Origin of the sequence: Haloarcula pellucida (assembly GCF_014647235.1) — an archaeon.
In the GTDB taxonomy this organism is placed as follows: domain Archaea; phylum Halobacteriota; class Halobacteria; order Halobacteriales; family Haloarculaceae; genus Haloarcula; species Haloarcula pellucida.
Genome location: NZ_BMOU01000004.1, coordinates 330,196 through 382,701, shown reverse-complemented (window position 1 = coordinate 382,701; position 52,506 = coordinate 330,196). Strand labels below are relative to the sequence as shown.

The 52,506-nt window shown below is 64.5% G+C and carries 68 protein-coding genes and 2 tRNA genes (2 of these 70 cut by a window edge); 39 read left to right on the top strand and 31 right to left on the bottom strand.

Features of this window, described 5'->3' with window-relative positions; all coding sequences use genetic code 11:
• On the bottom strand, positions 1-332 hold the 5' portion of the coding sequence (locus IEY28_RS14105; RefSeq protein WP_188998907.1) for a DUF7978 family protein. The gene continues 235 nt to the left of window position 1, outside the view; the window shows 332 of its 567 coding nt (coding positions 1-332); the start codon lies at positions 330-332; the stop codon falls past the left edge of the window.
• Positions 333-423: 91 nt separating this feature from the next.
• Between IEY28_RS14105 and IEY28_RS14100 the strand changes: the two genes are divergently transcribed.
• Positions 424-1,920, top strand: a complete 1,497-nt coding sequence (locus IEY28_RS14100; RefSeq protein WP_188998904.1) for a replication factor C large subunit — start codon at positions 424-426, stop codon at positions 1,918-1,920.
• Between the two features lie 82 nt (positions 1,921-2,002).
• Here IEY28_RS14100 and IEY28_RS14095 read toward each other — a convergent pair whose 3' ends face one another.
• The 6 genes from IEY28_RS14095 to IEY28_RS14070 all read right to left on the bottom strand — a co-directional run bounded on the left by IEY28_RS14095 (position 2,003) and on the right by IEY28_RS14070 (position 6,070).
• The gene (locus IEY28_RS14095) at positions 2,003-2,176 is read right to left on the bottom strand and encodes a hypothetical protein (protein WP_188998901.1); all 174 of its coding nucleotides are present in this window, start codon (positions 2,174-2,176) and stop codon (positions 2,003-2,005) included.
• A gap of 85 nt (positions 2,177-2,261) precedes the next feature.
• On the bottom strand, positions 2,262-3,245 hold the full coding sequence (locus tag IEY28_RS14090; protein WP_188998898.1) for an amino acid ABC transporter permease: 984 nt from the start codon (positions 3,243-3,245) through the stop codon (positions 2,262-2,264).
• The gene (locus tag IEY28_RS14085) at positions 3,245-3,985 is read right to left on the bottom strand and encodes an amino acid ABC transporter ATP-binding protein (protein ID WP_188998895.1); all 741 of its coding nucleotides are present in this window, start codon (positions 3,983-3,985) and stop codon (positions 3,245-3,247) included. Before IEY28_RS14085 ends, IEY28_RS14090 begins: the two co-directional genes overlap by 1 nt.
• Positions 3,982-4,656 carry an amino acid ABC transporter permease gene (locus IEY28_RS14080; protein WP_166971738.1) on the bottom strand — a complete coding sequence of 225 codons (675 nt, stop codon included), beginning with the start codon at positions 4,654-4,656 and terminating at the stop codon, positions 3,982-3,984. The genes IEY28_RS14085 and IEY28_RS14080 overlap by 4 nt, the downstream gene beginning before the upstream one ends.
• A 4-nt stretch (positions 4,657-4,660) precedes the next feature.
• Positions 4,661-5,467 (bottom strand): basic amino acid ABC transporter substrate-binding protein, encoded by an 807-nt coding sequence (locus IEY28_RS14075; RefSeq protein WP_188998892.1) that lies wholly within the window; start codon positions 5,465-5,467, stop codon positions 4,661-4,663.
• A 93-nt stretch (positions 5,468-5,560) separates the two neighbouring features.
• A complete protein-coding gene (locus tag IEY28_RS14070) occupies positions 5,561-6,070 on the bottom strand; it encodes a COX15/CtaA family protein (RefSeq protein ID WP_166971733.1) in 510 nt (169 codons plus the stop codon).
• Between the two features lie 407 nt (positions 6,071-6,477).
• On the opposite strand from IEY28_RS14070, the gene IEY28_RS14065 reads away from it, so the two are divergent.
• On the top strand, positions 6,478-8,730 hold the full coding sequence (locus tag IEY28_RS14065) for an NADP-dependent malic enzyme (protein WP_188998887.1): 2,253 nt from the start codon (positions 6,478-6,480) through the stop codon (positions 8,728-8,730).
• A gap of 30 nt (positions 8,731-8,760) precedes the next feature.
• On the opposite strand, the gene IEY28_RS14060 is transcribed toward IEY28_RS14065, so the two are convergent.
• Positions 8,761-9,003, bottom strand: coding sequence for a DUF8015 family protein (locus IEY28_RS14060; protein ID WP_188998885.1), 243 nt, complete (start codon positions 9,001-9,003; stop codon positions 8,761-8,763).
• A 200-nt stretch (positions 9,004-9,203) separates the two neighbouring features.
• Here IEY28_RS14060 and IEY28_RS14055 point away from each other — a divergent pair, with 200 nt between their 5' ends.
• Positions 9,204-10,091: an NAD-dependent epimerase/dehydratase family protein gene (locus IEY28_RS14055; RefSeq protein WP_188998882.1), complete on the top strand. Its 888-nt coding sequence runs from the start codon at positions 9,204-9,206 to the stop codon at positions 10,089-10,091.
• A gap of 85 nt (positions 10,092-10,176) precedes the next feature.
• Here the strand turns inward: IEY28_RS14055 and IEY28_RS14050 are convergent, their stop codons facing one another.
• The 4 genes from IEY28_RS14050 to IEY28_RS14035 form a co-directional block, all read right to left on the bottom strand.
• Entirely contained in the window at positions 10,177-10,839 is a 663-nt protein-coding gene (locus IEY28_RS14050) for a ribonuclease H family protein (protein ID WP_166971725.1), read from the bottom strand.
• A 91-nt stretch (positions 10,840-10,930) separates the two neighbouring features.
• Positions 10,931-11,173, bottom strand: coding sequence for a DUF8028 family protein (locus IEY28_RS14045; RefSeq protein ID WP_166971723.1), 243 nt, complete (start codon positions 11,171-11,173; stop codon positions 10,931-10,933).
• Positions 11,174-11,377: 204 nt separating this feature from the next.
• On the bottom strand, positions 11,378-11,788 hold the full coding sequence (locus IEY28_RS14040) for a DUF8009 family protein (RefSeq protein WP_188998879.1): 411 nt from the start codon (positions 11,786-11,788) through the stop codon (positions 11,378-11,380).
• A gap of 44 nt (positions 11,789-11,832) precedes the next feature.
• Positions 11,833-12,270, bottom strand: coding sequence for a pyridoxamine 5'-phosphate oxidase family protein (locus IEY28_RS14035; protein ID WP_188998876.1), 438 nt, complete (start codon positions 12,268-12,270; stop codon positions 11,833-11,835).
• Positions 12,271-12,425: 155 nt separating this feature from the next.
• Between IEY28_RS14035 and IEY28_RS14030 the strand changes: the two genes are divergently transcribed.
• The gene (locus IEY28_RS14030; RefSeq protein ID WP_420842327.1) at positions 12,426-12,998 is read left to right on the top strand and encodes a HalX domain-containing protein; all 573 of its coding nucleotides are present in this window, start codon (positions 12,426-12,428) and stop codon (positions 12,996-12,998) included.
• Between the two features lie 10 nt (positions 12,999-13,008).
• Here the strand turns inward: IEY28_RS14030 and IEY28_RS14025 are convergent, their stop codons facing one another.
• Both IEY28_RS14025 and IEY28_RS14020 read right to left on the bottom strand, forming a co-directional pair.
• Positions 13,009-14,232, bottom strand: a complete 1,224-nt coding sequence (locus IEY28_RS14025) for an FAD-dependent oxidoreductase (protein WP_188998870.1) — start codon at positions 14,230-14,232, stop codon at positions 13,009-13,011.
• 59 nt (positions 14,233-14,291) lie between these two features.
• The gene (locus tag IEY28_RS14020; protein ID WP_188998867.1) at positions 14,292-15,332 is read right to left on the bottom strand and encodes a zinc-dependent alcohol dehydrogenase family protein; all 1,041 of its coding nucleotides are present in this window, start codon (positions 15,330-15,332) and stop codon (positions 14,292-14,294) included.
• Between the two features lie 72 nt (positions 15,333-15,404).
• Between IEY28_RS14020 and IEY28_RS14015 the strand changes: the two genes are divergently transcribed.
• On the top strand, positions 15,405-15,785 hold the full coding sequence (locus IEY28_RS14015; RefSeq protein ID WP_188998864.1) for a nuclear transport factor 2 family protein: 381 nt from the start codon (positions 15,405-15,407) through the stop codon (positions 15,783-15,785).
• Positions 15,786-16,045: 260 nt separating this feature from the next.
• Positions 16,046-16,288 (top strand): PRC-barrel domain-containing protein, encoded by a 243-nt coding sequence (locus IEY28_RS14010; RefSeq protein WP_188998861.1) that lies wholly within the window; start codon positions 16,046-16,048, stop codon positions 16,286-16,288.
• A 171-nt stretch (positions 16,289-16,459) separates the two neighbouring features.
• Here IEY28_RS14010 and IEY28_RS14005 read toward each other — a convergent pair.
• Positions 16,460-16,603: transfer RNA gene (locus IEY28_RS14005), tRNA-Met, on the bottom strand.
• A 134-nt stretch (positions 16,604-16,737) separates the two neighbouring features.
• Between IEY28_RS14005 and IEY28_RS14000 the strand changes: the two genes are divergently transcribed.
• On the top strand, positions 16,738-17,715 hold the full coding sequence (locus tag IEY28_RS14000) for a DUF7115 domain-containing protein (RefSeq protein ID WP_188998857.1): 978 nt from the start codon (positions 16,738-16,740) through the stop codon (positions 17,713-17,715).
• 132 nt (positions 17,716-17,847) lie between these two features.
• On the opposite strand, the gene IEY28_RS13995 is transcribed toward IEY28_RS14000, so the two are convergent.
• Positions 17,848-18,216, bottom strand: coding sequence for a DUF5830 family protein (locus IEY28_RS13995; RefSeq protein ID WP_188998854.1), 369 nt, complete (start codon positions 18,214-18,216; stop codon positions 17,848-17,850).
• Between the two features lie 74 nt (positions 18,217-18,290).
• Between IEY28_RS13995 and IEY28_RS13990 the strand changes: the two genes are divergently transcribed.
• Positions 18,291-18,953, top strand: coding sequence for a TVP38/TMEM64 family protein (locus tag IEY28_RS13990; protein ID WP_188998851.1), 663 nt, complete (start codon positions 18,291-18,293; stop codon positions 18,951-18,953).
• Here IEY28_RS13990 and IEY28_RS13985 read toward each other — a convergent pair.
• Positions 18,928-21,480, bottom strand: coding sequence for a hybrid sensor histidine kinase/response regulator (locus IEY28_RS13985; RefSeq protein ID WP_188998848.1), 2,553 nt, complete (start codon positions 21,478-21,480; stop codon positions 18,928-18,930). The genes IEY28_RS13990 and IEY28_RS13985 overlap by 26 nt on opposite strands.
• Before the next feature lie 45 nt (positions 21,481-21,525).
• Complete coding sequence (locus IEY28_RS20790; RefSeq protein ID WP_255491948.1) at positions 21,526-21,648, bottom strand: HVO_2523 family zinc finger protein; 123 nt, start codon at positions 21,646-21,648, stop codon at positions 21,526-21,528.
• Positions 21,649-21,734: 86 nt separating this feature from the next.
• Between IEY28_RS20790 and IEY28_RS13980 the strand changes: the two genes are divergently transcribed.
• Positions 21,735-23,255: a molybdopterin-dependent oxidoreductase gene (locus IEY28_RS13980; RefSeq protein WP_188998843.1), complete on the top strand. Its 1,521-nt coding sequence runs from the start codon at positions 21,735-21,737 to the stop codon at positions 23,253-23,255.
• Positions 23,256-23,296: 41 nt separating this feature from the next.
• Here the strand turns inward: IEY28_RS13980 and IEY28_RS13975 are convergent, their stop codons facing one another.
• Complete coding sequence (locus IEY28_RS13975) at positions 23,297-23,827, bottom strand: dihydrofolate reductase family protein (protein ID WP_188998840.1); 531 nt, start codon at positions 23,825-23,827, stop codon at positions 23,297-23,299.
• 91 nt (positions 23,828-23,918) lie between these two features.
• Between IEY28_RS13975 and IEY28_RS13970 the strand changes: the two genes are divergently transcribed.
• Positions 23,919-24,209: a DUF7526 family protein gene (locus tag IEY28_RS13970; RefSeq protein WP_188998838.1), complete on the top strand. Its 291-nt coding sequence runs from the start codon at positions 23,919-23,921 to the stop codon at positions 24,207-24,209.
• A 76-nt stretch (positions 24,210-24,285) separates the two neighbouring features.
• Here the strand turns inward: IEY28_RS13970 and IEY28_RS13965 are convergent, their stop codons facing one another.
• A complete protein-coding gene (locus IEY28_RS13965) occupies positions 24,286-27,474 on the bottom strand; it encodes an adenosylcobalamin-dependent ribonucleoside-diphosphate reductase (RefSeq protein ID WP_188998835.1) in 3,189 nt (1,062 codons plus the stop codon).
• A 495-nt stretch (positions 27,475-27,969) separates the two neighbouring features.
• Between IEY28_RS13965 and IEY28_RS13960 the strand changes: the two genes are divergently transcribed.
• Positions 27,970-28,158 (top strand): DUF8029 family protein, encoded by a 189-nt coding sequence (locus IEY28_RS13960; protein ID WP_188998830.1) that lies wholly within the window; start codon positions 27,970-27,972, stop codon positions 28,156-28,158.
• On the opposite strand, the gene trpG is transcribed toward IEY28_RS13960, so the two are convergent.
• The 4 genes from trpG to trpD are packed head-to-tail and all read right to left on the bottom strand — an operon-like array spanning position 28,155 to position 32,024.
• Positions 28,155-28,763: an anthranilate synthase component II gene (gene trpG, locus IEY28_RS13955; protein ID WP_188998827.1), complete on the bottom strand. Its 609-nt coding sequence runs from the start codon at positions 28,761-28,763 to the stop codon at positions 28,155-28,157. The two genes, IEY28_RS13960 and trpG, sit on opposite strands and share 4 nt — an antisense overlap.
• On the bottom strand, positions 28,760-30,388 hold the full coding sequence (trpE, locus tag IEY28_RS13950; protein ID WP_188998824.1) for an anthranilate synthase component I: 1,629 nt from the start codon (positions 30,386-30,388) through the stop codon (positions 28,760-28,762). The genes trpG and trpE overlap by 4 nt, the downstream gene beginning before the upstream one ends.
• Complete coding sequence (locus tag IEY28_RS13945; RefSeq protein WP_188998817.1) at positions 30,385-31,032, bottom strand: phosphoribosylanthranilate isomerase; 648 nt, start codon at positions 31,030-31,032, stop codon at positions 30,385-30,387. The genes trpE and IEY28_RS13945 overlap by 4 nt, the downstream gene beginning before the upstream one ends.
• Positions 31,029-32,024 carry an anthranilate phosphoribosyltransferase gene (gene trpD / locus IEY28_RS13940; RefSeq protein ID WP_188998814.1) on the bottom strand — a complete coding sequence of 332 codons (996 nt, stop codon included), beginning with the start codon at positions 32,022-32,024 and terminating at the stop codon, positions 31,029-31,031. Before trpD ends, IEY28_RS13945 begins: the two co-directional genes overlap by 4 nt.
• Positions 32,025-32,198: 174 nt before the next feature.
• On the opposite strand from trpD, the gene IEY28_RS13935 reads away from it, so the two are divergent.
• From IEY28_RS13935 to IEY28_RS13825, 23 genes are all read left to right on the top strand, one after another.
• A tRNA-Val gene (locus IEY28_RS13935) sits at positions 32,199-32,273 on the top strand.
• A 179-nt stretch (positions 32,274-32,452) separates the two neighbouring features.
• Complete coding sequence (locus IEY28_RS13930; RefSeq protein WP_338071841.1) at positions 32,453-33,001, top strand: SWIM zinc finger family protein; 549 nt, start codon at positions 32,453-32,455, stop codon at positions 32,999-33,001.
• Positions 33,002-33,170: 169 nt separating this feature from the next.
• A complete protein-coding gene (locus IEY28_RS13925; protein ID WP_188998810.1) occupies positions 33,171-33,626 on the top strand; it encodes a hypothetical protein in 456 nt (151 codons plus the stop codon).
• A complete protein-coding gene (locus IEY28_RS13920; protein WP_188998806.1) occupies positions 33,619-34,434 on the top strand; it encodes a DNA cytosine methyltransferase in 816 nt (271 codons plus the stop codon). The genes IEY28_RS13925 and IEY28_RS13920 overlap by 8 nt, the downstream gene beginning before the upstream one ends.
• Positions 34,435-34,535: 101 nt before the next feature.
• Positions 34,536-35,696 (top strand): hypothetical protein, encoded by a 1,161-nt coding sequence (locus IEY28_RS13915; protein WP_188998802.1) that lies wholly within the window; start codon positions 34,536-34,538, stop codon positions 35,694-35,696.
• Positions 35,693-36,274 (top strand): hypothetical protein, encoded by a 582-nt coding sequence (locus tag IEY28_RS13910; protein ID WP_188998799.1) that lies wholly within the window; start codon positions 35,693-35,695, stop codon positions 36,272-36,274. Before IEY28_RS13915 ends, IEY28_RS13910 begins: the two co-directional genes overlap by 4 nt.
• A complete protein-coding gene (locus IEY28_RS13905) occupies positions 36,271-36,828 on the top strand; it encodes a hypothetical protein (protein WP_188998796.1) in 558 nt (185 codons plus the stop codon). Before IEY28_RS13910 ends, IEY28_RS13905 begins: the two co-directional genes overlap by 4 nt.
• 2 nt (positions 36,829-36,830) lie before the next feature.
• A complete protein-coding gene (locus tag IEY28_RS13900) occupies positions 36,831-37,412 on the top strand; it encodes a hypothetical protein (protein ID WP_229783146.1) in 582 nt (193 codons plus the stop codon).
• A complete protein-coding gene (locus IEY28_RS13895) occupies positions 37,409-37,663 on the top strand; it encodes a hypothetical protein (protein WP_188998793.1) in 255 nt (84 codons plus the stop codon). Before IEY28_RS13900 ends, IEY28_RS13895 begins: the two co-directional genes overlap by 4 nt.
• Positions 37,660-38,457 carry a type IV secretory system conjugative DNA transfer family protein gene (locus IEY28_RS13890; RefSeq protein WP_229783145.1) on the top strand — a complete coding sequence of 266 codons (798 nt, stop codon included), beginning with the start codon at positions 37,660-37,662 and terminating at the stop codon, positions 38,455-38,457. Before IEY28_RS13895 ends, IEY28_RS13890 begins: the two co-directional genes overlap by 4 nt.
• The gene (locus tag IEY28_RS13885) at positions 38,454-38,594 is read left to right on the top strand and encodes a hypothetical protein (RefSeq protein WP_166971665.1); all 141 of its coding nucleotides are present in this window, start codon (positions 38,454-38,456) and stop codon (positions 38,592-38,594) included. The genes IEY28_RS13890 and IEY28_RS13885 overlap by 4 nt, the downstream gene beginning before the upstream one ends.
• A gap of 92 nt (positions 38,595-38,686) precedes the next feature.
• A complete protein-coding gene (locus tag IEY28_RS13880) occupies positions 38,687-38,932 on the top strand; it encodes a hypothetical protein (protein WP_229783144.1) in 246 nt (81 codons plus the stop codon).
• A complete protein-coding gene (locus IEY28_RS13875; protein WP_188998784.1) occupies positions 38,932-39,465 on the top strand; it encodes a hypothetical protein in 534 nt (177 codons plus the stop codon). The genes IEY28_RS13880 and IEY28_RS13875 overlap by 1 nt, the downstream gene beginning before the upstream one ends.
• 5 nt (positions 39,466-39,470) lie before the next feature.
• Positions 39,471-40,205, top strand: coding sequence for a hypothetical protein (locus IEY28_RS13870; protein ID WP_188998781.1), 735 nt, complete (start codon positions 39,471-39,473; stop codon positions 40,203-40,205).
• Positions 40,206-40,216: 11 nt separating this feature from the next.
• A complete protein-coding gene (locus IEY28_RS13865; protein WP_188998778.1) occupies positions 40,217-40,489 on the top strand; it encodes a hypothetical protein in 273 nt (90 codons plus the stop codon).
• Positions 40,486-41,337 carry a hypothetical protein gene (locus IEY28_RS13860; RefSeq protein ID WP_188998775.1) on the top strand — a complete coding sequence of 284 codons (852 nt, stop codon included), beginning with the start codon at positions 40,486-40,488 and terminating at the stop codon, positions 41,335-41,337. The genes IEY28_RS13865 and IEY28_RS13860 overlap by 4 nt, the downstream gene beginning before the upstream one ends.
• 81 nt (positions 41,338-41,418) lie before the next feature.
• Positions 41,419-41,784 carry a hypothetical protein gene (locus tag IEY28_RS13855; protein WP_188998772.1) on the top strand — a complete coding sequence of 122 codons (366 nt, stop codon included), beginning with the start codon at positions 41,419-41,421 and terminating at the stop codon, positions 41,782-41,784.
• Entirely contained in the window at positions 41,774-42,166 is a 393-nt protein-coding gene (locus tag IEY28_RS13850; RefSeq protein ID WP_188998769.1) for a hypothetical protein, read from the top strand. The genes IEY28_RS13855 and IEY28_RS13850 overlap by 11 nt, the downstream gene beginning before the upstream one ends.
• Positions 42,167-42,784 carry a hypothetical protein gene (locus IEY28_RS13845; RefSeq protein WP_188998766.1) on the top strand — a complete coding sequence of 206 codons (618 nt, stop codon included), beginning with the start codon at positions 42,167-42,169 and terminating at the stop codon, positions 42,782-42,784.
• Positions 42,784-43,035: a hypothetical protein gene (locus IEY28_RS13840; protein ID WP_188998762.1), complete on the top strand. Its 252-nt coding sequence runs from the start codon at positions 42,784-42,786 to the stop codon at positions 43,033-43,035. The genes IEY28_RS13845 and IEY28_RS13840 overlap by 1 nt, the downstream gene beginning before the upstream one ends.
• A 1-nt stretch (position 43,036) precedes the next feature.
• Positions 43,037-44,176, top strand: a complete 1,140-nt coding sequence (locus IEY28_RS13835; protein ID WP_188998761.1) for a hypothetical protein — start codon at positions 43,037-43,039, stop codon at positions 44,174-44,176.
• Between the two features lie 2 nt (positions 44,177-44,178).
• Complete coding sequence (locus IEY28_RS20680) at positions 44,179-44,481, top strand: hypothetical protein (protein WP_229783143.1); 303 nt, start codon at positions 44,179-44,181, stop codon at positions 44,479-44,481.
• Positions 44,481-44,912, top strand: a complete 432-nt coding sequence (locus IEY28_RS13825) for a hypothetical protein (RefSeq protein WP_229783142.1) — start codon at positions 44,481-44,483, stop codon at positions 44,910-44,912. The genes IEY28_RS20680 and IEY28_RS13825 overlap by 1 nt, the downstream gene beginning before the upstream one ends.
• A gap of 117 nt (positions 44,913-45,029) precedes the next feature.
• Here IEY28_RS13825 and IEY28_RS13820 read toward each other — a convergent pair whose 3' ends face one another.
• Positions 45,030-45,605, bottom strand: a complete 576-nt coding sequence (locus IEY28_RS13820; protein WP_188998755.1) for a hypothetical protein — start codon at positions 45,603-45,605, stop codon at positions 45,030-45,032.
• A gap of 154 nt (positions 45,606-45,759) precedes the next feature.
• A complete protein-coding gene (locus tag IEY28_RS13815) occupies positions 45,760-46,146 on the bottom strand; it encodes a hypothetical protein (protein WP_188998752.1) in 387 nt (128 codons plus the stop codon).
• A gap of 221 nt (positions 46,147-46,367) precedes the next feature.
• On the opposite strand from IEY28_RS13815, the gene IEY28_RS13810 reads away from it, so the two are divergent.
• Positions 46,368-47,027 carry a site-specific integrase gene (locus IEY28_RS13810; RefSeq protein WP_188998749.1) on the top strand — a complete coding sequence of 220 codons (660 nt, stop codon included), beginning with the start codon at positions 46,368-46,370 and terminating at the stop codon, positions 47,025-47,027.
• Between the two features lie 7 nt (positions 47,028-47,034).
• Here the strand turns inward: IEY28_RS13810 and IEY28_RS13805 are convergent, their stop codons facing one another.
• The 3 genes from IEY28_RS13805 to IEY28_RS13795 form a co-directional block, all read right to left on the bottom strand.
• The gene (locus tag IEY28_RS13805; protein WP_188998745.1) at positions 47,035-47,682 is read right to left on the bottom strand and encodes a hypothetical protein; all 648 of its coding nucleotides are present in this window, start codon (positions 47,680-47,682) and stop codon (positions 47,035-47,037) included.
• Between the two features lie 179 nt (positions 47,683-47,861).
• Positions 47,862-48,203 (bottom strand): hypothetical protein, encoded by a 342-nt coding sequence (locus IEY28_RS13800; RefSeq protein ID WP_188998742.1) that lies wholly within the window; start codon positions 48,201-48,203, stop codon positions 47,862-47,864.
• A gap of 3 nt (positions 48,204-48,206) precedes the next feature.
• On the bottom strand, positions 48,207-48,524 hold the full coding sequence (locus IEY28_RS13795) for a helix-turn-helix domain-containing protein (RefSeq protein WP_188998740.1): 318 nt from the start codon (positions 48,522-48,524) through the stop codon (positions 48,207-48,209).
• Between the two features lie 411 nt (positions 48,525-48,935).
• On the opposite strand from IEY28_RS13795, the gene IEY28_RS13790 reads away from it, so the two are divergent.
• From IEY28_RS13790 to IEY28_RS13780, 3 genes are all read left to right on the top strand, one after another.
• Positions 48,936-49,277: a hypothetical protein gene (locus IEY28_RS13790; RefSeq protein ID WP_188998738.1), complete on the top strand. Its 342-nt coding sequence runs from the start codon at positions 48,936-48,938 to the stop codon at positions 49,275-49,277.
• Positions 49,274-50,335 carry a tyrosine-type recombinase/integrase gene (locus tag IEY28_RS13785; protein WP_188998736.1) on the top strand — a complete coding sequence of 354 codons (1,062 nt, stop codon included), beginning with the start codon at positions 49,274-49,276 and terminating at the stop codon, positions 50,333-50,335. Before IEY28_RS13790 ends, IEY28_RS13785 begins: the two co-directional genes overlap by 4 nt.
• A gap of 241 nt (positions 50,336-50,576) precedes the next feature.
• Positions 50,577-50,933 carry a hypothetical protein gene (locus tag IEY28_RS13780; protein ID WP_188998734.1) on the top strand — a complete coding sequence of 119 codons (357 nt, stop codon included), beginning with the start codon at positions 50,577-50,579 and terminating at the stop codon, positions 50,931-50,933.
• Positions 50,934-50,935: 2 nt separating this feature from the next.
• On the opposite strand, the gene IEY28_RS13775 is transcribed toward IEY28_RS13780, so the two are convergent.
• Together IEY28_RS13775 and IEY28_RS13770 are read right to left on the bottom strand one after the other, a co-directional pair.
• The gene (locus tag IEY28_RS13775) at positions 50,936-51,427 is read right to left on the bottom strand and encodes an HTH domain-containing protein (protein ID WP_188998732.1); all 492 of its coding nucleotides are present in this window, start codon (positions 51,425-51,427) and stop codon (positions 50,936-50,938) included.
• A gap of 190 nt (positions 51,428-51,617) precedes the next feature.
• The gene (locus tag IEY28_RS13770) at positions 51,618-51,926 is read right to left on the bottom strand and encodes a lycopene cyclase domain-containing protein (protein WP_188998730.1); all 309 of its coding nucleotides are present in this window, start codon (positions 51,924-51,926) and stop codon (positions 51,618-51,620) included.
• A 107-nt stretch (positions 51,927-52,033) separates the two neighbouring features.
• On the opposite strand from IEY28_RS13770, the gene IEY28_RS13765 reads away from it, so the two are divergent.
• Positions 52,034-52,506 carry the beginning of a CBS domain-containing protein gene (locus IEY28_RS13765; protein ID WP_166971620.1) on the top strand. The gene runs 670 nt beyond the window's last position, so the window shows 473 of its 1,143 coding nt (coding positions 1-473); the start codon lies at positions 52,034-52,036; its stop codon lies beyond the right edge, outside the window.

The following is a 52,506-nucleotide window of genomic DNA, read 5'->3' as shown; positions in this document are numbered from 1 at the left end:
GCCGCGAGACCGGCAGCGGTCAAGAGAGCGGGCGGAATCACGTACAGCACGGGCGAGAGCGCGTCGCTCTCGGCGACGAAGTTCACTGCGTCGGTACCGCCGAGCAAGGGCACGTCGACGGTGACGGTCGTCGTGACGAACTGGGCGTTGAAGAACACCCAGCCCACTATCTTCCACGCGGCGTTCTCGTCGCCGAACGCCTCGGCGATGCCGGTCAGCAGCGAGTCCCTGACCACGGAGATGCTGAGGGCGTACACCAGTACGTACGCGAGGACGAACGCGACGGCACCGGCCGCCGCGGCGGCGACGTAGCTACGGCTGTCTTCGTTCATGACGGGTCAGACGCCGCCTGCCGGCGGTAAATGCCTTCGGGCCACGTTGTCTCCGCAACCCCTAAACGCCGGTCGCACCAACCACGGTCCAATGGACTGGACGGAGAAGTACCGCCCGAGTACGCTCTCGGAGGTACGGGGCAACAACAAGGCCCGCGACGCGCTGAAGGAGTGGGCCGACACGTGGGAGAGCCACCACGAGGCGGTCGTCCTCCACGGCACGCCCGGCGTGGGCAAGACCTCCGCCGCTCACGCGCTGGCCAACGACATGGGCTGGCCGACCATCGAACTGAACGCCAGCGACTCACGCACCAAAGACGTCATCGAGCAGGTCGCCGGCGAGGCGGCGAAGTCCGGCACCCTCACCGCCGGCGGGGCGGGGCGACGCCTCGTGGTGATGGACGAGGCCGACAACATCCACGGCAACGCCGACCGGGGCGGTGCCCGTGCCATCGCCTCGCTCGTGAAGGAGGCCAACCAGCCGATGATTCTCATCGCCAACGAGTACTACGAGATGTCCAACTCCCTGCGCAACAACTGTCAGGACATCGAGTTCTCGGCGGTGCAGAAGCGCTCTATCGTCCCCGTCCTCCGTGACATCTGCCGGAAGGAGGGCGTCGAGTACACCGACGCGGTCATCGAGGACATCGCCGAGCAGAACAGCGGCGACCTGCGCGGGGCCATCAAGGACCTGCAGGCGACCGCCGAGGGCCGCGACCGTATCGAGGCCGACGACTACGTCTCCGGCGAACGGGACACCTCCGAGGGCATCTTCGAGTACCTCGACGTCGTGCTGAAGGAGGGCACCGCCGAGGAGGCCCTGAAGGCCAGTTACGACGTCGACGAGACGCCCGACGACCTCATCAACTGGATAGAGGACAACATGCCCAAAGACTACGAGGGCGCGGAACTCGCGACGGCCTACGAGTTCCTCTCGAACGCCGACCGGTGGCTCGGCCGGGTGCGAGCGACGCAGAACTACTCGTTCTGGCGCTACGCGGGCGACAACATGACCGCCGGCGTCGCCGCCGCCCGCGACGGGAAGAAGGGTGGCTGGACCCGCTACGGGCCACCCTCGTACTGGTCGAAACTCGGCCGCTCGAAGGGGACCCGGAAGACCCGGGACTACGTCGCCCAGCAGATCGCTGCCGTCGACGGCGTCTCGATGCGGACCGCCCGCCGGGAGATTATGCCGTTCCTCGCGACGATGACCCACCACTGTACGAACCGCGAACTGACGGTGGCGATGGCCGCCACCTACGACATGGAGGCCGAACACGTCGCCTTCGTCACGGGGTCGGGCAAGGACACCAACAAGGTCCAGTCCATCGTCGAGGACGCCGAGCGACTGCAGGAGGAGGCCGCCGTCGAACACTCCGGCGGTGCGTTCGCTGGCGGGTCCGCGAGCGGTGCCGAGGCGAGCGAGGGCGACACCGCGGACGAAGACGGCGACGAGGACTCGCAGGCGACCCTCGGTGGAGCGGCCGACGACGGCGAGGAGGCCGAAACAGCGGACGAAGAGGAGGTGCCCGACAGCGACGCCGCCGAGGAGGACGACCAGCAGTCCGGGCTCTCGGACTTTATGTGACCCTCGTCACACACATACGTCACTCATACTCCCCATCCGTCGCTTTCTATCACCCCGCACACCACCCTGCTATGACCGACGGCTACGCCATCGTCGACGCCGGCGAGGTGACGACGCCGCAACCCACGCGGGCCAAGAGGAGGTATTCGTGGCGCTGACTGATGGTCAGATAGCCATCGAGGGGGAGGTACACGACGTGCCACGAGGCGGCGTCGTCCGCGTCCACGAGGACACCGTCAGGAACCTCTGTAACCACACCGAGACGCGACACGTCTGGGTGGCGTTCGGGGGTCGGCACCGCCGAGGACTTCGGCGCGTACGTCGTCGAAGACGGGGGGTAGTCAGGCCTGTCGCTTCCCGCCGATACCGGGTATCGCGGTTCGGTCCTCGACGAGATTCATCAGGAGCGACGCCGAGACGACCAGCGCGAGGTAGAACAGCGCCGCCAGCACGAACAGTTCCGTGTAGCGGAAGGTGTCGTTGGCGATGGACTCCGCCTGGAAGAACAACTCCCGGACCGTGATAAAGGCCGCCAGCGAGGAGTACTTGATGAGGTAGACGAGTTCGTTCGACCACCCGGGGATGGCGTAGCGAAGCCCCTGCGGGAGGACGACGTAGCGGATACCGTCCACCTTCGAGAGGCCGATAGACCGGGCGGCGGTCAACTGGCCGGCGTCGACCGACTCCAGCGCCGACCGGATGTACTCGGCCTGGTACGCCGCGCTGTTGAGGGTGAAGCCGATGATGGCGACCCACACGGCCGTCGCGGGGACGAACCCGACGCCGACGCCGGGCACCTCGCGGATGATCTGGGTCAGCGGCAGGCCGAAGTACAGCACGAATAGCTGGGCGAGTAGTGGCGTCCCGCGGATGAGTTCGGTGTAGGACAGCGAGAGCCACCGCAGGCCTCGGCCGCCGTAGACGCGAGCGACCGACAGCGGCACCGCCAGCACGAACCCGAAGGCGATGCCGGCGACGGTGAGGACGATGGTGAGCCACGCGCCGCGAGCGAGGGAGGGGAGCGAGGGGATGGCGCCGGCGACGAATCCGAGGAGACCGGCGACCACGTCCAGCGGCGCGCCGGCGACGCCCAGCGAGGCGGCGGTCGCACCGAGCGACTCGGCGGCGGTGGCGAACGGCGCCGCCGGAACGAACGACTGGTCGCTCGGGAACGCCAGCCCGTCTGGCAGGAGGAAGTCGTTCGTCCAGCGCAGGAGCAACCAGCCCCAGAACGCCACGAGGCCGGCGAGCGCCCACGGTCTGTCGGTGTCGACGGTGACGGTGGTGCGGACCTCGTCGGCGACGGACGGTTCTTCGGCGCTCATCAGTGGCCGTTCGACTGGAGCCCCGTCAGGAACTCGCTGGTTCGGTCGTGTTCCGGCCGCTGGAACAACTGTTCGGGCGGCCCCGACTCGACGATGCGACCGCTGTCGAGGAAGTGGATGTCGTCGGCCGCAGAGCGGGCGAATCCCATCTCGTGGGAGACGACGAGCATCGTCATCCCGCGCTCTGCGAGGTCACGCATCACCTCGACCACCTCGCCGACGAGTTCGGGGTCGAGCGCGCTGGTCGGCTCGTCGAACAGCATCAGTTTCGGCTCCATCGCCAGCGCGCGGGCGATGCCGACCCGCTGTTGCTGGCCGCCCGAGAGTTCGGCGGGGTAGGAGTCCGCCTGTGCGGCCAATCCCACCTGTGCGAGGTGGTCGGCGGCCCGTTCCGTCGCCTCGGCTTCGGGCACGCCCAGCACCCGTTTCAGGCCGAGCGTGATGTTCTCCAGCGCGGTGAGGTGGGCAAAGAGGTTGAAGTCCTGAAACACCATGCCGACGTCCTGCCGGAGTTCGTTTACGTCAGTCTCCGGGTCGTAGACCGGCGTCCCGTCCAGCCAGATGCCGCCGCTGTCTATCTCGGTCAGGCGGTTGATACAGCGCAGCATCGTCGACTTCCCGCTGCCGCTGGGGCCCATGAGGACGTCGACGTCCCCGCGGTCCATCTCGAAACTGACACCCTTCAGTACCTCCTCGTCTCCGTAGGACTTGTGTACGTCCTCGACTCGTAGCAGTGTCATGAACTCTCTCCCGACGGAATCGCGTAGTACTCGCTCAGGCGGTCCAGCGCCCGGTTCGTCCCGAACGTCAGCACGAAGTAGACGGCGCTGATGGCGACGAACACCTCCAGCACGGCCGTCGACCGGCCGCTCTGGGTGAACAGGTCGTAGCCCCGGGTTAACAGCTCCGCGAGGCCGATGGCGAAGGCGATGCTCGTGTCCTTCAGGACGATGGTGAACTCGTTCTGGAAGCCGGGCATCGACCGCCGGAGCGCCTGCGGGACGACGACGTGGCGGATGGCCTCGAACCGACTCATCCCGACGGCGCGGGCCGCCTCCATCTGCCCCTCGTCGACGCTCTGGAGTGCCCCCCTGAATATCTGTGACTGGTAGGCCGCGCTCCGCAGTCCTAGCCCGACGGTGGCCGTCACGAACGCCGACTTCGAGATCGAGACGACGAAAAAGAGGACGAGCATGATGACGACGATGGGCGTCCCACGGAGGACGACGCCGCTGACGCTCACGATGCGCTGTGCGATGCCCTCGCCGTACACCTCGACAGCCCCGGCCGGGAACCCCAGCAGGAAGCCGAGCAACAGGCTGGTCAGCGTCAGGCCGACGGTGACGGCCGCGCCGGTCAGCAGGTAGTCGAAGTTGTCGAGGACGAACGCCCAGTCGCCTGCCTGCAACATCGATTTACTCGCCGAACCACTTTCGCGTCAGTTCCTCGTAGGTGCCGTCCTCGCGGACCGTCGAGAGTCCCGAATTGAGGGCCTCCTGGCGAGCGTCGTCGTCGGTGCGGACGCCGAAGCCGAACTTCTCGCCGGTCTCGTAGACGAACGCGACCTCGACGGGCCGGTTCGCCGCGAACGTGTTGGCGACGGGCACGTCGATGACGACGGCGTCGACGTTGCCGTTCTGGAGGTCCTGAATGGCCAGCACGTAGTTGTCGTAGGCGTTGTACTGGTTCTCGGTGATCTCGTCGCCGACGAGTTCGTCCTGTACGACGCCTTCGCCGGTCGTCCCCTTCTGGGCGCCGACCGGGCGGTCGGCGAGGTCCGAGAGGCTCTCGGGGGCGAAGTCGCCGTCCGAGCGAACGACGATGGCCTGATCCGAGGAGTAGTATGGGTCGCTGAAGTCGATGGTTTGGTCGCGGTCGTCGTTGATGGTCATCCCGGCCGCGATGACGTCGATGTTGTTGTTCGTGAGTGCGGGGATGAGCGAGTCGAACTCGAATTCCTCCCAACCCTCGAAGGAGTACTCGGTCTCCGAGACCACGGCTTCGAGTAGGTCGATGTCGAATCCGACGAGGTCGCCGCCCTCTTTCATCTCGAACGGTGGGAACCCTGGCGCAGTGCCGGCCGTGATAGTCGGTCGCTCGGTGCCACTGTCACCGCCGTCACCGCTGTCGCCATCACCGGAACATCCGGCTACCGAGAGCGTCACTGCCGTCCCGCCAACGGTGGTGAGATACTGTCGTCGCGAGAGTCCTTTGTCTGACATGGACGGTACATGGTCGCATGCCCGGATTAGTGTTACGAACCGGTTACTACCGGTGTTGTACGTTCTTCGAAACGTTTGGACGGAATCGGGCGGTCAGTCGGAACTGGGACTGGCGTCGGCGTCCGCCGTCGACTCGCTCGCCGAGGTGTCCGACCGGGTTTCGGCGGGCGAACTGGCCCCGTCGAACGTCCACGCGGTCGCCGCGACCATCGCGGTCAGAATCGTCAGCGCGGCGGCGTGGTGGAGCACCTGTGCGGCCGCGCCGAAGTTGATGATGGTGTTTGCACCGAGCAGTATCTGGACGGGGAGGACCACGGTGGCGACGCCGGTCGCGTACTTGATGCGCGTCGAGTACCCGCCGCGCCACGCGGCGACGGTAGAGCCGAGGATAGCGAACCCGGTAATCATCGCGACCAGACGGTGGAACCACTCGACGAAACTCGCCCAGTTAGCCGGGAACAGTCCCATCCAGCCGTCACACAGTGGCCATCGGGCCCCGCACGTCAGTCCCGCACCGATGGCACCGGTGTACACCCCGAGCAGGATGAGGCCGAACGTCAGGGCTGTCGTCGCCGTGAGTAGCCGACGGAAGCGGTCGGTCATACTCGGACCTTGGTGCGCTCGTACTTAGCCCCTTCTTTGGGTGGCGGAGGCTGTAGACGCCACGCCGTCCGAGACACACGCCACTGTCTTTCACACCGCATCGCTGTACGACGCCGTCGAACTCGTCACCGTCGCAGAGATGGGGCGGGACCGACGACGACCCCGACGTGATATCGAGTGCCGTCGACGCCGTCTCGTCCGTCAGTCGAGCGGTTGCAGACGCGAACGAGGGACGGGTGCGTACCGAGGCTCCGCCACGGACCAGCAGTCCGCGACGACCGAACTCGCGAATACCGTCGCCGGCACGCGGTGTCGAGACTGCCCGAAAGATTTCGACAGTCGTTGAGATTGACTACGTCGCTTGACGGTAAACTTGCCTTTTTGATGGCCGGGAACGACGTCTCGGTATGGGACTTGACGAAGACGCACTCGACTATCACAGCCGGGACCCGCCCGGCAAGATAGAGATAGCGACGACGAAACCGACCAATACACAGCGGGACCTCTCACTGGCGTACTCACCCGGCGTCGCCGCACCCTGCGAAAAGATCGCGGAGAACCCAGAGCGGGCCTTTACTTACACAGCGAAGGGGAACATGGTCGCCGTCGTCTCGGATGGGTCCGCGGTGCTGGGGTTGGGCGACATCGGGCCGGAGGCCTCCAAGCCAGTCATGGAAGGGAAAGGCGTTCTGTTCAAACGCTTTGCCGACATCGACGTCTTCGATATCGAACTCGACACGGACGACGCCGACGCGATGGTCGAAACCGTCCGGGCGATGGAACCGACCTTCGGCGGCATCAATCTCGAAGACATCGCCGCTCCGGAGTGTTTCGAGGTCGAGCGCCGCCTCCGGGAGGAGATGGACATCCCGGTGTTCCACGACGACCAGCACGGTACTGCTATCATCTCCGGGGCCGCGCTGGTCAACGCCGCCGACATCGCCGGGAAGGACCTCGCCGACCTCGACATCGTCTTCTCCGGGGCCGGCGCGAGCGCCATCGCTACCGCCCGCTTCTACGTCTCGCTGGGCGCGACGAAAGCGAACATCACGATGTGTGACTCCTCGGGCATCATCACTGCAGACCGCGCCGAGCACGAGGACCTCAACGAGTTCAAACAGGAGTTCGCCCGAGACGTTCCGGAGGGCGACCTCGCGGACGCGATGGCCGGTGCCGACGTGTTCGTCGGCCTCTCTATTGGCGGCATCGTCGACGAGACGATGGTCCAGTCGATGGCGTCGGACCCCATCATCTTCGCGATGGCCAACCCCGATCCCGAAATCGACTACGAGGACGCCAAACACGCCCGCGACGACGCCGTCATCATGGCCACCGGGCGCTCTGACTACCCCAATCAGGTGAACAACGTGCTGGGGTTCCCGTTCATCTTCCGCGGCGCACTGGACGTGCGCGCCACCGAGATCAACGAGGAGATGAAGGTGGCCGCCGCCGAAGCGTTGGCCGACCTCGCCCGACAGGACGTGCCCGACGCCGTCGTCAAGGCCTACGGCGACCAACCGCTCCAGTTCGGGCCGGAATACATCATCCCCAAACCGCTGGACCCCCGCGTGCTCTTCGAGGTGACGCCAGCCGTCGCGAAGGCTGCGATGGACAGCGGCGCCGCGCGCAAGGAGTTAGACCTCGACGACTACGTCGAACGGCTGGAAGCGCGGTTGGGCAAGTCCCGCGAGATGATGCGCGTCGTCCTCAACAAGGCCAAGAGCGACCCCAAACGGGTGGTGCTGGCGGAGGGCGACGACGAGAAGATGATTCGAGCGGCCTACCAACTCGTCGAACAGGGCATCGCCCAACCGGTCCTGCTGGGCGACGCCGACGAGATAGAGGCGACGCGTCGCCGGTTCGGACTGGAGTTCGACCCCGTGGTGGTCGACCCGGAGACGGCCGACGTCGAGGCGTACGCCGACCGCCTGTACGAACTCCGCCAGCGCAAGGGCGTCACGCGGCGCGAGGCCGAGGAACTGGTCCGTGACGGCAACTACCTCGGCAGCGTGATGGTCGAGATGGGCGACGCCGACGCGATGCTGACCGGCCTGACTCACCACTACCCCTCGGCCCTGCGCCCGCCCCTGCAGGTCATCGGTACCGCCGAGGACGCCGACTACGCCGCCGGCGTCTACATGCTGACGTTCAAGAACCGCGTCATCTTCTGTGCGGACGCGACGGTCAATCAGGACCCCGACGCCGACGTACTCGCAGAGGTAACTCGACACACTGCCGAGTTGGCCCGCAGTTTCAACGTCGAACCGCGCGCGGCGATGCTGTCGTACTCGAACTTCGGCAGTGTCGACACCGAGGGCACCCGCAAACCCCGCGAGGCCGTGGCGAAGCTACAGGCCGACGAGCGGGTGGACTTCCCGGTCGACGGGGAGATGCAGGCCGACACCGCCGTCGTCGAGGACATCCTCAACAGTACCTACGAGTTCTCCGAACTCGAAGACCCCGCGAACGTGCTCGTCTTCCCGAACCTCGAAGCGGGCAACATCGGCTACAAACTGCTCCAGCGACTCGGTGGCGCCGAGGCTATCGGCCCGATGCTCGTCGGGATGGACAAACCGGTCCACGTCATCCAGCGTGGTGACGAGGTCAAGGATATCGTCAATCTCGCGGGCGTGGCAGTCGTAGACGCCCAGCAGGAGTAATCACGGCGACGTAGTCGCTACGGCGGCGTTTCACCTGCCTGTTGGCGGGTTGATGAAGAGGGCGTCGACGACGGCAGTCAGTGCCAGAACCGACCCGACGGCGAGCGCTTTCGGAACCGCAACGCCGACCAGTCCGGCGGCGACGACCGTCAGCAGGAACGTCGTGGGGATGAGCGCGAGTACGAAATCGTATCGAGAGAGCGACGGTGTCGGTGCCGACCGATCCGTGTACTGTCCATCCGAACTGTGAGTCCTGCTGCTACTGGTACTCATCTGTCTGTCACCTCCCAGTAGTTACTATACATCCTCTTCCACTTAAAGTTTGAGCTGTGTGACGTTGGGGGAACGTTGCTGAAGTCATATTCAAACGTCTGGATAACTTATGCAGTGCTAAACCGTGCCGCCCCGTCACAATGGTCTGCAGCGGGACACTCGCCACGGCGGTTTTGTCTTCGGCCCCTCACTGGCGACGTATGGGAACAGTCGCGGTCACCGGCGGCAACGGTCGGGTCGGACAGGCGGTCCTCGAACACCTCGGTGCGGAAGGGTATCGGACCGTCAACATCTCTCGGGGGAAACCCGACGAGTCACACTCGGACGCCTATCTCACGACCGACTTGCTCGACGCCGGCGAGGTGTACGGGTCGCTCGCGAAGAGCGACGCCGACGCCGTCGTCCACCTCGGGATGCTCCCGACGCCCGAACGAACGCCGGGGTATCGGACCTTCGAGAGCAACGCCATGTCCACCTATCACGTACTGGAGGCCGCCGGCGAACTCGGCGTCGAGACGGTGACGCTCGCGTCGAGTTTCAGCGCCATCGGTGGCGGCTTCGAACCGGGCCCCATCACCGTCGACTACCTCCCGGTCGACGAGTCTCATCGACTCACCCCGTCGACGTCCTACGGGTTGGGCAAGCAGACGCTTGAGACCATCGCGGACGGGTTCGCGCGACGGACCGCCGACCGGCCACGGACTATCACGTCACTTCGGTTCCCGTGGGTCGTCGACGACGAGATGGCCCGCGAGACGTTCGTCGAGGCCGACCGGACGCTCGACGGCCTCCGGGCGACGGATACCCTCCACACCCAGCGCAATACACTGTTCACCTACGCACACGTCTCAGACGTGGTCGACCTCGTCCGGCGGTCGGTCGAGGCGACGTTTGACGGCCACGAGCGCGTCTGGGTGTCGGCCCCCGATACGAGCGCGGAGACGCCGACGAAGGCAGTGGTGGCCGACCTGTTCCCGGACGCGGCGGTCCGGGCGGACCTATCGGACCACACCGCACTGGTCGATACGTCGAAGGCAGCACGGCTGTTCGATTGGGCCCCGTCTTGGAGCTGGCGGACGCTCGAATGACCGGTTAGGTGGTGTATAATCCGCCGAGATGGGCGTACCGTCGTCGGCTATCCGCGCCGGGACGAGCGTCGGCCCGCCCTCCGGGTCAGTCTGAGGCCCCGCCACGCTCCGACCGAGAGGGCGGCGGCACACGCTTGTCGGTGGACGTGGTCTGTGGGAGGACACAGCGGTCCGGTTCGCCGTTGACGTGGGCGTACTGGTCCGGCGCGTTGGCGAGCGGATGGGCCGGGTTTCGGTCGCTTGAGATGCGGGCCGCCCGAACCTCGCCGAAACTGTTGACGCGGGCCTGAATCCCCCGCCAGTGGAGGCCCGTCGCCGGCGGTACCGAGACGCTGTGGGGCGGGTCGTAGGCCGACCCGTGTGTCGCCAGTACCTCGGCGTTGACGTTCTCGGCGAGTTGGTCGTGGTCGATGAGCAGTCCGACGCGGGCGTCAGCCGGTGCCCGCGTCGCGAGGACGTCCAGTCCGAGGTGGAGCGCCCGGTACTCGGCGACGTTGTTGTCCGGCGCGCTGTCCGGTACCGAGAGACGGACGACTCGCTCGCCGTCTAGTGTCTCGACGACGACGCCCAGACCACCTCGCTCCGTCGGGCGTCCATCACTGGCGACGGGGTCGATTCCGTGCTGTCGGAAGGACCCGTCTGTGGCGATGTAGAAATCCCGATGGTGGCTACGAGGGGGGTGTGCGATGTGCGGCGTCGGTGACTCGTCGAACAAATCTCGTAGGGTCGGCCGGCCGTAAGCGGCCATACCAGTTCTTAGACGACTGGGAATATAAATATGTGGCCCCGACCCGCCGAGACAAAGTCGGGGCTGGGGCCGACAGACGCCACTCCGTCTCTCACTCTCGCGCGTACGAGTGGCCGAGGAGCAATGCGACGGCGTTACAGGCGACCAGTGCGGCGAACGCCGTCCTGACGGCCGGGGTCTCGAGGCCCGACGCCAGCAGCGGCAGGTAGAGGAACGGGAGGGCAATAGCTGTCCAAAAGGCGATGCCACGGAGGGGTTCCAGGAGGGTTTGGGGAACGTTCGGGACCGTTTCGTCGAGGCGGGCGAACAGTTCGTGTGCTGACGAACTCGACATGGAGTGACCTGTTCCCTCGTAGAACGGATACCGGCTTATAACCGCGAGAGCGTTCGTCCTATTTCGTTTCGTTTCACGCCACGCCCCGAGACGACCCCGACGTTTCACGCCACGATTAAATCCGCGTAGACGTTTTAGAATCGCCTCTCGTGCTGTCTCAGCCGGTACTATAGCAGTACAGACCGGTACGTTCGACCCCGTTTTTCAGGGACCCAATAGAGAGATATTAACTTCGTGGTCGACGGCCGGCACCGTGGCCGTGTCGACGACGTGGTCGAACACCGTCTCTCGCCATTCGTCGACGCGCCGTTCGTGGTACGCCCGGTGGCGCTCGACGGTGTACGTCTCCGTCTCGTCCGCACGGAGTTCGTCTGCGGTGTCGTCGGGCGTCGGATAGGCCGGTGCCGTGTCCGTCAAGAGTCGCTCCGGCGCGACGTGGAGTGTCTCCTCGTCGTCTCTCTGTACCACGTGGAGTCGCGCTCGCATCCGACCGCTGTATGGCGGCGTCGCACGGAGGACCGTCCGCGGTCCGTCACGGGCGTTTGCCTCCAGTGCCGCGGTGAGGTCTTCGGCACTGACGGCTAGCGAGCGAACGACCGACGGGTCGGGTGACATCGGCGGGGGTACGACCGCCAGCGACAAAGCCCCGACGGGTCGCGTCACATCCGACTGCTGTAGTCCCACGAGTGCAGGCGGTCGGGGGTGATCGTGATCGTCACCTCGCGACGGTCGGGCGACAGGAGTCGCTCGGCCAGCGGCGAGTCGGTCCCACCGAGGTACCGGTGGATGAGCGCTCGTAGCGTCGCTTTTCCCTCGTCCGGCGAGACTGTCGCGGTCCCGTTTCCTCTGACACCCCGGTACGGTGGGTCGTTGGTCGACACCTCGAAACTGACGACGTCGTCGTGTTCCAGATACCCGACCACAGCGGCGTCGGCGGCGGTCGCACACTGTAGCGTATCGTCCTCGTAGCGATACCACAGCGAGAGCATCCACGGGTCGCCATCGGGGCGTCGACACCCTAGCCGGATCGGTACCGTCGTCGACTCGAGGAAGTCCGTGAGTTCCTCGTCGGACCACGGACCCGTGACAGTGGCCATCGAGTGCCGATAGGTGGGCCGGTGTAAACTGTTCTGGGGTCCCGCTCGTCTACGCAGAATCACCATTGATAATCCGAGAGGTGGGTTTATTATTGCCATCCGGTAAGAACGCAATCAGAACAGTCGGTGGGGACACGATGACGAAGAAACAAAGTGTGCAAGCGACGACTCACTCGGGGACGGCGACGGTACTCGTGGTCGACGACGAACACGACGTCGCCGAACTCTATACGGCCTGGCTTGGAACAGACCACGACGTCCGGAGTGCTAACGACGGCGAAACCGCACTCGAGAAGATGGACGACACCGTCGACGTCGTGTTTCTGGACCGGCAGATGCCGGGGATGTCGGGGGACGACGTGCTCGACGCCATCGAGAACCGGGGTCTCGACTGTCGCGTCGTGATGGTCACGGCCGTCGACCCGGGATTCGACATCGTCGAGATGCCGTTCGACGACTATCTCACGAAACCCGTCGGCCGCGAGGACCTGTTAGCGGCCGTCGACGAGATGCTCGTCCGCGATACGTACGACGACCACCTCAAGCAGTACTTCGCCATGGCGTCGAAGAAGGCGACGCTCGAATCCGAGAAAAACCACGCCGAACTCGACGCCCACGAGGAGTACCACGAGGTCAGCAGGCGCGTCGAGGAACTCCGCCAACGGGCCGACGACGCGGTCAACGAGTTCGACGACTTCGAGGCCGCGTTCCGGGAGTTTAGCGGGTAGCAGTCACCAATCAGTCTCGCGTGACGACGTCTTCGTCCGTCGGCCCCTGTCCGTCGTATCTCGCGACGAACTCGTCTAGCCTGTCGCCGTCGTCCGCGCCGGGCAGGCGTCGAGTCGCCGTCTCGCAGTCGGCCTCGACGCCGAGTCGCTCGCAGACGAGGTCCGTCGTCGACGCTGCCATCTGCCGGTAGGTGGTCAACTTGCCGCCGACGACGCTGACCAGATTCTCGACGCCGTCGTCGCCGTGATCCAGCTTGAAGAACCCCCGCGAGATCCCCCTCCGGTCGCCGTCGCCCTCGTCGGGCGCGTACAGCGGTCTGACGCCCCACCACGTCCGGACGACGTCGGCGTCCGCCACCGGCGGCAGCATCGCCGCACACTCCTCGATGGAGCGGTCGACCTCCCAGTCGGCCCTCTCGTAGTCGTCGGGGTCCGAGACGGGGACGCTGGTCGTGCCCAGTACCGCCTCGCTCTCGTGTGGGACGACGATGTCGCCGTCGTCGGGGTCGCGACACCGGTTCAGAACCGGCCCGAGCGAATCGTACTCGACGGAGACCATCACGCCCCGCGCCGGGGCCATCTCCACGTCGACGCCGGCCTTCGCCGCGACCTGCCCTGCCCACGCGCCGGCCGCGTTGACGACGTAGTCGGGATCGACCGTCTCGTCGGCGTCGCCGCCGAGCGTCGCGGCCGTCACCCGCCCGTCGGTGACAGTGAGCGATTCGAGGGGCGCGTGCGGGTGAATCGTCGCGCCGTTGGCCTCGGCGTCGGCCGCGTTCGCGGCGACGAGACGCGAGGGGTAGATGACGGCGTCCGGAACTCGCATCGCGCGTTCGACCTCGGGAGAGAGGTCCGGCACCAGTTCGCGGGCCGCGTCCGCGTCGAGTTCGTCAGTCTCGATGCCGACGGCCTCGCAGGCGTCGCGCTTCGCTTCGAAGTACTCGGGGTCGTCCTCGGTCAACTGGACGAACAGGCCGCCGGTGTCGCGGATACACTCCCCGGCGACGTCTCTGAGGATCCGGTTCTCCTCGATACACTCCTCGGCGCCGGTCGCATCGGCCTCCGCGTAGCGCGCACCGCTGTGTAAGAGCCCGTGCGAGCGACCCGACGTTCCGCTGGCGAGGCCACCGCGTTCGGCCAGCGTCACGTCGACGCCGCGGAGCGAGAGGTCACGGGCCACACCGACGCCGGTCGCACCGCCGCCGACGACCAGTACTGTCGTAGAGCGTGTCATCACCAGATATTGGTCTGGATACACATGGGCCTAGCGCTCGGGCCGGGCGCTCGACCCACCTACGGTTTGACGAGGACCTTGATGGCGTCGCGTTCGTCCATCGCGCGGTAGCCCTCCGGCACGCCGTCAAGGTCGACCGTCTTGGTGAAGATGGGCGACGGGTCGAGCGTCCCCTGCAACACGTCGGCCATCAGGTCCTCGGCGTAGGCCCGGACCGGCGCGACGCCGCCGCTGAGGGTGATGTTGTCGCCGAACATCCCGAAGAGGTCGAGGCCGTCCTCGTTCACGCCGTGGGGGACGCCGACGTAGCCGACGGTTCCGCCCGGCCGACACACCTCGATGGCGGTCTCCATCGCCGACGCGGCACCGACACACTCCATGACGTGGGTCGCACCGCCGTAGGTCGTCTCGATGGCTCGCTCGATGGCCTCCTCGCCGCGGGCGCTGATAGTCTCGGTGGCACCGAACTCCCGGGCCAGTTCCAGTCGGTCCTCGTGGTGTCCCATCGCGACGATGCGCTCGGCACCGAGTCGACGCGCGGCGAGGACCCCACACAGACCGACCGCGCCGTCGCCGACGACGATGCAGGTGTCGCCCTCGCCGACGCCCGCGCTCACGGCGGCGTGGTGGCCGGTCCCCATCACGTCGGTCAGGGGGAGCAACGCTTCCAGCGTGTCCTCGTCGTCGGCGTGCCGGTCGGGGACCCGGACGAGCGTCCCGTCGGCCGTCGGCACGCGGACGTACTCTCCCTGTCCGCCGCCGTTGTCGCCGCCCCACGAGTCGCCGTTGACACAGGAGGTGTGCAGTCCCTTGCGGCAGAACTCACAGTGCCCGCAACTGACGACGAAGGGCGCGAACACCCGGTCGCCGGGTTCGACCGAGCGCACGTCCTCGCCGACTGCCTCCACGATGCCCATGGGTTCGTGGCCGACGCGGGAGCCCTCCTCCCGGTCGCTCTGGCCCCGATAGAACCACAGGTCGGAGCCACAGACTGCCGTGTGTGTGATGCGGACGACGGCATCGGTCGGCGACTCGACTTCTGGCTTCGGAACCTCCTCGACGGTTATCTCGCCGGGGCCGCGATAGATGGCTGCGCGCATACCCGGCGTTCGGGCCGGGCGTGGAAAACCGTTCGCCCACAGTAGTAAGGTCCATCGCCGGCATGTCCCTGTATGGATGCCAGAGCGACCATCCACGACTACTACGACTCGCTGCGACACGGTGCGCCGTTGGACACCTTCTTCGCCGACGACCGGCCGGCCGACGACCCCATCGTGAAGTTCGGCCTTTCCGAGCGCCTCGTCGGCTCCGACACGATTCAGGAAGGCCTCCGCGACCAGACCGCGTCGACGAGCGACTGGACCGTCGAGAGCCACGACCTCCGGGTCACACAGCGCGACAGCGTGGCGTGGTTCAGCGACGTCGTGGCGCTCTCCTGGGACGAGGGCGACGCCCACCACGAGTTCTACACCCGCTGGAGCGGGACGCTCGAACACCGCGACGGCGAGTGGCGGTTCGTCGGGATGCACGTCAGCGTCGCGACGGAGTTGTAAGCAGGCCGTCTCACAGTGCCGTGGGAGCGCACACTCTTCACTGACCCCATCGAGCGCGGTCGTGACTGGGCGATAGGCCCCGCGCGAACGACGTCCGACGCGACGCTCCGCGGCGAGTATCGCTGGAGCGGGACAGTATCACCGACGTCGACACACCGCGAGGACGGACCATCGTTTGTGACGACGAGCGCTATGTGGCAGCGATAAATTAATGAAAGCTAGCCTGTATATTTATCCCGCTCCACGGCGATGGTAGTGACATGTCCCAGGTCCTCGCAAACGAACTCGCTGACAAGCGGGTACTAACGACAGACGGACAAGAGATCGGCACCCTGTACAGTATCACGGCAGATCTGGATTCTGGCGCGCTGGACACGCTCATCGTGGAAACGGACCGTCACGAGGTGTACGGCATCGAAAGCAACGCCAACGGACGCGTGTCGCTCCCGGCTGACACCCTCGAGGCCATCTCCGAGCACGTCGTGATCACGCCGCCGGAGTGACCACCACCCGCCGTCGCAGAACACGACTCGTACTGTGACATCGGCGACGTCCGACGCCGTCGTCGAGGCCGCGGTCCGGTGACTCGCCGCACAGGAGTCCCAACGAGAGCGGCAGCGTCCTTGATCCGGTCGTGTAGCAGCCGCTCACTGAGGTTCGCAGTAGTCGAAAAGTGCCCGGGGAGGGCTCCGAACCCTCGATCTCCGCATAACCCAGGTCCGGGGTGTGACGAGCACCCCACGGGTCATGCCGGTTGGTACCGCATGAGTCGTCAGACCCTATGAGTGCGGCGCTATGTCCAGCTAAGCCACCCGGGCTCGGGTGCACTCGATCGTTGGCCGCTTTCCGTCTTGAAGGTTCTCATCTGCCGTGGGGCTGTGGGACTCTCTCACGGCGGCCGCCCGCTCGGGGGACCCACGGATTTAAGCCACCACGCTAGTATGCACCCTGCATGGAGATTCCCGACCTCGTCCGGCAGGAACTCGGGGACGAGGAGATCCAGGCCGGCGTCAACCTCGGCGACGAGGACGCTGTTTGTTTCACGCCGACCCGGACGCTCGTCTACCGCGGGGAGGGGTTGTTGAGCGACGAGAAGGTCACAGCCCACCCTCACGACTTCGAGCGCCTGACGATATCCGAAGGCCGACGAAAGACCAAGTTCACGCTGTATTACACCGACGAGAAGCGCGACTTCGGCGTGCCGAACGACCGCGCTGGGACCATCCTCGAACGGTTGCTAGAGGGCACACTCCGCGTCTCGAACGGTATCGACGCCGACGAGAGCGTCACCGGCGTCTTCCGGTTCAGCGAACTCACGCTTGTGGTCACCGACACGCAACTGCTGAAGCATCTGGGCAACGTCACGTGGGACGCCGACTACGAGGCCTACCTGTTCGAGGACGTCACCGGCCTCGACTTCGAGGAGGGCAGTGTCGCGACGGCCATCGTCCTCTCGGTGAACGACCGCCCCGAACGCATCAAGGCCCCAGCCGAACAAGCTCCGATGGTCCGAAAGACGCTGCAGGAGGCGCTCTTTGCCTACCACGACGTCTCGTCGCTTGCCGACCTGAACGCGAAGGTCGGCACCGAACCGGAGGACGGGAGCGACGCCGGCGGCGGCCTCGGCCTCGAATCCGGTATCGACCCGCTCGTCGGCGACGACGCGGAGGCCGACGAGGACCAGTCCGAGCAGCGCTCCACGCAGTCCGCTGCGGCCGCGACACAGCACCAGTCGTCGACGGCCGACGCCGAACCGGCGACGAAGTCGACCGTCCAGCCGTCGTCGTCGACGGACCGCGGCGGTGACGTCGAAGCCCTCGAACGACAGGTCGCCGAACTCACGGCGGCCGTCGAACGCCAGACCGAGCGCATCGAACGCCAAGAGCAGACCATCAAGACGCTCATCAAAGAGCTTCGACAGGGGCGCTAGACCAACGGCGACGGTCCGGTTCTCGCTACACGTCGCCGAAACCGCTTCCGAGGTCACCCGCTCGCTGTTGCTCTGCGGCTCGCGTTGCTCACCGCGTCGTTCGAGGGATACGCCTTCCGGTCGTGTCTCTCGCTACTCCCGCCCCAGCACTTTCCTGATACACGTCGACCCGAACGGTCCCAACTCGCCGCCGTCGAACTGGACGAAGTGGCCCGTCGAGATGCTCGCGCCGCAGCGCTCACAGGAGAAGTCGCCCTCGCGGACCACCACGTCGCCCTCGAAACTGACGTAGGTGCCTCGCGTGCGGGGGCGAACGAGGCCCTCCTCGCGGTCGATGACGCCGCGCATCGCTGCGGTGTCGAGAATCTCCCGTTGGAGGCCGGGATTGGTGGTGACCGTCTCGATGCGGTCCATGGCCTCGGCTACCGATAGCTCCTCGTGTTCGAGGTGGGCGAGCAGTTCGACCCCGAGTTCGACGGGGTCGCGGTCGGCGTCGTCCACGCCGGCACGTCGTCCGCCACCGGATTAACGCTTACCACAAGAGGTTTGCCGCTCGCTGTCACTGTCTCGGGTAGATGGACCGTCTGGTGAAGCGGCAGGTGGTGGGGTCGGCCGCACTCCTCGCCGCCGTGGCCGTGGCCGCGCTGGTTCTCTCGCCGGCCCACATCATCCGGGAAGCGATGCATCTGGCCGACCACCCCGTGTATCTGGCGGGCCTCATCGTCGCCCTCTATCTCGTCCGGCCGCTGTTCGCGTGGCCGACGATGCCGCTGTCGGCGTTCGTCGGGTTCGTCCTCGGCGTCGAGTGGGGGTTCCCTGTCGCGCTGATGGGCGCGCTCGTCACCTGCCTCATCCCGTACCGGTTCGCACGGAAAGCCGGCGAACAGGGCGGGATGTTCGGCTGGCTGGGCGAGTCCGGCCAGCGAATCATGTCGGTGACCGGCGAGACGCGCGGGGTTCTCGCCGCTCGTCTCTCTCCCGTCCCGGCGGACCCGGTGTCCTACGGCGCTGGCTTCGCCGACGTCTCGACCCGGGCGTTCGTCGTCGGCACGTTCCTCGGCGAGATTCCGTGGGTCGCGGTCGAGGTGATAGCCGGCGCGTCGATGCGCTCGCTCACGCTGACTGGCCTGTCTATCGAGGCCCTGCCGCACCTCCTCTCCCTGTTCGGAGCCATGGCGGTGCTGGTGCTCGCTGGCCCGACCTACCGGCACTTCAGCGGTCGGCCGGAGTCGTCCTGAACTCGAAGCGTGCGCCGCCGGTCGCGCTCTCGGTGGCTTCGACCGACCACCCGTGTGCGGTGGCGATGTCTTCGACGATAGCGAGGCCGAACCCGGTCCCGTGGTTGCTTGAGGTATAGCCTCGCTCGAAGATCTTCTCACGCGTCGCCGGCGGGATGCCCCGGCCGTCGTCAGCGACGACGAAGCCAGCGGTCGACGCCCCGTCCGCCATCGTGTCGACGGTCACGGTGAGGTCAGCAGTCTCGGATCCGGTGTCCGCACCGTGTTCGACGCTGTTCCGGAACAGGTTCTCCAGCAGTTCTCGAAGCCGAGCGGGGTCGGCCTCGACGGTCGTCGTGGCGGCACAGTCGAGCGTCGCACCGCCGGTATCGACGTTGGCCCACGCCTGCTCTGCGGTGGTCCGGAGATCGACTTGTTCCGTGGTTCCGACGGTTTCGCCCTGTCTGGCCAGCGACAGCAGGTCCTCGATGAGTCGCTCCATCCGGTCGGCCGCGCCCGCCGCGTCGCCGAGGTGGTCGATGTCGCCTGTCTCTTCGGCCAGCGTGAGACGCCCCTGAACGACGTTGAGTGGGTTTCTGAGGTCGTGGCTGACGACGCTCGCGAACTCGGCGAGGCGCTCCTCGCGCTCTTTTCGCTCGGCGATGTCACGGATGACGCCGGCCGTTCCGGCGAACTCGCCGTCGGGCGCCGGGAGGAGCGCCATGTTGTTCTCCGACGGAATCCGTTCCCCGTCCCGCGTCACGATGTCCATCTCCAGCGTGCCGCTGTTGGCGTCGTCGTCGTCCAGCAGGTCCTGTATGATCTGCTCACCGCGTTCCAGTCCCTCGTCGGTCATGACGACCCCGATGTGTTCGCCGACGAGTTCTTCGGGGCTGTACCCGGTCATCGGTTCGATGGCCTCGTTGACGAACGTAAACACGCCATCGTCGTCGAGCGTGTAGACGGGGTCGTCCACGGCCTCGACGATAGTCTCGTAGCGTTCGAGTTCCCGTTCGCGTTCGGTGCGCTCGGTGATGTCACGGATGACGCCGACGGACCCGACGAACTCGCCGTCGTCGTCCACCAGCGGCGCGACCTTGTCCTCGTTCACCGTCCGGTTCCCGTCGGCGTCGATGGTGTGCATCTCGAACGTGGCCCACGTCCGGTCCGGGTCCGAAAGCAGTCGCTCGATGATATCGTTCCCCGTCTCGACGTCTTCTGGGGGCATGAACTTCGTGGGCTCTGTGCCGATTATCTCCTCGCGTTCGTACCCGAGATGGTCCACCATGGCGTCGTTGGCCATCCGTATCGTCCCGTCGGCATCGAGGACGTACATCGCGTCGCCGACGTTCTCGACGAGGGTCTCGTACTGTTCGAGTTTTCGTTTGCGGGTCTTGCTGTCGGTGACATCGCGGGCGATACCGGCGACGCCGAGAACCTCTCCGTACGGGTCCTCGATGCGCGACCCGCGGAACTCGTGGGGAATCAACTCGCCGTCTTTCGTCTGTATCGGTAGTTCGACCGTCGTGTGGCCCTCCGCGGCAGTCTCTTCGAGACGGTCCAGCAGCACGTCGTGGTACGCCTCGGGGAACAGGTCGAGGGCGTGCATCGAGGCTATCTCCTCCTCACTGTAGCCGGTCACGTCGAGGACGGTGTCGTTCCATCGGAGCAGCTCGCCGTCCGGGCTGACGAGGTAGAACACGTCGTCGATAGCGTCGACGAGCGTCTCGGTGAACTGTCGCGTCTGCTCTAGTTCGCGCTCGCGCTCCTTGCGGGCGGTGATGTCGGTGACGAAGCCTTCGAGCAGTTCGACGCCCTCGTCGTCGGTGCCGACGAGCCGGCCTCGTTCCCAGAGCCACCGCGTCTCGCCGTCGGCCGTCTCGACCTTATAGGTGACTTCGAACGGTTCGTCTGCGGCGAGACAGGTCTGAACCCGCTCCCAGAGGTGGTCCGTCTCCGTCTCTTCGATGAGGTCGCCCCACGTCACCTCGCCGGACTCTACGGTCTCCGGGGCGTACCCGACCAGTTCCTCGACGCCGTCGCTGACGAACTCCATCGGCCACTCGGGTTCGTTCCGTGCGCGGTAGACCATCCCCGGGAGGTTCGAGATGAGCGTCGAGAGTTGCCGCTCCGACTCCTCTAGAGCGGCCTTCGCTCGGTTCTCGCCGACGGCGCGTCTGATTCTGTTGGCCAGTACGGCGTACTGGTCGGTGCCGACGTCCTTCTGGAGGTACTCGGTCACGCCGGCCGAGATGGCGTCGCTCGCTATCTCCTCGTTGCCCTTCCCGGTAAAGAGGATGAACGGCAGTTCCGGGAACTCCTCGCGGACCGCCTTCAGAAACTCCAGCCCGTTCATGTTCGGCATATCGTGGTCGCTCACCACGCAGTCGAACGGTTCGGACCGGAGCCGTCCGAGCGCAGCGCGGGCGTCCCGCTCAGAGACGACGTCGATGCCGCCGTCAACCCGTTCCAGATGCATCGCGGCGACATCCCCGAACTCCGGTTCGTCGTCGACGTGGAGCACGCGAATTTCGCCATCGCTACCCATTGTACTACGTCTGCGGTTCCATCATAATAAAGCCGCCAGCAGCCGTCAGTAGAACGTATCAGCGCAGTCATATACGACGCCGTGTTCCGGACAGACGTACTTACAGTGCCGATGGTACATCGCACGGTCGCACATCGGACAGGGCCGCCCGCCTGACTCGTCGCTCATACGCCGTGGGACGGACTCCTGACGCTTCGCTCTTTGGGGTCGAAATTGGAACAACGCCTTTTGTCGGGTAGCGCCTCGGAGCGAGTATGACCGACGACGTCCTCGACACGAGGGGTGGGCGGGTACTGGTCAGCGTCGCCGCCGGGGTGGCCGGTCTCGCGGGCTCCTACGCCGTGACGGGGAACGCGCCGGCGTTTCTGGCCTCGCCAGTCGAACGGACGCTCGCTCGCACTCTGCCCGGCGCGATAGTCTCGTTCGCGATTACGACGCTCGGGAGTGTCGGCCAGCAACTCAATCTGCTGACCGCCGTCGTCGTCGCCGGTCTCTTCGTCGCGCTGGCGGCACGGGCAGCCATCCTCGCCGGAGATGCGGCCAACAACCGACTCCTCCCGGGCACCGGGACGGCCGTCGTCACGTGGGTCGTCGCCGTCGCACTCACGGGTGAACCCGTCCTCTCGGCGGGCGCGGCACTGCCGGCGGCCGGCGTCGTCGTCCTCGCACAGGCACTCGACGCCGCCGGTGGCCACACCACACCTATCTCCTCGAAGCGTCGTCGGGCGCTCTCGACGGTCGGCGTCGCCCTCGGTGCGAGCGTCCTCGGCTACAGACTCGGCGGACAGCGGACGCCGACGGCGACGGCGGCGGACGCCCCGACGCTTGCGTCCCCCGGTGTAGACCTCGACGACGCACAGACGAAACTCGACGCCGCCAGCGACCGGTCGCTGGACGTCGACGACCTCGACTCGCTGGTCAGCGAGACGTTCTTCGAGGTGGACATCAACTCCATCGACCCGCAGGTCGACGCGGGCGAGTGGACGCTCTCGGTCACCGGCGCCGTCGAACAGGAAGTCACCCTCGACTACGACGAGTTGCAGGGAATGCCCGCCGAGAACCGCTTCTCGACGCTTCGCTGTGTCGGAGATTCCCTCAACGGCAAGAAGATGGACACGGCGCTGTGGACCGGCGTCCCGGTCGACCAGTTGCTCGACGAGGCGGGGGTTCAGAGCGGGTGTGAGTGCGTGATGCTCCACGCGACAGACGGCTACTACGAGGAGTTCCCCATCGAGGCGCTCCGCGGCGGTCTGCTGGTTTACGGCATGAACGGGAAGGTCCTCCCGCGGGGCCACGGCTACCCCGTCCGGGCACTCGTCCCGGGCCACTGGGGCGAGGTCAACGTCAAGTGGCTCACCGAAATCGAAGTGCTCGAACGCGAGGCCGAAGGCTACTGGGAGCAACGCGGCTGGCAGGGCACTGGGCCAGTCAAACCCGTCGCCAAGCTCCACCACGCCGAGCTGTTGGACGACGGCCGCCGGCGACTGGCGGGCCACGCCTACGCCGGTCTTCGCGGTATCTCCCGCGTCGAAGTCTCCACCGACGGCGGGGAGACGTGGGCCGACGCGACGCTCTCGGACCCGCTTCCGGCCGTCGACGGTGACAGGGCCGCCGAAGACGCGTGGCGGCAGTGGGTGTACGCCTACGACCCGCCCTCCGGCGGACACACTGCGGTCGTTCGCATGGTCGACGGTGAGGGCACCGTCCAGACCGCCGAGGAGACGAACCCGCCGCCCAGCGGTCCCTCCGGGTGGGTCAGTCGGGAGTTCGCCTGACTGCGGGCTACGGTGGTGGTACGGACCCGCCCGCCGACTGGCTACTCGGTGTCGATTTCGTACGCCAACTCGACGAGCCCGTTCGCGTACTCCGTCGTCTCGACGAGAGTCAGCGCCTGTCGCGGTCCGTCACCGAACAGGGAGATGCCGCCACCGAGAAGTATCGGGACGACGGCCAGCCGAAGCCGGTCGACGTGTCCCTCGCGGAGGAACGCCTGTGCGAGTTGCGCGCCGCCGACGAGCCAGATTCGGTCGCCCCGTCGTTCGAGACGTTCGGCGAGTTCGTCCACACCCCCGGAGACGAACTCGACGGTGTCCGCCGCGCGCGGCAGGTCCCTGCTAGTCACGACGTACGTCGGTCGGTCGTCGTACGGCCACTCGCCGAATCCCAGCACCTGCTCGTACGTCGTCGACCCCATCACCAGACAGTCCACGTCGTCGAAAAACGCGTCGTAGCCCTCGCTGACCTCGTCTGACTGGAACCCGTCTAGCCAGTCGACGCCGCCGTCCGCCGTCGCGACGTACCCGTCCACGCTGGTCGCGACGTACAGGACGGTAGTGCTCCTATCCATGACCGACGTTCGCTCCGCGTAGGCATATCGCTGTGCCCACGCCGATACTCACAGAGACAATACACATGCCCGTCGGCCACGAGACGCCGATATGACCGAGACGATTACGGGCGAGGTCATCCACGTCGTCCCGCCCGAGGACCTCGACGACTACGAGCTAGACCCCGACTTGCAGTCGCTTGCCGAGACCCGGTACGTCCTCGTCTGCCGGAAGGGCGGCCGCCCCTCGTGGGTCGAGCGAATCGTCGCCTTCCTCCGGCGAACGCCCATCGAACCGGTGACGCTCGTCGCCGACAGGCCCGCCGAGGAAGGCGAGGACGTGACCGCAAGCGTCGAATCGACGGGCGTGACTGGCGTCTACGACGTGATCGAGTTCAGATAGAAAACCGCTCCGCGCGGGTGAAAAACGGGCTCCGGTGTCACACGCTCCGTCTGGCCGCTATCGCAGGCCGGTCAGTTCAGCACTCGGACCAGCCACAGGACTCGCAGGTCTTACAGCCCTCCGAGTAGTACAGCGAGAGCGACCCGCAGTCGGGACACTCGGGGCTCTCGCCGGCGTCGATGAGTTCTTGCTGGTCGCCGGTCGTGCCGGCGTCGGCGTTCGGGCCGTCGGCGGTCTGGGTACCGCTTGGCTGGGCCGCCGGACCGCCATCAGACTGCGTCTGATGTGCTCCGGCGTCTACGGACGCCGGACCGCCGTCCGTCTGTGTGGCGGCGTCACGCTCGGCTTCCTCTTCCTCGGCCGTCTCCTCCAGCGTGACCTGCTGGGGGTAGGCCTTGTCGACGTCGCCGTCGAGGTAGCGGCGCAGGGCCGTGCCGATGGCGTCCGGGATGGACTGAATCTGTTCGCCCTTGTCCCAGGCGACCTTCGGCGACCGGATGCCCTGCAGTTCGTCGGCTATCTCCTCGGGGTCGACGCCCGAGCGCAGCGCCGTCGAGATGGTCTTCGCCAGCGCCTCGGTGAAGGAGGCGGTGAAGCCACCGGAGTTGCCGATGTTGGCGAACAGTTCGAACGGCCGCTCTGCCTCGGGGTCCTCGTTGATGTTGACGTACAGTTTCCCGTAGCCGGTGTCGATGCGCTGGGTGACGCCGTGGAGGACGTCGGGCCGCGAGCGCTTGCGGGCGAAGTCGGACTGCTCGCCGTCTGCGACCGAGAGCATACCCTCGACGGAGTCGTCCAGCGCCGCCTGCACGGCCTCGTCCTCGAGGAAGCCCTCGATACCGCCGAACATCTCCTCCAGCTGGGCGACCAGTTCCTCGGTGTCCATGTCCGAGAACTCGGTGTTCTGGGCACGGGTCGTCAGCACCTGCTTCGAGCGGGTGCCGTCGCGGTAGTAGGTGACGCCCTTGCCGCCGTGTTCGTAGATGTACTCGAACACTTCGGCGGCGTCCTCGACGGTGGAGTCGTTCGGGGCGTTGACCGTCTTCGAGATGGCGGAGTCGACGCCCTCCTGACAGGCGACCTGCACGCCGGCGTGGTCCTGTGCGGAGAGGTCGCCGGTCGTGACGAACAGTTCGCCGATGGCGTCCGGGACCGTCGAGAGGCCGTCGACGCCGTCGAACTCGTTGTTGGCCATCTGCTCTTGGGCCTCTTCCTTGACGGCCTCGACGTCGATGTCGTTGTCCTCCAGTGCGCGCAGGAAGTAGTCGTCGAACTCGACGAGCATCTCGTCGCCCTGGACGTCGTCGGAGACGTTCTTGTAGTAGGCGACGTTGTAGATGGGCTCACACCCGCCGGTGGTGTTGCCGATCATCGACGTGGTGCCGGTGGGCGCGATGGTCGTCGTGTTGTGGTTGCGGATGGGGAAGCCCTCGGCCCAGTCGTCGGCGTCCTCGCCGGTCTGCTTCTCGAACCACTCGCGATACTCGGTGGGGTTCGCGTACTTCGAGTTCTCCCACTCTTCGAAGACGCCGCGGTCCTCTGCGAGTTCGCGGCTGGCCTGCTTCGAGCCGTGGTTGATGTGGCGCATGACCTGCCGGGCGATCTCGTTCGCCTCGTCGGAACCGTACTCGACGCCGAGCTGGATGTACAGCTGTGCCAGCCCCATGATGCCGAGGCCGATCTTGCGCATCTCCCGGACCTTCTGCTCGATTTTCTCGACCGGGAAGTCCGACATCGTGACGACGTTCTCGAGGAAGCGAGTGCCGAGTTCGATGCGCTCGTTCAGTTCGTCCACGTCCAGCGCCTCGTCTAAGAACGCCTCGATGGCGGCCTCCTGCGTGTCGTACTCGTCTGCGTGTTCCTCGGCCCAGACGCGGTAGTCCGGGGCGTCGAGCGCGGCGAGCGTCGAGAGGTTGATGTGGCCGAGGTTACAGGCCTCGTACTCCTCCAGTGGCTGTTCGCCACAGGGGTTGGTCGCGAGAATCTGGTGCTCGGGGTGTTCCTCGACGTCGAAGGAGTGCTGTTTGTTGACGCGTTCGAGGTAGATGACGCCCGGTTCGCCGTTCTCGTGGGCGCCCTCGACGATGCGTTCGAACAGTTTCTCGGCGGGGATAGAGAGCACCTCACCGACGTCGACGTACTCGCCGAGGTCGAACATCTCGTACAGTTCCTTGGTCTCGGCGGTGGCGACGTGTGGTTCCTCCGTGCGGGGATTCGTGAAGGTGAACTCCTCGCCGTTCTGGAGAGCCTCCATGAAGTCGTCGGTGATGCCGACGGAGATATTGAAGTTCGAGAGGTGGCCCTCGACGGCGTTCCGGAGGTGTTTGGGCACCTTGCCGTCGTCGTCGATGAGTTCGCGGGCCTCTTCGAGCGCTTCGGCGAAGGAGTTGTGCGTGAAGTCGTCGGGGTCGTTCAGACGCAGCGTCTCGGCCAGCGAGACGTCCTTGTTCTTCGCGTGGATGAACTGGATGACGTCGGGGTGGGAGACGCGCATGACGCCCATCTGGGCGCCACGGCGGGCTCCACCCTGTGCGATGGTCTCGCACATCTGGTCGTAGGTCCGCATGAACGTGATGGGCCCGGAGGCGATGCCACCGGTCGACCCGACGGGGTCACCGTACGGGCGAAGCTTCCAGAACGCGTACCCCATGCCACCGCCGGACTGGAACACCTGCGCCGCTTCTTTGGCGGTCTGGTGGATGTCGTCGATGTCGTCGGCCGGCGAGTCGACGAAACAGGCCGAAAGCTGCTGCAGTTCGTCGCCGGCGTTCATCAGCGTCGGCGAGTTCGGCATGAAGGAGAGCTGTTCCATCTGCTCTTGGAACGCGTCGGCCGTCTCCTCGACGTGGTCGCGTACCTCGTCGGGGAGTTCCGGGACGACCGTCTCGTAGGCGAACTTGTTGACGTTGTAGACGGAGAGCCTCGTCTCGACGTCGTCCTCGGCGGTGGTTCCCTTGCCGAACACCTCGGCGGCGAGTTCGTCGCGCCGCGGGTGGTCGGGCTTGAGTTGGTCGGGCGTGACGGTGACCTCGACGTCGCGCTTCTGGGCCTCGAAGACGGCCTCGGCGAGTGCGATGTTCTTCGCGACGCGGTCGAAGAGGTCCTCGGGGTCCTCGACGAGGTCGCCGTCGGCGTCCTTCCGCAGATAGCGAGCAGGCAGAATGTTGTTGTAGGCGTTGCCCGTCAGTCGCTCCTCGATGGTGTCCCCGTCGGTACGCTTGATGGGGAGCGTGAGTTCGTCGGCGGAGAGTTCCGCGTCACTCATTCGGCGTCCCTCCTACCGACAGCGTCCGTCTGCCGGTCGATACCCCTCTCGACTGCTGGCCGAGTTCCTGTCATTTCTGGCGGCGAATACGTATTCATGGATGGCGTATAACCCTTGCTTTCTCCAACTTTTGTCAGATTCCGTAGCTATCAGAGAGTCGAGACTACGGTGGTTGTGGGTCGGTGCTGGCGACACGCACGGAATAGTCGTGTACGACCACTAGCAACGTCGGTTACTCCTTAATGGTGAGCAGACCGCAGTGAAAGTGAAAACGCCCCACCTACAACCACCGGACAGCGACCTGAGATCCAGTAGAAACGAGCGGGGGTTTCGAGTGGAGGTTTGGGCACACTCCCGCCATATTTCGGGCCGCATAGACTGCGTCAGACGTCCCGCAGTCTGGCGATTATTGCCGCGCTGGGTCGCCGTCTTGCGGTGCGGGCCAGTTACCAACTAGCCACGAAGTATATGTGTCCGTCTCGCGTGAATGACGATATGTTCTCGCTGTTGCAGCTAGGGTCGCTCGGGTCCCCGCCGTCGTTGCTCGTCGGCCTCGTCCTCGTCGCACTCGTGTTGCTCGTGGGGCGATTCGTGCTGAAAGTGGCGTGGCGCCTCGTCCTCCTCGCTATCGTCGCCGTCACGGTACTGTGGATACTTGGAATGCTCGGGATTCAAACAATTTAGACGGTCGCGAGGAAGTTCCGGACGACGTCGTGACCCACGGCGGTCAGTACCGACTCCGGATGGAACTGTACCGCTTCGATAGGGTATTCGCGGTGTCGAACGCCCATCACGAGTTCGGTCCCGTCTGCTGTCGTCGTCGTGGCCGTCACGTCGAACGCTTCGGGCACTTCGGACGCGACCAGTGAGTGGTACCGGCCGCCCTGAAACCCCTGTTCGAGGCCGCGGAAGACGCCCTTCCCGTCGTGGTCGATGGGGAACGCCTTCCCGTGAATCGGTTCGGGGGCGCGACCGACGGTGCCGCCGTAGGCGTACACCGCCGCTTCGAGGCCGAGACAGACGCCCAGCGTCGGAATTTCCGGACTTAGCTCCCGGAGGACGTCCATCGTCACGCCGACGTCCCGGTCGTTCTTCGGATGACCCGGACCGGGCGAGAGGAGTATCGCGTCGGGGTCGAACGCCCTCACTTCTTCGAGGGTCGCCGTGTTGCGGACGACCTCCGTCTCCGCGTGTTCGGAGACGTACTCCACGAGGTTGTAGGTGAACGAATCGAAGTTGTCGACGAACAGTACACGCAGGTCGTCGGTGGCCGGTTGCTGTGTGCTCATCGGTCCACCTCCGCGTCGACGACGGCACCGCCGGGCGTCTCGATGCGTTCGAGCGCTGCGAGCACCCCGTCCATCTTCTGTTCGGTCTCGACGTACTCGCTCTCCGGGTCCGAATCCGCGACGATACCGGCCCCGGCCTGCACCGTGACGCGGTTGGACCGCTCGCCGGCGTCCGGCGCGGCGTCCGGGAGCGAAACCCCGTCCTCGACGGTGGCCGAGCGGATGACGATGGCGAAGTCGGTGTCGCCGTCCCAGTCGAAGTAGCCGACGCCGCCGCCGTAGGGGCCCCGGGGAGACCGTTCGAGTTCGTCGATTATCTCCATCGCGCGAATCTTCGGCGCGCCCGAGAGCGTGCCGGCGGGGAACGTCGCCCGCGTGGCGTCGAAGGCGTCACAGTCCGCGGCCAGCGTCCCCGTGACCGTCGACTCAATGTGCTGGACGTGGCTGTACTTCAGGACGTTCATGAACTCTTCGACCCGGACCGACCCGGCCTCGGCGACCCGCCGGACGTCGTTTCGCGCGAGGTCGACGAGCATCGTGTGTTCGGCCCGCTCTTTCCCGTCGGCGAGCATCTCGCCGGCCAGCCGTCGGTCCTCGACGGGCGAGTTCCCGCGCGAGCAGGTACCCGCGATGGGGTTCGAGACGACGCGGTCGCCGGCCACGGAGACGAGCGTCTCCGGACTCGCGCCGACGATACTCAGGTCGTCGTAGCCGAGCAGGTACATGTACGGCGAGGGATTGACCTCGCGGAGCGCCTCGTAGAGACCCAGCGGGTCGACCTCGCCGTACAGTTCGCGGGTCCGGGAGATGACGCCCTGATAGATGTCCCCCGAGAGGACGTACTCTTTCGCGCGCTCGACGGCGTCCTCGTACTCGTCCTGCGGGCCGGCCACCTCGGCCTCGCGGGTGAACCCGCCGGTCGAGAGGTCTTCGGCCCCGGTGAGTGCGGCTTCGATGCGTTCGGCCTCGGCGACGAGTTCGTCGTAGCGCGCGCCGGCGTCCTCGCCCACGCGGACGACGGGGGTAAAGACGAGTTCGACGCTCTCCTCGACGTGGTCGAACCGGAGCGTCGCCGTCGTCAGGACGAACTGGGCGTCCGGGAACCGCGAGTCCGGGCGGTCCAATCCGACCTCGTCCAGCCAGAGGTCGTAGACGGCGTCGTAGGAGAGAAAGCCCACGAGGCCGCCTTCGAGGTGCTGGCGGTCCATCTCGGGGAACCCGCGCAGTTCCACGTCGGGCATCGCCGCCCGCAGGTCGTCGACGACGTCGCCGCCGTCGGTCGTCACGAGGTCCGCGTAGCGGTCGTCGAACACCTCGACCTCGCTCTCCTCGCCGGTGACCGTGACGACCGCTCGCGGGTCGTAGCCGACGAAGGAGAACCGGGCGTGCCGGTCGTCGGTCTCCGGGGCGAACGCGCCGTCCGGGTCGCTGGAGGCGACCTTCTCGGCGCTCTCTAAGAGGAAGGTGTAGTCGCTCGATTCGACGTCGCTGGTGCGACCCGACAGGGCCGCGTACGCCGCCAGCGGTTCGACGTCGACGTCGAGTTCGGCCGCGGCCCGCACGACGACCGGCCGGTCGGCCTCGGCGTGTTCGAGGAACGTCTCGCGGGAGACGTCGAGGGTCACGCCGACACCTCCGCGTCGGCGGCCGCGACGGCCGCGACGAACCGCTCGACGGCGTCGTGGTCTTTGACCCCGCCGCTGGACTCGACTCCACTGGCAGTGTCGACGGCGAACGGCTGTACTGTCTCGATAGCCTCGGCGACGTTCGCTGGCGTGAGACCGCCCGCGAGAATCACGGGCACGTCGACAGTCTCGACGAGTTCGCGGGTCCGCTCCCAGTCGTGTGTCTCGCCGGTGCCGCCCGCACCCTCGTCGTCGACGGAGTCCACGAGGAGGGCGTCGGCGTGGGCGGCGTAGTCGTCGAGGTCGTCGGCCTCGGCGTCGACGACCGCGATAATCTGCTGTGTGACCCGCCGGGAGAGCGCGCCCAGTTCCGGCGGCGTGAGGCCGTCGTGGACCTGCACGGCGTCGGGGTCGACCGCGTCGACGCGGACGACGGCCTCCTGGACCGTCCTCGGCATCGTCACGAGGACGCTGGTCACCAGCGGCGGGACCCCTTCGACGAGGTCGGCGGCGGTGTCCTCGTCGACTTCACGCGGGGTGTCGACGGGGACGCCGTGGATGACGCCGACGGCGTCGGCCCCCGCCGCCACGACGGCGTCGCGGTCCTCGGGGGTGGTTACGCCACAGATCTTCACTCGCGTCATGCGCCGACGAGGTCCTCTAGCTTCTCGGCGGCCGCGCCCGAGTCGATGGCCTCTCGGGCGAGTTCGACGCCCTCCGTGTGCGTCTCGGCGACGCCGGCGACGTAGATGGCGGCACCGGCGTTCGCGAGGATGATGTCGCGTTTCGCGCCGGTGACCTCGCCGGAGACGATGCCGCGCAGGTCCTCGGCGTTCTCCTCGGGAGACCCGCCGGCGACGGCCTCGATGTCGTGGGTCTCCAGTCCGATGTCCTCGGGCGTGATGCTGTACTCCGAGATGGAGTCGCCGGTCACCTCGGCGACGGTGGTCTCGCCGTGGATGGCTATCTCGTCGAGGCCGCTCCCGTGGACGACGAGCGCTCGCTCGACGTCCAGACGGGCCAGCGCTTCGGCCATGATCGGGACGAGGTCCGGGTCGTAGACGCCCAGCACCTGCGCGTCGGCGTCGGCGGGGTTCGTCAGCGGGCCGAGGATGTTGAAGACGGTCCGCATCCCGAGTTCCTTTCGCGGGCCGATGACGGCCTTCATCGCCGGGTGGAAGACGGGTGCGAGCATGAAGCCGATGCCGTCGCGCTCGATTCGGTCCTTGACGGCCGGCGGTTCCGCGTCCACGTCGACGCCGGCCACTTCCAGCACGTCGGCGCTGCCCGAGGACGAGGACACGGAGTAGTTCCCGTGCTTCGCGATCGGGACGCCCGCACCCGCCGCGACGATAGCACTCGTCGTCGAGACGTTGATCGTGTCGTAGTCGTCCCCACCGGTCCCGCAGGTGTCGACGAGGCCCGCACGGTCCGGTTCGATGGTCCGGGCGGCGTCGCGCATCCCCTGTGCGAACCCGGCTATCTCGCCCTCCGTCTCTCCTTTCGCCCGGAGCGCGGTCAACAGGGCGCCGATTTGGGCCTCTGTCGCTTCTTCGAAGACGAGCGTCGCGACGTCCCGTGCCTCGTCCTGTGTCAAGTCCTCACCGTCTGTGACGCGTTCGATGTACTCCTGCATGACATTCACCAATGAGCTATTTCGTGTTGTGATGTACAAATCCGTACACTGACTTAAGGCTATCGGGGAACCACCAGACGGGCGCATGCGGACAATCAACAGACGACGTGCGGGTCCGGAATTCGAAACCTTCAATTATACCCCCCGGCAACAAAGAGATGCACGAGGCAGCGAGGGTTCGTGGTCTAGGTCGGTTATGACACCTCCTTGACATGGAGGAGGCCGGCGGTTCAAATCCGCCCGAACCCATCCCTACTTAAAGAAAAAGGCAACAACATCCGCTAGTTGTGCCTGTTTCCGGAGGTGGTCGGCGTGACCGACCTCCCCGATTTTGACGGGCACTCTGCCCCAGTCTGTGACTTCTGCGGTTGCCCCATCCACTACGTCGGACAGGAGTGTCCCGCACTCGCTAACGGGGTGTGCCAGCCGTGAGCAGCCGCACGTTCTCTCCCAGTGACGATCTCCCCGGCATGGTCGGTGGGCCGCCGACGCTCTCGATGCCCGCCGACTGGACGCTGTCGACGGCGTGGCAGCGCGCCCAGCGCGAGAGTGACGACGGCGGCGCCGTGAACGACGCCGAGCGCATCGTCAGCCTGTCCGACGGCGACGACTTCCATCGCGTTCTGTGGGCGCTCAAGGGCCGTACGCTCGTCGCTGAGTGCGATTGCGCCGGCCACAAGTACCACGGCGGCTGGTGCGCTCACGTCGCCTCGCTGTGGTGGCAGTGGGTCCGTGGCTCCATCGTCGTGGCTCACCTCGACACCGGCCGGGAGTACCCAGCGCCACCATCGTGGCTGCGCCTCGACGACGACCCGACCGCCTACGAACAACTCACTCCTGCTGAACTCGACGCGCTCCTGTCCTGCGACCTCGGTAGCTTCGGCGTTCGGGAGTTCGCCCGCTACACCGACCGCGCGGCGGGTACCATCGGCAACCTGCTGGCCGACGCCCGAGAGAAGACGGAGGGATGCCGATGACGGGGACCCTACCCCACACACTCTCGGAGTGGGGTGCGGGGGGGTGTCCGCCACCATACCGTCCACTCGAAACGAACCCAAGGTTAGACGACACCCGGATGCGGGGTACTCCGACCCCTGTTTCATCTGTGTCCGCAGCCGACCCCCAATCTGCGGACAGGAGGGACCCATGAGCGGGTCCGGCAGTCGACTCCCCGGCGACTCCGAGAGCAACGACCGGCACAAGAGCGAAGAACGCGCCGAAGCGCGCTTGTCGGGCACTCTCGGTGTTCGTTTTGTCGAATACGTCGACTCCCACGGCGTTGCCAAGAGCAAGGTGGTCCGCAACGCGCTGGACGAGTACCTGCCCGACTCCGAAGGCTCTCAGTACCTGCTGCCCGAAGACCCGGAACTCGCTGATGCGTACCTCGCTCTCGCCGGAGACGAGAAACGGGTGATGACCGTCGACAAGGCCGAGAGCGTGCTGTGTCAGGAGACCCACCCGAACACGCCGAAGAAGCTCATCCGCGAAGAAGTGCTTGAGCCACTGGCCGAGACGCCGTTTTTGACGGTGAGCTACGGCCGGGTGGCCCTGCCGCCCCTCACTCCGAAAGACGACCTCGTAGGTGGTGACGGCGATGAGTGAGCAGTCTGCGAGCGGGACTGACCGCTCCGGGGTCGTCGTCATCGACCTCTACTCGGGACGGGGAGGTGTCGGCCACGCTCTCGACGGGCTGGAGATCAACCACGTCGGCGTCGATATCGAAGACTACGCCGACGACTATCCCGGCGAGTTCATCCAAGGAGACGCGAGCGCTGTGGAGTGGCTTCTTGATGCACTCACGGATTACCTTGAAGCCGATACGGTCATCCTCTGGATGTCGCCGCCGTGCCTTCGGTACACCCCACTCACACAGATCAACGCCGCCCGCTACGGCTGGGACGAAGGAGAGATAGAGCGCCGGTATCCCGGCTTCGAGGAGTTAAACGTTCGCGACGTGGTCGCGGCGATCAACCCGGACGAGTACATCATCGAGAACGTCCCTCGGTGCGACGAGTTGGAGGAGCCGACGCGGGTGAATGGGCTGGCGTTCGGCCTTCCCTTCGACTTGGAACGCCACTTCGAGACCTCGTTCTCTGCCCCTCACGCCGTCGAGAGGGGCGAACCGGACCTGACGATGTCGACGCGGGACAACTACAACAACACGGAGTACCAGCGGCGCGAACTCGCGGAGGCAAAGAGCGTCCCGACGGACTGGCCCGAACAGTCGGTTCACAGCGCTATCCCGCCCGAGTACGTGCAGTATCTACTGCACTACTGTCCTGCTTCCGACGGCGTCTCGTTGCCCGAGTCGCTACGACAGCGCCCCCTCTCGGACCATTTCGTTGCACGCGCTGACGGTGGAAACTCCCGCGCTGTAGACACGGCTACTGACCAGCAGGGCGATACGTAGCCACCCGGCCACCATCGCTTTGATTGCTTGCTTAATTATTAACTTCTTAACAGGTTTTATTTCTAGTAGGTCCGTCCGTTGTCTCGGAGGACCTTACGGAAGTGACTGAGAGAATTGAGTATGGGACGAAAGCGGCCGCTGACGCCGCGAGAGACAAGCACAGCGAGTATCTGTGTAGCGAGGACGACAAGCGCCTGAAGACGGTCGCGTTCGCGGAGAACGGCACGCCCGAAAGCGTGCTTGAGGACGCCCACCTGATGGCCGATGACTCGCACGTGGACACGGGCGAGAGCAGCGGCAGTGTGCCTCTCACCGACGCCGAGAAAGACGAAATCGACTTCTCGGAAACCGACACATGGACCGCGAGAGCGGCGAAAGGCGCGTTTCTGGATGAGGGTGTGAGCGACTGGCTCACCTACTGGTCGGAGGACCTGACGACGACCGGGGAAGCCCGCGAAGCGGCGAAGCGAGCGAAGCAAGACGAGAAAGACACTCGCCTCGACGCCGGGCCGACCGACGAAGAACGCGCCCACCAGTACGGCAAGCGCGCTCGACAGGCCCAACACCGGCAGTGCAACCACATCGAGGGCGAGTGTGAGAACGGCGACCCGGAAGCCTGCGAGTTCCTGACTCAGCACTGCGGCTACTCCGAGGAGGAGGTATCGCAGTTCATCGACGAGTCGACCGGCACCGACCACGAGCAGCAGGACCTCGTGACCGTCGGCGGCGACGAGTACCCCGAGATGGAGGTGACACCCGAGGTGGCCGGTGCGCTTCGGGACTCGTGGACCGGCTACAAGGGCGGTCTAAGCGGGATAGAGCGCGCTCTATCGGACGCCAGAGAGGCGGTCATCAACACCCGGCAGGCGTGGCGGGCCATCAACCGGATTCGGGAAGCGAACGGGCAGGATGCGATGCACCCAGACCGGCTGCACACCCTGCTCGACGCGCTCGACGGGATGCCCGCGACCATCCCCGAGGTGCGTACGCTCGACCACTACGCCGGGTCGGAGACCGACCGGTCGGCGGTGCTTGAGACCGACGACCAGCGCACTTTGAGCGGCGACCGCGCCGACGACCAAGCCCGGTTGGCCGGCGGCGAGCAGGGCGAGCGCGCTCAGGGCGAGGTGGTCGACCAGACAGAGGAGAACCCCGGCGGGCTGCTGGCCGACGAGCGCGCCGGCACCACCGACCCCGAGGACACAGAGCAGCAGGTTCCCGACGCCTTCCGGGTGGCTGAAGGCGGTCAGGAGACGTTATGACAGGACCAACTTGCCCCGCTGAGGGGTGCGACTACAACGAGAACGGCGAGAAGAGCAAGCAAAGCGTCCGGCGCCACATCAACGCGAAGGCAGACGACGCACACAGTGACGTGCAAGCACTCAGGAGCGCGCTGAACCGCCCTGATGAGGGCGGTGAGCAGGGCGCTCAGGGCGCTCCCGACGAGGACGGCGACGACGAGCAGGGCGAAGCAGCAGAAGAGGGCGCTGAACCGGCCGAAGAGCAGCAGAACGACCAGCAAGAGATGGACCAGTCAGAGGAGTACGAGCAGCAGCTACAGACAACGACCGGCGAAGAGAGCGGAGAGACCACCGAAACCGAGGGACTGCAGGGGACCGAGAGCAGCACCACGAGCGGCGGTAACGGCCCCTCGCTGAAGGCGGTCCTCGGTGGTCTCGGTGGTCTGGCCCTGCTCGCTATCGCCCTCGCAGGTAGCTCCGGCGATGACGACCAGCCGGAGCCGATGGAAGTAGAGAGCGAGGCGACCGACGTGGACGAGGCGACCGACGACACCGACGAGAGCGGCGACGGCTTCAGTGCCGCCGGGTGGGGCGAATGAGCGGCGCCGAAGCGGCCGAAGCCGACACCGAAGAAGATGCCGAGGAAGTGGACCAGCCCGACGACGAAGAGGACGTGCCAGAGGTGGAGATCGACGAGAAAGCCGACGTGGACCTCGACGCGCTGGGCGTCGACCCTGACGAGGTAGAAGAGACGGCCGGTGCCGGCGCCGAAAGCGAGGACGTCGACGACCGCGACGAGAGCGACGACGAGCAGGCCGACGAACTGCCGGCCCCTGACGGCGAGACGTGGGGCGACCAGTACGTCGACATGCTGGCCCTCGTCCTCGGAGAGATAGCGGCGGCAGACGGTGAGCCGGGCAAGACCGCCGAGGACATCGAGGAACTGGCCCGCGCCCCGCCGGTCGAACTCGACGACAACGTAGACCAGTGGCTTGCCGAAGCGGGGATGGGGCAGAACGTACCGCCCGGCAAGGCCGTAGCAATCGGCACAGCGGGCCTCGTGCTGGTTATCCTGCTGACGGAGACCGACATGGCGACCGACGCAGTGGACGCACTGAGCGAGCAACTGAACGGCGACTTCCTGAACTTCTGACGATGATTACCGACAAACTGAAGCGAGCGCGAGAGGCAAAGGCAGAAATCCAGAACCCCCACGAGAGCGACCGAATCCGGGCGATGGCGGAGATACTGGCGACCATCCAGACCGAGCAACGCAGCGCCGTGATAGACCAGCGCGACACGCTCGGCCTCGACCCCGACGACGGCGCCGACCGACTCGACAAGGCAGAGCGAGTCACCGCGATACTGGACGTGGTCGACGGCTACGGCCCCGGTGGTCCGTCGCTGGCCGAGGTGTGGATAGAGCAGTGCGCTCCTGACGACCTCAACGCCGACGACCCGGAGGCGCTGGCGAACTACGCCGAGATGACTCACGAGGAGTGGACGGCACAGATTGAGCGGTGGGCGCAGACGTACCGAGACAGCGGGGCCGACGCGATGCACTCCGACCGCTCGCTGGCTGACGCGCACGTTTCGGGGAAGTGGGGCGTCTCTCTGGAACGGTTCGAGTCGGTGGTGGTCGACTGGAACCCGACCGACGCACTGACCGACCTGCTGGGCGGTCCCTCCGAGGCGACCGAGGACGCTGTGCGGGCCAACACGGAGGCACTGGCATGACCGCCATCTACCGAGACGAGATGCTTCAAGCACTCGGTGTGGGCCTGCTGGCCGCTGCACTCATCGCTATGGTGGAGCGCAACGCCAGAGACCGGGCGCAGTCTGGAAGCGACGAGAGGCCCGACCACGCCGTTCTGACGGAGGTAGACCTGACGGCACTGGCCGACGGGGAAGCGCAGACGGTCGGCACCGCACAGGGCGAGACAGTCCGACTCGAAGCGGTCGGCGTCGAGGAGGAGACCGACGAGTGAGCGCCCTGCTGTTCGCGGCCCAGTCGGGGTGGGGAAAATCGTACCACGGGCAGGCGTGGATGGAGAGCAACGCCGACGCCTACGAGGGCATGGTGGTGATGGACTACTGCGGGGAGTACCGTGGACTCGTCAAGTACGGACTGGCCCAGCACTGGATAGTCGGCCCGGCGGAGCGCAACCTGTCCGTATCCGGATGGGTCGACGTACTGGCCTCGAACCCGAAACTCGTCTTAGAGCGCCACAACTCCCTGACAGCCGAAGAATGGCGAGAGGTGTGCGACCGCGTGGCCGAAGCCGCCCGTCGTCTCGATCGGGACCAACTCGTGGTCGTCGACGAAGCCCACTTCGTCGTGCCCCAGCAGGGCAAGCTACCCGACGCCCTGAAGTCGATAGCGACGACCGGTCGGGGCGCAGGCACTTCCTCGATGTGGATTACGCAACGACTCGCGGAGATTGACAAGACCATCACGACACAGTGCCAGAGTCGGATGCTCGGCGGGTTCAAGGGCGGAGACCTCGGTAGCGTCTCCGTCGAGTACCCCGAAGACGTACACGACCCAGCAAAGAACCCCTCGCCCGCGAATCTCCCGAGGGAACTGGTGCCGTCCGACCCAGAGCGGCCTACGTCGCTCCAGAAGTTCAAGGACGACGACGGCCACACCATCGGGAGCGAGTGGATATACAGCGACGACAGCGGCGAAATCCGGCGTATCAACACACAGAACGTGACGATGCACAGCACCCACTACGGCAGTCAGGGCAACGACCTGCAACCACCGGAGTACACCGCATGAGGACACAAATCACACTCCGAGGCGAGGACAGCGAGGAGTTCGAGCAGACCCGTGAACGAATCGCGGAAGAACGGCCCGGCGGCGAACCCAGCAACGCCGAAGTAGTGCGCGTGTTGATGGATTCCGCTTCATACTGACTGCACGCCGAAGCGGTTTGTAGTCGCTTTTTCGTCGGTTCTTGATGGGTAGCGGTGCTAAAACGGTAGGTTGCATGGACTTTGGTAATGCAATGTCGACCCTCGCCTCCGAGGACTACGTGACGGACGTGGCCCTCGTGATGGGTGGGTTCGCTGCACCGGCACTCGTGAAGCACGGCGTCGAGAACAAGATGGGCAAGGACCTGCCCGACGAAGCCTACGGCCTGACAGTCGCGGCGGGCGGCGCCATCTACGGCGGCGCCGGTCGGAAGGTCGCAATCGGTGGCGGGGTTCACACGCTCGAAGCGCTCCGAACGCGAGTCATGGAGGGTAACTGATGGCGCAAGACCTCTTCGCCGCCGAGGGCAAGACCGCCGACGCGGTGACGACCTCGCAGAACGCTCCGAGTTCGCCCGTTCCGACGCCGATTCTCGAAATCGGCCCGGACCGCGGCCAGTTCCTCCGGCTGCTGAATCGCGTGGCGATGGGTGAGGCACAGGGTATCCCCATCTACGCCGACCTTCGAGACTCCAACGGCGACCCGCTCCCCGTCAACACGTCGCTGTTCTTCGCCCTGAAGCCCTCGGGGCATCACACTTCGATGAAGGTGTCTGAGGTGGTCGAGTCCATCGACCAGTTCATCAACCTCAGCATCAGCGAGCAGCGCAACGTCGACAACATCGACGCGGTGAAGTTCACGCTTCAGTTCCCCGAGACGCACCCCAACAAGCCCGGTGACGCCACGCAGTTCGTCGACATTCGGGACATTGACGAGTTCTTCGTCATGTGTGACTCGGCGGCACAAATCGACTGGTCTCAGTCGTCGTTCTACATCGAGTCCAGCGCTGTCGAGCAGAACGGGCGCCGGTGATACCGATGCAGAAGGAACTTGCCCAGCGACTCGCCAACACGCGGCGCCAGCCCGGTCACATCACCCCCGACGAGTTCGACAACTCGGTCAACAGTCAGGGCCAGCGCTCGGAGATCGGCACGTATCAGGTCGACACGGCCCACCTGCTCCGGCAGGGTCGTGACCATCCTCTCAAAATCGCCATCCCGGCGTACCAGAAGGAGACGACCAACGGGACCGCCGACGACTCCGAGCAGTTCACGCTCAGCCACGACGTGACGGACACGCCCGTCACGCAGTCGGTGGTCTGCTGGCTGGACGGTACGTACTACGGGACGCCGGACTCGGTGGACTACGCCAACAACACCATCACCGTCACCGACTCGGGCACCAACAGCAACCTGCACATCTACTACGTGGCGGCAGACCCGGCCTCGATGGAGATTCGCAAGAGTCTCCCCGGCGAGTCGACCGACCAGTCCCAGCGTGTGTACACGGGCAACCTCGGACTGGTCCACGAGTCGCCGCAGTTGGAGCAGCCCGAGTATCTGTCCCTGACCGACGGCGAGATGCACCCGTGGCTCTCCGCCGACATGACGCTGACCGTGTACCTCGATGCGCCGTACACGGTCCGGTGGACCGACAACGACGGCGACGGGACCGAGCCGACGAACGCACTCCTGAACGTCCCGGTTCTGCGTGGGAGCCGTGAGGTGCCCGGCCTCGCGGCAGCCATCAGCGCAGGCATGGGGCAGGCGTAGGAGGCCCTACAATGCAATTTTCGAGCGACTACACCCCAGTCTGGGAGAGCGGCGCTACCCCCGGCAGCGACGACTTCGAGGACTCGGTGACTCTCACCAGCACCGAGGGCGACGAGTCGATGCAGGGGAGCAACACTGAGACGAACGGCCCGCTGACGCCGACGACCGTCGTCGAGGGAACCGGCTGGTCCGAGGACGATGTGATGCTGGCCGCGCAGGTGGTCAACATCATCCTGTTCCTGCTGCTGGTGTACGAGACGTTCTACGGAGGTGTTGGAGCGTGAGCGACGACCTGAACGGCATGGAGCAGTGGGTACAGGAGCAGGACGATATGGTCATCGAGGACGATGGGAGTATCACCAACACCGAAACGGGCGTGAACACCTCAGACGACGACTCGGGTAACGCGCCCATCTACGACTCTGACACGACGAGCTACGACGAAGCGGTGAGTGATTCGTCCAGTTCGTCGGACCCGTGGGTCGACCCGTCGTCTGACCCCGGCGTGGACCCCGGTGACGCCAGTGAGACGACCACCTACACGGGCGGTATGCCGTCCGATACGTATGGCAACACCGACCCCGACGACAACAACGACGACGGTCCCAACACCTTCGACGGCGACGGTGACGGGCAAGTCAACACGCCCGGCGGGGATGACGGCGGAGGGTCTTCCCGGTCTTACCCCGGCGGCGACGGTGGCGGAAGCAGCGGCGACACCGACGACGGGGACAGGCATGAGGGGCTGTTTGGCGGCGGGACTCAGACCGACAGCGACGGCGAGAGCGTCGACCAAGGGTTCGGCAACGACACCGACAACGACGGTGTACAGGACCAGAACGACCCTAACCCCGACCGGAGCAACGGCGGCGACTCGTCCTCCGGTGGCGTGAACCAATCCGACCCGTCGACGGGCGAGAGCCAGACCGGCGGGACGCCCGAAGCCGTGGAGAACGTCGAGGAGAGTATGACCGAACTCCGCAACGACGTTCGTGAGTCCTTCGAGGCACTCCGCCAGCAGGTGCAACAGCAGGGCGGTCAGACCGACGCCAGCCCGGCACTGGCCCTCGGCCTACTGGCCGTCGTCGGCGGGGGCCTCTACCTCTCTCAGGGAGGGCAGGCCGATGCCTGAGGTGACTGCGACCATCGAGGAGATGGACGAGCAGGAGAAGGAGACTCAGCGCGAGCGAATCGAGCAAGACGGAGGTGCAGCGTGACGGTCGTCCCGAAGCCGGACCCCGGAGACGTGGGGTACAACGACCCCATCACGCGGCGCCTGAACCCGGGGGAAATGCTCATCGTGACGTTCGAGCCGACCCAGCGCGTGACTGACTTCGCGCTGCCGTTCCTCGCCATGTCGAAACACCCCGAAAGCAGTTATGAGGTGTGGATGGACGGCAGCCGCCAGTACGGCCCGGCGCCCATCCCGCCCACGGACATCGACGACATGGTGCCTACGTTCATCCCGGCGAAGCGGTTCAGCGAGTCGATGACCGTCTACGTGCGGAACCTGTCGGACACGACGGCCCGCACGTACAGCGTGCAGCCCATCGGCTGGGAGGCAAGCAATGGGACTTGATACCCGCGCCGAAGTCGGCGAGCTACAGACCGTCCAGAACGAGGACGGCGACAAGGTGCCCCCGGCCAACGAGAGCCATCAGCAGGCCATCCGTGACGCAGTGGGCAACCCAGACGGTGCGACTATCCAGACGTACAGCACCAGCGGGACCACGCCCGAGCCACTGCCGGACCTGACGATTCCCGACGGCGTGACGGCGCTCATCGTCTACCTGCCGGGCAACAGCGGGGACGTGTACCTCGGCGACGACGCCGACCAGTTCGTTCCCCTGACCGACGCCGGCCACGTCTTCAGCTGGGAGGGGAGCAACGTCAACGACCTCTACATCAAGACCAACAGTGCCGGCGACGGCGTGGGCATCATCTTCGAGGGGGCGCAGTAGATGGCTGACATTCGCGTCCGATACGTCGACTACCGCGACGAGCAGGCCGCGAACCAGCCCTTCCCGGTCGATGTCGGTATCAACAACCTCGAAACGGTCGGTCCGGTCGGCTGGGGGCCGGTGGTCTGTCCCGACTCCGGCGTGGTCAACAACGGCCACATGACCGACGTGACGCTGACCATCCGCGACTCCGCCGGCAGTGTCGTCGAGGAGCTGGACGAACCGCTGTGTGTCCCGGTCAACCGACCGTCTCTCGCCGGGCAGGCCAACGCGACGGCGGAGTTCCAGCCGTCGCTACCGCCCGGAGAGTACACTGTGACGGCCGAGGTGGCCGTCAGGGGCAACAACGGGACCGACACGTCACAACCCCAGAGCCTCACCGTCTCGGAGGGCACGGACAGCCTGCCCGGCGGTGACGCAGACCGGGGTTTCTGGCAGGACCCCGGCCCGGACGGGAACGACGGCGGCACCGACGGAAGCGACCCGTTCGCCGCTATCCCCGGCGTGACTGCGACCGAGGCGAAGGTCGGCGGCGGGCTGGTGGTCCTGCTGGTCCTGCTGTGGGTGGCAGCGCCGTACGCCTCTCTCGGGACGTCTCTCGCCGGAGGTGGGCGGTAGTGGACCCACTCACCGCCTACGTCGTGCAAGCGGCTGCAATCGTCACAGCAGCGGCAGCGACCTACGGAGCGACCGCCCTCCGGAGTATCAAGCAGCAGGTGACGGACAACACGCGACGAAGCAAGCGCAACCAGAAGATGATAACCGGACGAAACACGCATCTGCGCGGCGTTCTGCCGCGCCTCGGTCGCATCGAGCGGAGGATACTCGGCGCCGTCCAGACCGTCGACACCGACGAGGAGGGCCAGTAACATGGCCGGACTCAGTGCCTCGTCCGGTGGCGGATGGGACTACATACAGGCCGACACGCCCGCAGACCCCGAAAAAGGGGAATCGTGGTACGACACGGACGGTGGGAGCGACGGCAACGGCGAGGCGAAGGTCTATGACGGCACGCAGTGGGACGTGACGGGCTACATCTCGCACGACCAGTTAGACAACGTCTCGCCGGCAGACCACCACGACCCGGTGACGGTGACGGCGCCGATCACTCGGTCGGGGCAGGCCCTCGCTCTCGCCTTCGGCAATGCGCTGCACGTCGACGCGAACGACGACCTCGCGGTCGACGAGTCGGCCATATCGCACGACAACATCTCGGATGTCTCGGCAGCCGACCACCACGACCCGGTGACGGTGTCGGCGCCGCTCACCCGGTCGGGGCAGACCCTCGCTCTCGCGCTGGGCAACGCCCTCACGACCGACGCGAACGACGACCTCGCCCTCGCGTTATCCAGCAACCTCACCAGCAGCGGCGGGGTGCTGGACCTGTCGGCACCTGTCAGTCTGGGCGATGGCAAGATAACCGCTACACCGTTAGAAGTGTACGACGCCGCCGATGACGCCCGCTACCAGCTGGTCAATGGCGACTACAACCTGACCATCCGCAAGCGGGACGGGTCCGGCGGGTTCGTCGCCGCGCTCCGCATCAACGGCGGGTCTGGCACGTCCGTTTCCGGCGTCGACGTGGTGTCCGGCACGCTCTCCGAGCAGGGCAACAGAGTGGCGACCCGGAACTACACGGACTCAGAGATAACGACTCACTCCGGTGACGCCGACGCGCATCACTCTCGACCGACTGGCACGCAGTCGGCTACGCCGTCGAGATCGACCAACTGGAACCGTCAAGTCGACCCCGACACCAGCATCCCGGTGACTCCCCCGCCCTACGTCGAGACGATGGACGTGGAGAGTTCCGGCACATCGTACGGGTCTGAGTACGTGATTGTGCGGGGCAACGGCAACCAAATCACGGGGAGCGTAGGCGCGACGGAGACGAAGACGATTACCGTCGATTCGTTCGTTCGCGAGGTGCAGTGTCCCGGCAGTGCGACGGCCTCGCTTCAAATCAAGAGCGTCACCGAATCGTTCCCCGGTCACACCCACGGTATCTAACCATGCAATCCGCAATATCCGCTATTCCGACCCCAGAGGCACAGACGCTCGCGATGGCCGTGCTATTCTTCCTCGGCGGCATGGCCGTCCCGACGAAGTACGGCATCGAGCGCGTCGAGGGCTTCGGCCGGTGGGTGGCCGTCAAGTTCCCGTACCAGTCCCCGCCGGGACAGGACGAGCAGCAGGCGATGAAGCGAGCGGTCTACGGGCGCGGCGCTGTCGTCGAGGACGGCGCCGACCAGCAGGCCGACGCTGACGCGGCGCCAGTCGAGAGTGAGACCGGCAGGGAGGCCGCGCAGTCGTGATGTGGCCCTACCACGTCGTGCCGGACGGGAACGCAGCGCTACCCCACCACTACATGACGTTCTTGCTGGCGGCGCTGGTGCCGTTGCTCATCGTCTGGGACGACCACCGCGACCGCGAACCGTGGCTGGTCCTGTGCGGCATCCTCGGCGGGCTTGCGTCGTTCGGGTTGGTGTGGGCGCGGTATCCGGTCATCGGCGCCACGCTGTCGCTCGTCGCCAACGCGCTGGTGATACTCGCGCCCCTCCGGCCGGCGTGGTCGGCGTTCTGGCCCCGACGGCATCGAGTCGCGGTCATCCTGTTGGGACTCGGCGCCGCCGACGATGTCCTGCAGCACGCGATGGGCTGGCCGACGCCGATTGACTGGGTCTGGAAGCACGGCGGCCGGGCGGTGGTGGTCGAGGCGTTCGGCGCGGTCGTCGGCGCCGTCTGACCGACGCCCGAGAATACTTTGATCGTGTGTACTGGTCCGTTCTCCATCTCAAACTCGGATACAGGTTGTACGGGCCTATTGACACTCTCCCATACTTGTCCAAGAATCTTTTTCGCCTCAGAATAGAGAAGAAATTAATTGTAGCGCAAATCCTAACGCAAGTGTACTAGTAGCGAAGAATACTATCCGATCTTCACATTGATTTCTCTTTTCCTCAATCAACTCTTCAAACCCTGCAAGTAAAATAGCCGTTTCACCAGTTCCAAGGTTCATCTTTTCATCATCATAATCATAATACGCCTCATCTGGATTAGAATAGTGTACTATTAGTTCACTATTCTCTTGACCTTCCAGTACTTCTTCGCCTCTATTTGAATACATTGTTACTCTGTCTCCTTCTTTGGGTTCTAACTCCAACCGAGTAGGATAGGGAGGATATCTGTCAGGTATGTCATCTTGTTCAACGGTTATGTCAACTCCCCGCTGATGTGATTTGACCAAGTCATAAAACCCGGCATGAGAATTGGAGACATAACTCTGTGTGAATAGTTTGTCTTTAGCCTGTGAGAGCGGTTGATTATCAACAAATCTAGATATTCGCTTATCAAAACTATTTGTACTCACATATGCTAATATCGTGGCTGCAAGTACATCTAAGAGTAAACCAGCAACTCGAATATGCAAGTTGACCATTATATTATACAACAATATAATATAATATAATATATCTTTTCGTATAGGGCTGTTCCATTTATTTTGTCTCTGCCTGTAGAATCCGATGTCTGAATGCCCGAGAATCCTTCATTCTGGTGTACAGATGTGAATATGTCTGAGTTATAGGTCCCTCTCAACTACTCTTTTTCTTCTCATATGCAATTATTCCAGAGGAATAGATTACGGCAAGCCAAGTTAGAATGATGCCACTAAAAAGAAAAATCGTCCCTATAAAAGAGTAGGCATCCAAGGACAAGGGTGGTAGGGGTTCTCCCTGACCAGAAATGCCAAAGTCCAGAATTTTCACAACTGCGAGTACTCCCCATCCAAAAGCAATCAACCCAATCAGACTGAGTAGATAGCTTACCGAGATCGCACCATAGATTCTATACAAGTGGTTTGCTTCGCTGTCGTATAGTTTTCTAATTTCAGCCACCAAACTGTTCAGCAGAATCGAAGATGCTCCCTGAATTAGAGCAACCGCTGTGATGAGGCCAACAAGAATATCACCCTCTGCCATGGTTTGCAAATTTCTCCTGCTTACCAATAAATTATGCATTTAGATCAAAAGCCTCTAGGAACATGTCCATTTCTGCACTGAGACTCGCTGCCTGAGAACCCCGGCAATCCGGTGCCCGAGAAGCACGCATTCTGGTGCAATCTCGCTCGATTTGACCCCTCCTGACCCCCGAGTTCACCGAAAAAACTAGATGTTTTGCAATAGAACTGGGGAACGAGTGCATGAGGCTGAAGGACTACGACAACGACGACGGCAAGCGGGTGTGGCTCTCCGACGACGAACTGACGCGACTGATCGAGCAGGCCGAGACGCCTCACCAGCGGCTGGCCTTCCTGCTCGCCGGTCGGGTCGGACTCCGGCGCTCGGAAATCATCAAGGTGTGTCCGCAGGACCTCGTCGACGGGCCGACCGGCGACCACATACGAGTCTGGGAGAGCTACGCGAAGCGAGACAAGTACCGAGAGCCGCCGGTCCCGAAGGAGGTCGTCACCATTGCGGAGACGCTGGCGTACCAGCAGGACGACGACGAGCCGCTGCTGGACGTGGCTGGGTCGACAGTCTACCGCTGGGTCCGGCGCGCCGCCGACGCCCTGGAGGAAGAGACCGGCGACCGCGGTTGGCAGTATCTCGACGTCCACGATCTCCGACGGACGTGGGGCACGTATCTACTGGAGCAGGGTGTGATTCCGTCGGTCGTGATGTCCTTCGGCGGCTGGGAGGACTGGGATACGTTCAGAAAGCACTACCTCGGAGAGTTCAGTCCGGAGGCGATTCGACGGGAGCGCGGGAAGGTCGACTTCCTCGAGGGCGGCGACGAGGAGGCAGAGGTGGTTCATCCCGGTACATTGACTCCGACAGTGTCGCAGCATTCCGTGAATTAACCAGTCTCTACCTTCGGGCTACCTCGATATAGTGAAGTCGCATCATTAGGAATAGTGCAATAAAAAGTGGCGGAGAAGTTATTAATCCAAAAACAATCACCAGAACGGGGAGTCCAAACCGACCTGCGAGATTCAGTGTAAATGGAATGGCAGCTCCAACAATCCCCACAAAAGCCCCAGAAATGAAGAATTGAGCGAACCGCCACTGGTTCTTTAAATAGGGATCTACATCATTAAAAAATGATTTCGACCAGCAAGGAACCAGTCGACGGCTGTAGACATAGGCAACTGCGCCTATAGAAAGGTGATACACCCCCAGTGCAACTGCTGGACCTTTCGGGATCTCTAATATAGAACGTCCAACAACCTTGACACCAAACCCTCCCCATATTGAAATGAAAATCCAGAGTAGATGTGCGCCTATAGCGAAGGTTGAAATAGTAGTTCGTTTACTGACATCGCTTGAGAAAGGGCTCTGCTGAAACAGGTATAATCCGGCTACAGCCGCTCCGGACGTTATTACTGGAGTTGAAATGAAAAATAACCATGCATCAAGAGATGCATTCAGCGGCCACGTTCCATTTTCAGGCTTTACGAGTAATCCTTTGGTATTTACAGAAGAACCGTCGAGTATGGCGGGGGATATATCTGCCAATCCGAATAGAGAAGCAGTCAAAATAAAAACTAAGACGCTATATATTACAAAGCCTGGTACTGTCGATATGAATACCCTCCGCTTATGGGGTATGTTTTTGAGACGGTGAGTCTGATAGAATTGCCATATACGACACTCTTGGAGGTACTCGCGATAATCCGTACTTTCCTCAGACATTATTACCAATATGGTTTCACACTCGCGTGCGCCCAGTCCGACGGCGTCGCGTACCGGTCCTTGAACACCTTGCTCGGCGTCGGCTCGGGGTAGTGTTCGGCGTCGAGGTCGCCCTTGAGGTACAGAATTCCCTCGCTCGTCAGGTCGTACATGTCGCCGTGGATTGGCTCGATGAAGCCCGCGTAGTGCAGGCACATACACCGCTCGCGGATGCGTCTCTCGGAGGCACTGAAGCCGCGTTCTCCCTCTAGCAGGCGTGGTGAGGCCCACCCTTCAGAGCGGATGAACTCCATGATTCGCTCGTCCAACTGTTCCATCCAGTACGCCGACTTTCTCCCGTCCATGTATCAGGCCTGCTCGTGATTCTCGTTTGCGCTTGGTCCGTTGTCTACACGAGATTCTACCTCGTCAGGAGCATCCTCTGAGGTGTCTATCTCGCCGTCTAAGTATCTCTCTCCGCGCTCGGTAATAGTGTAGACTCCATTTCCTAAATCGCGGAGTAAACCGTGGTCGACCAGTTTTTTGCATCGCTTCGAAATGTATGAGCGAGTATACCGAACGTAGCCGCTATCCTTCATCTCTTTCGGGCGGCCAGAATCCTTCTCGCGGATATACTCAAGGATTCTATCATCCGCGAGTACCATCCAATCACCGGAGTAGCGCATCTTTGGTTAATTATCAATCACGGGGGGTATCATAGTGCTGGATGAGTCACTTCAGAACTATTGCGTCTGATTAGACTCTCCGTAAACTATATGACTCAAAGGGTAATTGATAACTAACGCAATGGCTCAAAGAAGCCTGTCGGTGTCCATCTCGATGCCGTTGGAGATGGACCAAGACATACAGAGAGAAGCAGAGAAACACGATATGGGGTACTCAGAATACGTTCGCCACGTCATTCGGCAGGCGACCGACTCACCATTCGAGTGCCCAGAGACGGTGCTGTGCGTCGACGAGAATCACGAGAATGTAGATGAGGGGGCCGCCTAAGCCATGTCCAGTGAGCCTGAGGCCCCCGATTCTGACGACGGTACCGGTCAGGAAAAACGTGACGACGACGCGGAGGACGGCCCATGAACGACGCCGTCGACCCGGAGGACCTGCCGAGCAACTACACGCCGGCAGTCGTCCAACTCGCTTCTGAGGGACCGGTGTTCGTGGCCGACTACTACACCCTGAGCAGCGGGTGGCTGGCCGTCCGGCAGTGGGACGGCGAGCGTGTGAAACTCCCCCCACATCGAGTGGGTTCCATCTCGGAGGTTCGAGTGCAGAGCTACGGGACCGACCGGGACCGCCTCAAACGTCGCGTAGCGGACAGTCAGCGCCGCGAGATGGCGGAGTCAGACGACACCGCCGGCATGGTCGTCCCGAACGCGGCCGCGGCGACGCCGTCGACGAGCGAGACGCAAGCATGAGTGGCCCGCCGGACCTCAAACCGAGAGCGGCCCGTGACCGCTGGCTCGACAAACTGCGTGTCGAGAAGCGCGGGGCGTCAGTGTCGACGTACCACTACCGACTGAAGCTCTTCGTCGAGTGGGCCGAAGAGCAGGGTATCGAGCGGATGCGGGACCTGTCCGGCTGGGAACTGGAGTCCTACGAGAACTTTCGTCGCTCGCAGGACCTCTCCCCTATCACGCTGAATAAGGAGATGGGAACCCTGCGGAACTGGCTGGAGTACTGTGCCCGCATCGAGGTGGTTCCCGAGGACCTGCCGGAGAAGATCGACCCGCCGGACGTGCCGAAGGACGCCGAGAGCAGCGACGTGATGCTGCACCACGAGGAGGCGAAGAAGCTACTCACACACTACCGGGAGAACCCGGAACTGCGCGGAACGCGCCAGCACGTGCTGCTGGCGATTGCGTGGACGACTGGGGCGCGGATGGGCGCGATTCGTGCGCTCGACCTCCGCGACTTCCATGTAGACGACGGCGACGACGGGCCGCTGTACTACCTCACGTTCGCCAACAGGCCGTCGACGGACACACCGCTGAAGAAGAGCAGTGACGGCGAACGCGCCGTGTCACTCCCCAAGTCGGTCGGGAAGTCGGTACAGCGGTACGTCCTACACCACAGAAACGACGTGTACGACGACTACAGTAGACAGCCGCTCATCACGACTCAGCGGGGGCGAGCGTCGAAGGGAACGATTCGGAACCTGATGTACCTCGCTACACAGCCGTGCAACTACGGCGAGTGCCCGCACGGGAAGGAGCGGCCGACGTGTGACTGGCGGACGCAGTCGCAGGCGAGTCAGTGCCCGTCGTCGCGTGCCCCTCACCACGTCCGAACAGGCGCGATTACGTGGATGCTCCACCGCGGCGTTCCTGTCGAGGTCGTCGCGAAGCGCGTCAACTCCAGCGTCTCGACTATCGAGAAGCACTACGACAAGCCCGACCCCATCGAGGAGATGCGAGCGCGCCGAGCGTCGTACCTGCCTCTTCTCGAAATCGACCCAGAGGAAGCCGAACCATGAGCCACAGCAAACCAGTTTCACCAGACCAGAGCGGCAGAGACGAGCGGCACAGTTCAGGAACTCAGAGAAAATCCGCCCGAACCCATTACTTCTGTTCCGAACGTCGCTCTGAGCGACCGTCTCGTTCGTGGAGAGCGAGCCACACAGTACGTCCTGTCGGTCGGGCCAGTCGACCGGCGGTGTCTCCACACGAGTAGAAACGTTCCAGTAGTTTCTTAGACGAGCCAACGTAGCGACACGTATGGAGGAGACACTCCGTTCTGCGCGGTCGTTCGAACAGTTCGTGCTGTTGTCGGTCGTGGAACTGTCGGTAGCGGACGAGACGCCGGCCCATTCCTACGACGTGACGCAGGCGGCGAAGGCCCATCTCGACGACCTGAGTCGGGACACCTTCGGCGGCGTCGAGCGACAGGAAGTCATCTCGGCGTTGCGGTCGCTGGCCGACGACGAGCTACTGGCCAAAGACCAGACTACGTCGGCCACCGGGAAGGGGCGTCCCGCCTACGGACTGGCGGTCGACGCCGACGCGGTACTGGACGAACTGGCCGACGCCGAGACCGTCAGCCCGTACGTCGAGACGCTCAGAACGGAGGCGTAATCTCAGACGAGACTCACGTCGGCGGCACTCTGTTCGAGCGCCGGCGGTTCACCGTTTTCGAGGCGTTCCAGCCGGTCGATGATCGTGTGGACGACGTCGCCGTCCGTGCAGGGTGCAACGTGTGCGAGTTCGCCGTCGTGGTACTCGGCCAGTCCCATGATCGGGAGGACCATCGCCTCGTATGCCTCGCCGGTGACCTCCGATTCGATCTCGCTGGTCTGATAGAACGACTCCAGCGAGACGTTGTTCGCGAGCGCCCACTGTCGGAACTCGGCGACGCGGTTGAGGATGTACCGCCCCTCTTCGGTGTTGGCAGCCGCCGACTCGGGTGCGACCTGCTTGCCCCAGACGACGACGTTGTAGCCAGCGATTTCGTCGTCTCGGTCGAGTCGTTCGAGGTGGTCGATGACGGCGTCCTGTCGCTCGTGGGCCCCATCCGGGAGAAGCGACCGGACGTACAGTTCGATTTGGGGTGCCGGCGTGTCTCGACTCATGTCTGAGTAAAATCATGAAGACGAAGGTACATATACGTTCCGTGGGGAGTATATGCACATCTCGGGACAATATATATTCCTACGTATCGCTAGACGGCGACCGGTTCGAGCGCCTCCGGTTACCATCGTTGTCGCATATCCTGGACGCGGTTAACAGTCGACGATGACATATTTGTATTATGATGTGTTGTCACGACGCGTCGCGGCGACGGAGCGTCTCGTGGATGCCCAACACGAGTGCGGGAACCACGACGATGAAGACGTGTTCCTCGATGGGGATGCCCAGCAGATCGACGCCGGTTCGCAGACGGATAGCGAACACGCCCACTTCGAGCGTATACCAGTCCCAGACGTACGCGACTGGGTAGAGAACGACGATCGTCCGGCCGGCGAGACGGAGTGCGTCGGCCCGCCACAGAAGCACCAGTGCGACGGTTCCCCAGACCACCTCTGTCACCAGATACGTGTAGGGGCCAAACACACCGATGTCGGGAAGCATATGTGACGGACGGCCCGGGGTTCCTAAAGTTTGGCCCACCTCTCGTAGTACGGGAACTAAACCAACCTTGATAACCCTTCACGTAGAACCTGCGAACGTGAAGCACGATGGACATTGCTGACATCGCCACCAGAGAGTTTGTCGAGGTCGACGCCAACAAGCGCCTCGGGAAGGTCCGTTCTATCTTCGAACGGGAGAACCCGAAGGGCATCATCGTCACCGAGGACGGTGCGTACGCGGGCGTCATCACGCAGAAGCAGTTGGTTCAGTCCCACGTCGAGGACGACGCGAAGGCGGGGGCGATGACTCGCTCGGCGCCGAAAGTCGGGCGAACCGACGACGTCCGAGAGGTCGCGCGCGTCCTGGTCGAGGGCGGGACCAAGATTGCCCCGGTGTTCCAGGGCGAGGACCTCTGGGGCATCGTCACCGAGGACGACATCCTCGCGGCGGTCCTCGAAAATCTGGACGCCCTCACTATCGACCAGATATACACCGAGGACGTCATCACCATTCGAGAGGACACCAACGTCGGGCAGGTCGTCAATCTCCTGCGAAAACACGGGATCTCCCGGCTTCCCGT

Bases quoted from the DNA above. Each gene is read 5' to 3' on its own strand.
- IEY28_RS13790 (WP_188998738.1), top strand. From the start codon at position 48,936: ATGAACGACGCCGTCGACCCGGAGGACCTGCCGAGCAACTACACGCCG.
- IEY28_RS14055 (WP_188998882.1), top strand. From the start codon at position 9,204: ATGGGAACAGTCGCGGTCACCGGCGGCAACGGTCGGGTCGGACAGGCG.
- IEY28_RS13820 (WP_188998755.1), bottom strand. From the start codon at position 45,605: ATGGTCAACTTGCATATTCGAGTTGCTGGTTTACTCTTAGATGTACTT.
- IEY28_RS13850 (WP_188998769.1), top strand. From the start codon at position 41,774: ATGGGACTTGATACCCGCGCCGAAGTCGGCGAGCTACAGACCGTCCAG.
- IEY28_RS14000 (WP_188998857.1), top strand. From the start codon at position 16,738: ATGGAGATTCCCGACCTCGTCCGGCAGGAACTCGGGGACGAGGAGATC.
- IEY28_RS13885 (WP_166971665.1), top strand. From the start codon at position 38,454: ATGAGGACACAAATCACACTCCGAGGCGAGGACAGCGAGGAGTTCGAG.
- IEY28_RS13875 (WP_188998784.1), top strand. From the start codon at position 38,932: ATGGCGCAAGACCTCTTCGCCGCCGAGGGCAAGACCGCCGACGCGGTG.
- IEY28_RS14040 (WP_188998879.1), bottom strand. From the start codon at position 11,788: ATGTCACCCGACCCGTCGGTCGTTCGCTCGCTAGCCGTCAGTGCCGAA.
- IEY28_RS13965 (WP_188998835.1), bottom strand. From the start codon at position 27,474: ATGAGTGACGCGGAACTCTCCGCCGACGAACTCACGCTCCCCATCAAG.
- IEY28_RS13945 (WP_188998817.1), bottom strand. From the start codon at position 31,032: ATGACGCGAGTGAAGATCTGTGGCGTAACCACCCCCGAGGACCGCGAC.
- IEY28_RS14015 (WP_188998864.1), top strand. From the start codon at position 15,405: ATGGATGCCAGAGCGACCATCCACGACTACTACGACTCGCTGCGACAC.
- IEY28_RS13880 (WP_229783144.1), top strand. From the start codon at position 38,687: ATGTCGACCCTCGCCTCCGAGGACTACGTGACGGACGTGGCCCTCGTG.
- IEY28_RS14100 (WP_188998904.1), top strand. From the start codon at position 424: ATGGACTGGACGGAGAAGTACCGCCCGAGTACGCTCTCGGAGGTACGG.
- IEY28_RS13770 (WP_188998730.1), bottom strand. From the start codon at position 51,926: ATGCTTCCCGACATCGGTGTGTTTGGCCCCTACACGTATCTGGTGACA.
- IEY28_RS20790 (WP_255491948.1), bottom strand. From the start codon at position 21,648: ATGAGCGACGAGTCAGGCGGGCGGCCCTGTCCGATGTGCGACCGTGCG.
- IEY28_RS14065 (WP_188998887.1), top strand. From the start codon at position 6,478: ATGGGACTTGACGAAGACGCACTCGACTATCACAGCCGGGACCCGCCC.
- IEY28_RS14080 (WP_166971738.1), bottom strand. From the start codon at position 4,656: ATGTTGCAGGCAGGCGACTGGGCGTTCGTCCTCGACAACTTCGACTAC.
- IEY28_RS14020 (WP_188998867.1), bottom strand. From the start codon at position 15,332: ATGCGCGCAGCCATCTATCGCGGCCCCGGCGAGATAACCGTCGAGGAG.
- IEY28_RS14025 (WP_188998870.1), bottom strand. From the start codon at position 14,232: ATGACACGCTCTACGACAGTACTGGTCGTCGGCGGCGGTGCGACCGGC.
- IEY28_RS13985 (WP_188998848.1), bottom strand. From the start codon at position 21,480: ATGGGTAGCGATGGCGAAATTCGCGTGCTCCACGTCGACGACGAACCG.
- IEY28_RS13825 (WP_229783142.1), top strand. From the start codon at position 44,481: ATGTGGCCCTACCACGTCGTGCCGGACGGGAACGCAGCGCTACCCCAC.
- IEY28_RS13780 (WP_188998734.1), top strand. From the start codon at position 50,577: ATGGAGGAGACACTCCGTTCTGCGCGGTCGTTCGAACAGTTCGTGCTG.
- IEY28_RS14050 (WP_166971725.1), bottom strand. From the start codon at position 10,839: ATGGCCGCTTACGGCCGGCCGACCCTACGAGATTTGTTCGACGAGTCA.
- IEY28_RS14010 (WP_188998861.1), top strand. From the start codon at position 16,046: ATGTCCCAGGTCCTCGCAAACGAACTCGCTGACAAGCGGGTACTAACG.
- trpG (WP_188998827.1), bottom strand. From the start codon at position 28,763: ATGAGCACACAGCAACCGGCCACCGACGACCTGCGTGTACTGTTCGTC.
- IEY28_RS13970 (WP_188998838.1), top strand. From the start codon at position 23,919: ATGACCGAGACGATTACGGGCGAGGTCATCCACGTCGTCCCGCCCGAG.
- IEY28_RS13815 (WP_188998752.1), bottom strand. From the start codon at position 46,146: ATGGCAGAGGGTGATATTCTTGTTGGCCTCATCACAGCGGTTGCTCTA.
- IEY28_RS14070 (WP_166971733.1), bottom strand. From the start codon at position 6,070: ATGACCGACCGCTTCCGTCGGCTACTCACGGCGACGACAGCCCTGACG.
- IEY28_RS13775 (WP_188998732.1), bottom strand. From the start codon at position 51,427: ATGAGTCGAGACACGCCGGCACCCCAAATCGAACTGTACGTCCGGTCG.
- IEY28_RS13835 (WP_188998761.1), top strand. From the start codon at position 43,037: ATGGCCGGACTCAGTGCCTCGTCCGGTGGCGGATGGGACTACATACAG.
- IEY28_RS13800 (WP_188998742.1), bottom strand. From the start codon at position 48,203: ATGGACGGGAGAAAGTCGGCGTACTGGATGGAACAGTTGGACGAGCGA.
- IEY28_RS13910 (WP_188998799.1), top strand. From the start codon at position 35,693: ATGACAGGACCAACTTGCCCCGCTGAGGGGTGCGACTACAACGAGAAC.
- IEY28_RS13810 (WP_188998749.1), top strand. From the start codon at position 46,368: ATGAGGCTGAAGGACTACGACAACGACGACGGCAAGCGGGTGTGGCTC.
- IEY28_RS14035 (WP_188998876.1), bottom strand. From the start codon at position 12,270: ATGGCCACTGTCACGGGTCCGTGGTCCGACGAGGAACTCACGGACTTC.
- IEY28_RS14060 (WP_188998885.1), bottom strand. From the start codon at position 9,003: ATGAGTACCAGTAGCAGCAGGACTCACAGTTCGGATGGACAGTACACG.
- IEY28_RS13925 (WP_188998810.1), top strand. From the start codon at position 33,171: ATGAGCGGGTCCGGCAGTCGACTCCCCGGCGACTCCGAGAGCAACGAC.
- IEY28_RS13900 (WP_229783146.1), top strand. From the start codon at position 36,831: ATGATTACCGACAAACTGAAGCGAGCGCGAGAGGCAAAGGCAGAAATC.
- IEY28_RS13980 (WP_188998843.1), top strand. From the start codon at position 21,735: ATGACCGACGACGTCCTCGACACGAGGGGTGGGCGGGTACTGGTCAGC.
- IEY28_RS13920 (WP_188998806.1), top strand. From the start codon at position 33,619: ATGAGTGAGCAGTCTGCGAGCGGGACTGACCGCTCCGGGGTCGTCGTC.
- IEY28_RS13870 (WP_188998781.1), top strand. From the start codon at position 39,471: ATGCAGAAGGAACTTGCCCAGCGACTCGCCAACACGCGGCGCCAGCCC.
- IEY28_RS20680 (WP_229783143.1), top strand. From the start codon at position 44,179: ATGCAATCCGCAATATCCGCTATTCCGACCCCAGAGGCACAGACGCTC.
- IEY28_RS13990 (WP_188998851.1), top strand. From the start codon at position 18,291: ATGGACCGTCTGGTGAAGCGGCAGGTGGTGGGGTCGGCCGCACTCCTC.
- IEY28_RS13795 (WP_188998740.1), bottom strand. From the start codon at position 48,524: ATGCGCTACTCCGGTGATTGGATGGTACTCGCGGATGATAGAATCCTT.
- IEY28_RS13905 (WP_188998796.1), top strand. From the start codon at position 36,271: ATGAGCGGCGCCGAAGCGGCCGAAGCCGACACCGAAGAAGATGCCGAG.
- IEY28_RS13785 (WP_188998736.1), top strand. From the start codon at position 49,274: ATGAGTGGCCCGCCGGACCTCAAACCGAGAGCGGCCCGTGACCGCTGG.
- IEY28_RS13895 (WP_188998793.1), top strand. From the start codon at position 37,409: ATGACCGCCATCTACCGAGACGAGATGCTTCAAGCACTCGGTGTGGGC.
- IEY28_RS14085 (WP_188998895.1), bottom strand. From the start codon at position 3,985: ATGACACTGCTACGAGTCGAGGACGTACACAAGTCCTACGGAGACGAG.
- IEY28_RS14045 (WP_166971723.1), bottom strand. From the start codon at position 11,173: ATGTCGAGTTCGTCAGCACACGAACTGTTCGCCCGCCTCGACGAAACG.
- IEY28_RS13975 (WP_188998840.1), bottom strand. From the start codon at position 23,827: ATGGATAGGAGCACTACCGTCCTGTACGTCGCGACCAGCGTGGACGGG.
- IEY28_RS13845 (WP_188998766.1), top strand. From the start codon at position 42,167: ATGGCTGACATTCGCGTCCGATACGTCGACTACCGCGACGAGCAGGCC.
- IEY28_RS13865 (WP_188998778.1), top strand. From the start codon at position 40,217: ATGCAATTTTCGAGCGACTACACCCCAGTCTGGGAGAGCGGCGCTACC.
- trpD (WP_188998814.1), bottom strand. From the start codon at position 32,024: ATGCAGGAGTACATCGAACGCGTCACAGACGGTGAGGACTTGACACAG.
- IEY28_RS13960 (WP_188998830.1), top strand. From the start codon at position 27,970: ATGTTCTCGCTGTTGCAGCTAGGGTCGCTCGGGTCCCCGCCGTCGTTG.
- IEY28_RS14075 (WP_188998892.1), bottom strand. From the start codon at position 5,467: ATGTCAGACAAAGGACTCTCGCGACGACAGTATCTCACCACCGTTGGC.
- IEY28_RS14090 (WP_188998898.1), bottom strand. From the start codon at position 3,245: ATGAGCGCCGAAGAACCGTCCGTCGCCGACGAGGTCCGCACCACCGTC.